The 49,515-nt window shown below is 62.6% G+C and carries 46 protein-coding genes, 1 tRNA gene and 1 pseudogene; 21 read left to right on the forward strand and 27 right to left on the reverse strand.

The window, feature by feature from the left end; all coding sequences use genetic code 11:
• Positions 1–122: 122 nt before the first annotated feature.
• The 4 genes from AC0L3D_RS26125 to AC0L3D_RS26140 form a co-directional block, all read right to left on the reverse strand.
• Positions 123–1,145 (reverse strand): zinc-dependent alcohol dehydrogenase family protein, encoded by a 1,023-nt coding sequence (locus AC0L3D_RS26125; protein ID WP_473646268.1) that lies wholly within the window; start codon positions 1,143–1,145, stop codon positions 123–125.
• Positions 1,146–1,164: 19 nt separating this feature from the next.
• Positions 1,165–2,937: a TRAP transporter large permease gene (locus AC0L3D_RS26130; RefSeq protein WP_473646270.1), complete on the reverse strand. Its 1,773-nt coding sequence runs from the start codon at positions 2,935–2,937 to the stop codon at positions 1,165–1,167.
• The gene (locus AC0L3D_RS26135; protein ID WP_473646271.1) at positions 2,934–3,518 is read right to left on the reverse strand and encodes a TRAP transporter small permease subunit; all 585 of its coding nucleotides are present in this window, start codon (positions 3,516–3,518) and stop codon (positions 2,934–2,936) included. The genes AC0L3D_RS26130 and AC0L3D_RS26135 overlap by 4 nt, the downstream gene beginning before the upstream one ends.
• A 273-nt stretch (positions 3,519–3,791) precedes the next feature.
• Positions 3,792–4,697 carry a branched-chain amino acid ABC transporter permease gene (locus AC0L3D_RS26140; RefSeq protein ID WP_473646273.1) on the reverse strand — a complete coding sequence of 302 codons (906 nt, stop codon included), beginning with the start codon at positions 4,695–4,697 and terminating at the stop codon, positions 3,792–3,794.
• Positions 4,698–4,797: 100 nt separating this feature from the next.
• On the opposite strand from AC0L3D_RS26140, the gene AC0L3D_RS26145 reads away from it, so the two are divergent.
• The 10 genes from AC0L3D_RS26145 (at position 4,798) to AC0L3D_RS26190 (ending at position 16,875) form a co-directional block, all read left to right on the forward strand.
• Positions 4,798–5,406, forward strand: a complete 609-nt coding sequence (locus tag AC0L3D_RS26145) for a CGNR zinc finger domain-containing protein (protein ID WP_473646275.1) — start codon at positions 4,798–4,800, stop codon at positions 5,404–5,406.
• On the forward strand, positions 5,399–5,938 hold the full coding sequence (locus AC0L3D_RS26150; protein ID WP_473646276.1) for a hypothetical protein: 540 nt from the start codon (positions 5,399–5,401) through the stop codon (positions 5,936–5,938). Before AC0L3D_RS26145 ends, AC0L3D_RS26150 begins: the two co-directional genes overlap by 8 nt.
• A gap of 220 nt (positions 5,939–6,158) precedes the next feature.
• The gene (locus tag AC0L3D_RS26155) at positions 6,159–9,638 is read left to right on the forward strand and encodes an indolepyruvate ferredoxin oxidoreductase family protein (RefSeq protein ID WP_473646277.1); all 3,480 of its coding nucleotides are present in this window, start codon (positions 6,159–6,161) and stop codon (positions 9,636–9,638) included.
• 112 nt (positions 9,639–9,750) lie between these two features.
• A complete protein-coding gene (locus tag AC0L3D_RS26160; protein ID WP_473646279.1) occupies positions 9,751–12,060 on the forward strand; it encodes a putative bifunctional diguanylate cyclase/phosphodiesterase in 2,310 nt (769 codons plus the stop codon).
• Between the two features lie 154 nt (positions 12,061–12,214).
• Positions 12,215–12,985, forward strand: coding sequence for an N-acyl amino acid synthase FeeM domain-containing protein (locus AC0L3D_RS26165; RefSeq protein WP_236473769.1), 771 nt, complete (start codon positions 12,215–12,217; stop codon positions 12,983–12,985).
• Positions 12,986–13,113: 128 nt separating this feature from the next.
• Positions 13,114–13,263, forward strand: coding sequence for a DUF3096 domain-containing protein (locus AC0L3D_RS26170; protein ID WP_023796799.1), 150 nt, complete (start codon positions 13,114–13,116; stop codon positions 13,261–13,263).
• Between the two features lie 200 nt (positions 13,264–13,463).
• Entirely contained in the window at positions 13,464–13,688 is a 225-nt protein-coding gene (locus tag AC0L3D_RS26175; RefSeq protein WP_023796798.1) for an aa3-type cytochrome c oxidase subunit IV, read from the forward strand.
• Positions 13,689–13,774: 86 nt separating this feature from the next.
• Positions 13,775–15,046, forward strand: a complete 1,272-nt coding sequence (locus tag AC0L3D_RS26180; protein WP_287363622.1) for a Re/Si-specific NAD(P)(+) transhydrogenase subunit alpha — start codon at positions 13,775–13,777, stop codon at positions 15,044–15,046.
• On the forward strand, positions 15,046–15,471 hold the full coding sequence (locus AC0L3D_RS26185; protein ID WP_029347614.1) for an NAD(P) transhydrogenase subunit alpha part 2: 426 nt from the start codon (positions 15,046–15,048) through the stop codon (positions 15,469–15,471). The genes AC0L3D_RS26180 and AC0L3D_RS26185 overlap by 1 nt, the downstream gene beginning before the upstream one ends.
• A 6-nt stretch (positions 15,472–15,477) precedes the next feature.
• Entirely contained in the window at positions 15,478–16,875 is a 1,398-nt protein-coding gene (locus tag AC0L3D_RS26190; RefSeq protein WP_473646280.1) for an NAD(P)(+) transhydrogenase (Re/Si-specific) subunit beta, read from the forward strand.
• A 46-nt stretch (positions 16,876–16,921) separates the two neighbouring features.
• Here the strand turns inward: AC0L3D_RS26190 and AC0L3D_RS26195 are convergent, their stop codons facing one another.
• Positions 16,922–17,341: a DUF1284 domain-containing protein gene (locus AC0L3D_RS26195; RefSeq protein ID WP_473626989.1), complete on the reverse strand. Its 420-nt coding sequence runs from the start codon at positions 17,339–17,341 to the stop codon at positions 16,922–16,924.
• The gene (locus tag AC0L3D_RS26200; RefSeq protein ID WP_473626990.1) at positions 17,338–17,916 is read right to left on the reverse strand and encodes a biotin transporter BioY; all 579 of its coding nucleotides are present in this window, start codon (positions 17,914–17,916) and stop codon (positions 17,338–17,340) included. Before AC0L3D_RS26200 ends, AC0L3D_RS26195 begins: the two co-directional genes overlap by 4 nt.
• A gap of 347 nt (positions 17,917–18,263) precedes the next feature.
• On the opposite strand from AC0L3D_RS26200, the gene AC0L3D_RS26205 reads away from it, so the two are divergent.
• The 3 genes from AC0L3D_RS26205 (at position 18,264) to AC0L3D_RS26215 (ending at position 21,814) form a co-directional block, all read left to right on the forward strand.
• Entirely contained in the window at positions 18,264–19,763 is a 1,500-nt protein-coding gene (locus AC0L3D_RS26205; protein ID WP_473646282.1) for a hypothetical protein, read from the forward strand.
• Positions 19,764–19,956: 193 nt separating this feature from the next.
• Complete coding sequence (locus tag AC0L3D_RS26210; RefSeq protein WP_473626992.1) at positions 19,957–21,612, forward strand: DUF4166 domain-containing protein; 1,656 nt, start codon at positions 19,957–19,959, stop codon at positions 21,610–21,612.
• 73 nt (positions 21,613–21,685) lie between these two features.
• Positions 21,686–21,814 (forward strand): hypothetical protein, encoded by a 129-nt coding sequence (locus AC0L3D_RS26215; protein WP_287176306.1) that lies wholly within the window; start codon positions 21,686–21,688, stop codon positions 21,812–21,814.
• A gap of 110 nt (positions 21,815–21,924) precedes the next feature.
• Here the strand turns inward: AC0L3D_RS26215 and AC0L3D_RS26220 are convergent, their stop codons facing one another.
• Both AC0L3D_RS26220 and gyrB read right to left on the reverse strand, forming a co-directional pair.
• A complete protein-coding gene (locus tag AC0L3D_RS26220) occupies positions 21,925–22,842 on the reverse strand; it encodes a hypothetical protein (RefSeq protein WP_473646283.1) in 918 nt (305 codons plus the stop codon).
• A gap of 245 nt (positions 22,843–23,087) precedes the next feature.
• On the reverse strand, positions 23,088–25,559 hold the full coding sequence (gene gyrB, locus AC0L3D_RS26225; RefSeq protein ID WP_473626993.1) for a DNA topoisomerase (ATP-hydrolyzing) subunit B: 2,472 nt from the start codon (positions 25,557–25,559) through the stop codon (positions 23,088–23,090).
• A 312-nt stretch (positions 25,560–25,871) separates the two neighbouring features.
• Here gyrB and AC0L3D_RS26230 point away from each other — a divergent pair, with 312 nt between their 5' ends.
• Positions 25,872–27,275, forward strand: coding sequence for a cytochrome P450 (locus AC0L3D_RS26230; RefSeq protein WP_473626995.1), 1,404 nt, complete (start codon positions 25,872–25,874; stop codon positions 27,273–27,275).
• A gap of 110 nt (positions 27,276–27,385) precedes the next feature.
• Here the strand turns inward: AC0L3D_RS26230 and AC0L3D_RS26235 are convergent, their stop codons facing one another.
• The 7 genes from AC0L3D_RS26235 to AC0L3D_RS26265 all read right to left on the reverse strand — a co-directional run bounded on the left by AC0L3D_RS26235 (position 27,386) and on the right by AC0L3D_RS26265 (position 33,604).
• On the reverse strand, positions 27,386–28,360 hold the full coding sequence (locus AC0L3D_RS26235) for a complex I NDUFA9 subunit family protein (RefSeq protein WP_473626996.1): 975 nt from the start codon (positions 28,358–28,360) through the stop codon (positions 27,386–27,388).
• Between the two features lie 117 nt (positions 28,361–28,477).
• Entirely contained in the window at positions 28,478–28,930 is a 453-nt protein-coding gene (locus AC0L3D_RS26240; RefSeq protein WP_473626998.1) for a DoxX family protein, read from the reverse strand.
• 232 nt (positions 28,931–29,162) lie between these two features.
• Positions 29,163–30,164, reverse strand: a complete 1,002-nt coding sequence (locus AC0L3D_RS26245; RefSeq protein WP_473626999.1) for an Ldh family oxidoreductase — start codon at positions 30,162–30,164, stop codon at positions 29,163–29,165.
• A gap of 92 nt (positions 30,165–30,256) precedes the next feature.
• A complete protein-coding gene (locus AC0L3D_RS26250) occupies positions 30,257–31,066 on the reverse strand; it encodes an ABC transporter permease (protein ID WP_023796783.1) in 810 nt (269 codons plus the stop codon).
• Positions 31,066–31,788 (reverse strand): ABC transporter permease, encoded by a 723-nt coding sequence (locus tag AC0L3D_RS26255; RefSeq protein ID WP_473521361.1) that lies wholly within the window; start codon positions 31,786–31,788, stop codon positions 31,066–31,068. Before AC0L3D_RS26255 ends, AC0L3D_RS26250 begins: the two co-directional genes overlap by 1 nt.
• A 159-nt stretch (positions 31,789–31,947) precedes the next feature.
• The gene (locus AC0L3D_RS26260) at positions 31,948–32,742 is read right to left on the reverse strand and encodes a transporter substrate-binding domain-containing protein (protein WP_128168366.1); all 795 of its coding nucleotides are present in this window, start codon (positions 32,740–32,742) and stop codon (positions 31,948–31,950) included.
• Positions 32,743–32,791: 49 nt separating this feature from the next.
• Positions 32,792–33,604 (reverse strand): ABC transporter ATP-binding protein, encoded by an 813-nt coding sequence (locus AC0L3D_RS26265; RefSeq protein ID WP_036261459.1) that lies wholly within the window; start codon positions 33,602–33,604, stop codon positions 32,792–32,794.
• 218 nt (positions 33,605–33,822) lie between these two features.
• On the opposite strand from AC0L3D_RS26265, the gene AC0L3D_RS26270 reads away from it, so the two are divergent.
• From AC0L3D_RS26270 to AC0L3D_RS26280, 3 genes are all read left to right on the forward strand, one after another.
• Positions 33,823–34,671, forward strand: coding sequence for a dimethylarginine dimethylaminohydrolase family protein (locus AC0L3D_RS26270; protein WP_287344938.1), 849 nt, complete (start codon positions 33,823–33,825; stop codon positions 34,669–34,671).
• Positions 34,668–36,248 (forward strand): 5-guanidino-2-oxopentanoate decarboxylase, encoded by a 1,581-nt coding sequence (locus AC0L3D_RS26275; RefSeq protein WP_473627002.1) that lies wholly within the window; start codon positions 34,668–34,670, stop codon positions 36,246–36,248. Before AC0L3D_RS26270 ends, AC0L3D_RS26275 begins: the two co-directional genes overlap by 4 nt.
• A gap of 163 nt (positions 36,249–36,411) precedes the next feature.
• On the forward strand, positions 36,412–37,119 hold the full coding sequence (locus AC0L3D_RS26280) for an SDR family NAD(P)-dependent oxidoreductase (protein ID WP_473627003.1): 708 nt from the start codon (positions 36,412–36,414) through the stop codon (positions 37,117–37,119).
• A gap of 169 nt (positions 37,120–37,288) precedes the next feature.
• Here AC0L3D_RS26280 and rpsA read toward each other — a convergent pair whose 3' ends face one another.
• The 4 genes from rpsA to aroA form a co-directional block, all read right to left on the reverse strand.
• A complete protein-coding gene (gene rpsA / locus AC0L3D_RS26285) occupies positions 37,289–38,986 on the reverse strand; it encodes a 30S ribosomal protein S1 (protein ID WP_027151507.1) in 1,698 nt (565 codons plus the stop codon).
• Positions 38,987–39,190: 204 nt separating this feature from the next.
• Complete coding sequence (gene cmk, locus AC0L3D_RS26290) at positions 39,191–39,856, reverse strand: (d)CMP kinase (RefSeq protein ID WP_473627005.1); 666 nt, start codon at positions 39,854–39,856, stop codon at positions 39,191–39,193.
• Positions 39,857–39,916: 60 nt separating this feature from the next.
• Positions 39,917–40,276, reverse strand: coding sequence for a hypothetical protein (locus tag AC0L3D_RS26295; RefSeq protein ID WP_473507784.1), 360 nt, complete (start codon positions 40,274–40,276; stop codon positions 39,917–39,919).
• Positions 40,277–40,285: 9 nt separating this feature from the next.
• On the reverse strand, positions 40,286–41,644 hold the full coding sequence (gene aroA / locus AC0L3D_RS26300) for a 3-phosphoshikimate 1-carboxyvinyltransferase (RefSeq protein ID WP_473627007.1): 1,359 nt from the start codon (positions 41,642–41,644) through the stop codon (positions 40,286–40,288).
• Between the two features lie 196 nt (positions 41,645–41,840).
• Between aroA and AC0L3D_RS26305 the strand changes: the two genes are divergently transcribed.
• The 3 genes from AC0L3D_RS26305 to AC0L3D_RS26315 all read left to right on the forward strand — a co-directional run bounded on the left by AC0L3D_RS26305 (position 41,841) and on the right by AC0L3D_RS26315 (position 43,210).
• Positions 41,841–42,227 (forward strand): TIGR02300 family protein, encoded by a 387-nt coding sequence (locus AC0L3D_RS26305; RefSeq protein ID WP_023796772.1) that lies wholly within the window; start codon positions 41,841–41,843, stop codon positions 42,225–42,227.
• Between the two features lie 170 nt (positions 42,228–42,397).
• A tRNA-Ala gene (locus AC0L3D_RS26310) sits at positions 42,398–42,473 on the forward strand.
• Positions 42,474–43,120: 647 nt separating this feature from the next.
• Positions 43,121–43,210 (forward strand): excalibur calcium-binding domain-containing protein, encoded by a 90-nt coding sequence (locus AC0L3D_RS26315; RefSeq protein ID WP_128181921.1) that lies wholly within the window; start codon positions 43,121–43,123, stop codon positions 43,208–43,210.
• Between the two features lie 145 nt (positions 43,211–43,355).
• On the opposite strand, the gene AC0L3D_RS26320 is transcribed toward AC0L3D_RS26315, so the two are convergent.
• From AC0L3D_RS26320 to AC0L3D_RS26335, 4 genes are all read right to left on the reverse strand, one after another.
• Complete coding sequence (locus tag AC0L3D_RS26320) at positions 43,356–43,718, reverse strand: Crp/Fnr family transcriptional regulator (RefSeq protein WP_473627009.1); 363 nt, start codon at positions 43,716–43,718, stop codon at positions 43,356–43,358.
• Between the two features lie 781 nt (positions 43,719–44,499).
• Positions 44,500–44,880, reverse strand: coding sequence for an ion channel (locus tag AC0L3D_RS26325; protein WP_473627010.1), 381 nt, complete (start codon positions 44,878–44,880; stop codon positions 44,500–44,502).
• 93 nt (positions 44,881–44,973) lie between these two features.
• Positions 44,974–45,171: a hypothetical protein gene (locus AC0L3D_RS26330; RefSeq protein ID WP_139172573.1), complete on the reverse strand. Its 198-nt coding sequence runs from the start codon at positions 45,169–45,171 to the stop codon at positions 44,974–44,976.
• 429 nt (positions 45,172–45,600) lie between these two features.
• A complete protein-coding gene (locus tag AC0L3D_RS26335; protein WP_473627012.1) occupies positions 45,601–46,044 on the reverse strand; it encodes a hypothetical protein in 444 nt (147 codons plus the stop codon).
• A gap of 147 nt (positions 46,045–46,191) precedes the next feature.
• On the opposite strand from AC0L3D_RS26335, the gene AC0L3D_RS26340 reads away from it, so the two are divergent.
• Positions 46,192–46,524 (forward strand): hypothetical protein, encoded by a 333-nt coding sequence (locus AC0L3D_RS26340; RefSeq protein ID WP_473531428.1) that lies wholly within the window; start codon positions 46,192–46,194, stop codon positions 46,522–46,524.
• A gap of 149 nt (positions 46,525–46,673) precedes the next feature.
• Here AC0L3D_RS26340 and AC0L3D_RS26345 read toward each other — a convergent pair whose 3' ends face one another.
• The 4 genes and pseudogenes from AC0L3D_RS26345 to AC0L3D_RS26360 form a co-directional block, all read right to left on the reverse strand.
• Entirely contained in the window at positions 46,674–46,925 is a 252-nt protein-coding gene (locus AC0L3D_RS26345; protein WP_473646285.1) for a hypothetical protein, read from the reverse strand.
• A 158-nt stretch (positions 46,926–47,083) separates the two neighbouring features.
• Complete coding sequence (locus AC0L3D_RS26350) at positions 47,084–47,377, reverse strand: hypothetical protein (RefSeq protein ID WP_091591761.1); 294 nt, start codon at positions 47,375–47,377, stop codon at positions 47,084–47,086.
• A gap of 741 nt (positions 47,378–48,118) precedes the next feature.
• On the reverse strand, positions 48,119–48,457 hold the full coding sequence (locus tag AC0L3D_RS26355; protein ID WP_473627013.1) for an ATP-dependent DNA ligase: 339 nt from the start codon (positions 48,455–48,457) through the stop codon (positions 48,119–48,121).
• Positions 48,458–48,500: 43 nt separating this feature from the next.
• Positions 48,501–48,677: pseudogene (locus tag AC0L3D_RS26360) on the reverse strand (ATP-dependent DNA ligase); the annotation flags it as partial.
• Between the last annotated feature and the right edge of the window lie 838 nt (positions 48,678–49,515).

Genomic DNA, 49,515 nt, shown 5'->3' on the forward strand with positions numbered 1-49,515 from the left:
CGTCCCACTAAAAAAACACCCCCCTTTTGTCGGCCCCCCCCCCCCCCCCCCACCCCCCCCCACTCGTGTCCGCCCCCGGGGGGGCGGGGGCGGGCGGCCCCCGAAGCGCTTCTATTTGCTGATCAGCGCGGCACCACCAGCACCTTGACCTCGCCTGGCGCAGGCGGATTGGCGATCACCGCAGCCGCCTCCTCAAGCGTCACCTGCCGGGAGATGAGCTTGTCGATCTCGATCGCACCCGAGGCGATGAGATCGGCAGCCCGGCGATGCGTAAACGGATTGAGGAAAGAGCCTAATACCCTCAATTCCCGGAACAACAGGTCGAAAGGTTCGAATTCGGCCTTCATGCCTTGAGGCATCACGCCAACAACGACAACCGTGCCACCGGCCCTGGCGAGCCGTATCGATTGCTCGACCGTCTCGCTTACGCCGGCACATTCGAACACCACATCGACGCCGCCCGGCATGAGGCCCGACGGACCGACGACCGTGTCGATGATATCGCAAGCGATTGGATCGACCGTTGCCGTCGCGCCCAATTCTTTGGCAAGGGCACGCCGCGAGGCCTGACGCGTCGACAGGATGATTGTCGTCGCGCCGGCAAGCCTCGCCAGTTGCACGGTGAGCAGGCCGATCACGCCGCCGCCCAGCACGGCGACCGAGGAGCCGGGTCTGACCTGCGCCAGGTCCACGCCATGCAGGCAGCAGCCAAGCGGCTCGCAGAACGCGCCATGCGTCGGCCTCAGGTCGTTCGGGAGGAGGAAGGCCTGCTTGTGAGGCAGCACGACATATTCGGCGAAGCCGCCATCGCGGCGGATGCCGATGGCAACCAGATTATGACAGAGATTGATGCGACCGGCGTGGCAGTGCGGACAGCGCCCGCAGGCGATGTTGGGGTCGCCGGTGACGCGATCGCCGACCGAAAAGCCGGACACGGCGGTTCCAATCGCCTCGACGATCCCGGAGAATTCATGTCCGAGCGTCACCGGCGGCGCACAGGGAAATTCGCCATGGAAAAGATGCCGGTCAGTGCCGCAGACGCCGCATGCCTCGATCCGCACCAGGAGATCGTCCGACCCGGCTACGGGCTTGTCGACTTCCCAAAGGGCGATGCTGCCGACGCCCTCCAGCCGCATCGCTTTCATGTCTGTAGAGCCTCCGGCGTCAATTGAAACTCGGTGGTTGCGACAGATCGGGCGCTGGCGCTGTCGGCTTGGCAGCCGGCGTTTCACCGAAATTCGGCGGCTGCGACAGATCCGGTGCAGGCGCAGTCGGCGCCGTGCCGCCATCCGCAGGCGGAACGCCGAGCGGCGACAGGCTCGGCGTTTCCGGCACCTGGTAGTCGATCGTGCCCGGGTCCGCTGCCGTGCCCTTGTAGTGCATCACCATTTGCGGGAAGGCGATGGTCAAGCCGATCATGATCACCTGGATGCAAACGAAGGGCACCGCCCCCCAATAGATCTGGCCGGTGGTTACCGGCGCGATCTTTTTGCCGGTGAGGCGATCGAGATAGGGCACCCGGGCGGCGACCGAACGCAGGTAGAACAGCGCGAAGCCGAATGGCGGGTGCATGAAGCTGGTCTGCATGTTGACGCCGAGCAGCACGCCGAACCAGATCAGGTCGATACCGAGCTTGTCGGCGGCCGGCGCCAAGAGCGGCACGATGATGAAGGCGAGCTCGAAGAAATCGAGGAAGAAGGCGAGCAGGAAGACGAGGATGTTGACGCCGATCAGGAAGCCGATCTCGCCGCCCGGCAGCGATGTCAGGAGGTGTTCGACCCAGATATGGCCGTTGACGCCGTAGAAAGTGAGCGAGAACACGCGCGCGCCGATCAGGATGAACAGCACGAAGGAGGATAGCCGCGTCGTCGACGCCAGCGCCTGCTTGATCACGTCCAGCGACAGCCGCCCCTTCATCGCCGCCATGATCAACGCGCCGACAGCGCCCATGGCGCCGCCTTCGGTCGGCGTGGCGATGCCGAGGAAGATGGTGCCCAACACCAGGAAGATGAGCGCCAGTGGCGGGATCAGCACGATGATCACCTGCTGCGCCAGCCGCGACATCATGTTGATCTTCAGGCGCTGGTCGGCGATTGCCACGACATAGATGAGGATCACGCCGATGGTGGCGCCGAGGATGTCGGCGTTTTGGCCCTGCGAGGGCGCCAGATAGCGATAGGCCGCGTAGGAAACCACGACTGCCGCCAGCACCGCGACCAGCAGCGACAGGACACCGTGGCCGAGGGTGCGGGCCTCCAGCGGCAGGGCCGGCATCGAGTTCGGCCGAATGATCGACATGATCACGATATACGTCGTGTAAAGGCCGGTCAGAACCATCCCCGGGATCAGCGCACCCGCATACATGTCGCCGACCGAGCGACCGAGTTGGTCGGCCAGAACAATCAGCACCAGCGAGGGCGGAATGATCTGGGCGAGCGTGCCCGACGCGGCAATGACGCCGGACGCCACTCGGCGGTCATAGCCGTAGCGCAGCATGATCGGCAGCGAGATCAGGCCCATGGCGATGACGGAGGCAGCCACCACGCCCGTGGTTGCGGCAAGCAGCGCGCCGACGAAGATCACGGCATAGGCGAGGCCACCGCGGATCGGTCCGAACAATTGGCCGATCGTGTCGAGAAGGTCCTCGGCCATGCCCGATCGTTCGAGCACGATGCCCATGAAAGTGAAGAACGGGATGGCCAGCAGCGTGTCGTTCGACATTACCCGGCTGCCGTAGAAATTATCCGGCAGCGCGTGCAGCAGCGGCCAGGCGAGATTGATCGATCCGCCCGAATAGGGTGACAGCACAACACCGATGAAGAAGAACAGCAGGCCGTTGGCGGCGAGTGAGAATGCGACCGGGTAGCCGATCAGCAGGAAGATGACCAGCGAGGCGAACATGATCGGCGCCATGTTCTGGGCGATGAACTCGATCACGAGCGCACCTCTTCGGCGAGCGCCTTCGCTTCGAGCTCGGCCTGTTCATGCACCGATATGAACGGTGTGGGATCGTCCATGTCGCCGCGCATGATGGCGATCTTCTTGATGATCTCCGAGATGCCCTGCAGCGCGAGCAGGAAAAAGCCGGCCAGCAGAATCGCCTTCGCCGGCCAGATGATCAGCCCGCCGGAATTATTCGACATTTCGCCGCTGTGAAACGACAGTGACACATAGGGGACGAAATAGATCACCATCAGCGTCACGAACGGCATCAGGAAGAAGAGATGGCCGAAAAGGTCGATCCAGTGCTGCACGCGGCGCGAGAACATGCCGTAGACGATGTCAATGCGGATATGGTCGTTCTGCTTGAGTGTGTAGGCAGCGGCCAGCATGAAGGCGGCGCCGAACAAATACCACTGCAATTCCAGCCACGCGTTCGACGACATGTCGAACGTCTTTCGGATGACTGCATTGGCGGCACTGACCAGGATTGCCAGCAGGATCAGCCACGACACCCATTTGCCGATGAACTCGTTCACACGGTCAATCGTTCTGGATAGAGTGAGAAGCCTTGCCATACATTCCTCCCTTACGCTTCGGCCCGAAAATCGGTGTCGATTTTCGGAAAGCACGATGCGTGACTCAAAGTATTAGCGACGCGCCGATTCCCGCTTGTTTTCCGCCGCTTTGATGTGGCCCAACGGTATGCCGTGCGTGGACCGGCGGGTCAACACAGGGCAGACCGAGTAAAACAATCTTGTGGCATGGGGAAGGGGCGAAACAGCCGCGGGAGGGATCATGCGCAAAAATCAAAGTGGCGTCTGCGGCCAGCGCTACCCAGGTTGGCGCAGTCAGACGATCTTGCTTTGGTCTCGCCCGGCGCCGACCAGCACCAGCATGGCGACGAGGAACAGATACATCCAGGCGTCGCGCCACTCGACCGGGAAGTAGCCGGCCCACAGCGATTCGGCCATGCCGAAAGCGGCAGCGCCAAGTGCTGCCCGCAACGGCGAGAGATAGCCGCCCACCGCCGTCACGAACAGGATTTTCAGCCCGTAGACCAGGCCGGAGCCGAAGCTGATGTTGCCATAGTAGAGGCCGGCGAGGACACCGGCCAGCGCCGCGCAAAGGCCGCCGGCGAGCACCGCGTGCCGAAACACCGCGCGCACGTCGACGCCGCACATGGCGGCGGCTTTGGGGTCGTCGGACACGGCGCGCCAGCGCCGGCCGAAACTCGAGCGGGCGAACGCCCAGGAGGCGAGCACAATGGTTGCCACGACGATCCCGCAGTCGAGCAATTGGATAAGCGTCAGGGTGGCATTGAAGTTGGCCCCGTTCGCAAAAATGATAGGCTGGGCCAGCATTGGCGGCAGCCACAGATCATGCGTGTCAGCGGCGATGCGGCTTGCCTCCGACAGCAGCAGCAATATGCCCAGCGTCGTCACCACGATTGCATTGGGCGTGCGGTCGGCCAGCGGCTCGAAGATGCTGCGCGACAGGACATGGCTGATCAGCCCCGCATACAGGAACGCCGCGACAATACCGAGCGCGACGGCCGCGAACAGGGTCAGCCACAGGGCCCGATAGCCGAAGGCCGCGGTGAGGATCATCGTCTGTCCGCAAAAGGCGAACAGCGCCCCATAGGCGAGGTTCGTCCGGTGCAGGATGCCGTTGGTCAGCACATAGCCGAAGGCGAGCAGGGCATAGAGCGCGCCGGAATGCAGCCCGTTCAGCACCTGCTGGAACAAATAGAGCATGCCAATGTCCTTGGATCGCGGAGAACCGCGTCCGTGCGGAGCAGATTTGCATCGGTAATCTAACTTGTCAAATGCGGCTTATCGGTTAAAAATGGCGCCCATGACGGTTTCCTGGACCCCGCACCGCTTCACCGGCGGCCTTCTTGCGCTCGACACGGCGAACACCGTCGTGCTGCGCGGCGATCCCCGGAAAACCTTCGACCGGTTCAAAGATCCGGCGGAGATCGCCCGTTTCGCCGACACGGCAAGCGTCTTTCGCGCCGCCGAGCTTGGCGGCAGGCGGCTCGAAGCGCCGTTCCCGGACAAGATCGCGCCGGTCGTGCTGGCGATCCGCGAGACGACCGACCGGCTGTTTCGTCGTGCGGTGTCGAAGGGCGCGGTCACCACAGGCGATCTGCCTGGCTTCCTGAAGGCCTGCGCCGACGGTCTCGCGGACGGCCGCACCGAGATCGGTGCGCCGGGACGGCCGTTCGGCGAGCCGGCGACGCCCATCGCCTTCGAGGCGGCACTGGCGGTTTCCGCACTGTCGCTGCTGCAGGCTGACACCGTCGCAAGGCTGAGGATCTGCCCCAATTGCAGCTGGTTGTTTCTCGACCGAAGCCGCAATTCCAGCCGTCGTTGGTGCGACATGGCGGTGTGCGGCAACCGCCAGAAGGCAAGTCGCCACTATCGCCGCCGAACGGCAGCCGAAGGGACCGCCAATGTCTAGGAAAATCTTGCGCCTGATCGTTGTCGGCGCCATGCTCGTGGCCGCGGCAACGCTCGGCGCCTGCCGCGATACCGGCAAGGACGGCGAAGGCAGATTGTTCGAGATTTCCGGCAGGCTGGTCGTCTTCAATTATCGCCTCGCAAGGGCAACCTTTGTCGTCACGCTGAAACCGCTGCAGCCGATGGGAGAAGGACAGGTGGCGGTCGCCAGCTTCCAGAATCCAGCAGGCGGTGAGCCGCTGATCGTCGAACAGAAAGTCTGGCCGAAGCTCGGCAAGGTGTCGCTGGAGAGCCCGGCGCTTTCCTGCATCGTCAAGAACAAGCCCTATGCGATTTCGATCAGCATCAAGGATGCCAACGGTGCAATCCTCCAGAAGATCGACACCACGCTGATGTCGACGCAGGACCAATCGGTCCTGCCCGACCGGCCGCTGGTCATCGATCAGCTCTATACGCCCAATCCGGAGCTTGCCGGCCATCCGGACGGCAAGCTGCCGGGCGCGCCCAAGCCCGACTGTTCGAAGGCCGGCTGACGCGACATCGCCGGTATCGGTCGCGGCCGGAATATTCTTGGCGCTGACGGGCCAATTGGTGCACGTTTCTTACAGAATCGGGTGTGGACCGGATCGTTTGTTGCGCCTCGCCTGGCATCTTCGATTTTGTTTGACCTGCCCGGCAAGGGGAGAAACACTGCAGCCTCCAACTCCGACGTTGGCTGCGCTCGAACTGCGGCCTCCGCAGAGGAAATGCCTGATGACGCTGCATGATGTCGCGCTCGACGACAAGTTCGACCTGCGAAAGGAGCGCATCTTCCTTTCCGGCGCGCAGGCGGTCATCCGCATGCTTTTGATGCAGCGCGAGCGCGACCGCCAGGCTGGCCTGAACACCGCTGGCTTCGTCTCCGGCTATCGCGGCTCGCCGCTCGGCGGCCTCGACATGCAGCTTTGGAAGGCCAGGAAGCAGCTCGCCCAGTCGGACATCGTCTTCCAGCCCGGCCTCAACGAGGAACTCGCGGCCACCGCCTGCTGGGGATCGCAGCAGGCCGAATTGCTGGGCGATGGCACGCATGACGGCGTCTTTTCGGTCTGGTACGGCAAGGGACCGGGCGTCGACCGCTCCGGCGACGTCTTCCGCCATGCCAATCTCGCCGGCTCGTCAAGACATGGCGGCGTGCTCGCCCTGATGGGCGACGACCACATGGCCGAATCCTCGACCAACGCGCACGCGACCGAGTTCCTGTTTGTCGACACCATGGTGCCGATCCTCAATCCGGCCGGGGTCCAGGAGATCATCGACTATGGGCTCTATGGCATTGCCATGTCGCGCTTCGCCGGCACCTGGGCGGCGATCAAATGCGTCAAGGACAACATCGAATCGACGGCTTCGGTCGAGGCCGCGCTCGAACGGCTTGATATCGTCGTCCCGGACTTCGAGATGCCGCCCGGCGGCCTCAACATCCGCAACGAGATCGATATGCTCGGCCAGGAGGAGCGACTGCATGAATACAAACGCGCCGCCGCTTCGGCCTTTATCCACGCCAACGGGCTGAATCGGATCGTCTATTCCGGCGGCAGTGGCCCGAAGCTTGGCATCATCACCGTCGGCAAGAGCTATCTTGACGTTCGCCAGGCGCTGGAAGACATCGGCATCGACGAAGCCGCCGCCAACCGCATCGGCATCAGGCTGTTCAAGGTTGGCTGCCCGTGGCCGCTCGACCTGCAGCACATCACCGACTTCGCTCGCGGCCTCGACACCATCGTCGTCGTCGAGGAGAAACGCTCGCTGATCGAGGTGCAACTGCGCGAGAACCTTTACGGCACTGCCATGCAGCCGATCATCGTCGGCAAGAAGGACGAGCGCGGCGACGGGCTGTTCCCGGCCAAGGGCGCGCTCGATCCCAACGACATCGCCATCGCGCTCGGCGATAGAATCTTGCGGACGATCGGTCCGTCGGACGAGATCGCCGCGCGGGTGGCGAAACTTCGCCAGTTCCAGGCGATGCTCGCCGAGACAACAGACATTGCCTCGCGCACGCCCTTCTTCTGCTCCGGCTGTCCGCACAATTCCTCGACCAAGGTGCCCGACGGCTCGCTCGCAGCCGCTGGCATCGGCTGCCATTTCATGGCGCTGTGGATGGATCGCAACACCGTAGGTTTCACCGCCATGGGCGGTGAGGGCGCGCAATGGGTCGGCCAGGCGCCGTTCTCGAAGCGCGACCACATCTTCCAGAATCTCGGCGACGGCACCTACAACCACTCCGGCGCGCTGGCGATCCGCTTCGCGCTGTCGACCGACGCCAACATCACCTACAAGATCCTCTACAACGACGCCGTCGCCATGACCGGCGGCCAGCCGCACGAGGGCGGCCTGACCGTGGACATGATTGCCAGGCAGGTGCGGGCCGAGGGCGTCGGGCGGATCGCCATCGTCACCGACGAGCCGGCCAAATATACCGGCAAGGTCGAATTCCCCGCCGGCGCCACCATCCATCACCGCGACGACCTCGACCTCGTGCAGCGCGAATTGCGCGCGGTCAGAGGCACATCCGTGCTGATCTACGACCAGACCTGCGCCGCCGAAAAGCGCCGCCGCCGCAAGCGCGGCACCTTCCCCGATCCCGACAAGCGCGTCTTCATCAACGAACTGGTCTGCGAAGGCTGCGGCGATTGTGGGGTGCAGTCGAATTGTGTGTCGATCCAGCCGGTCGAGACCGAATTCGGCCGCAAGCGCAAGATCGATCAGTCGAGCTGCAACAAGGATTTCTCCTGCATCAACGGCTTCTGTCCGTCCTTCGTCACCGTGCATGGCGCCAAGATCAGGAAGGCCGAGGGTATGGCCGGCACCACCGATCCGCTCGACGGCGTTCCCGCGCCCGCGGAATTCCCGCTCGGTGACCAAGGCTGGGCGGCGATCATCGACGGCGTCGGCGGCAGCGGCGTTGTCACCATCGGCGCGGTGCTTGGCATGGCGGCTCATCTCGAAGACAAAGGCTGCGGCATGATCGACATGGCCGGCCTTGCCCAGAAGGGCGGCTCGGTGTTCACCCACGTCCGCATCGCGCGCAGCCCGGGCGATATCCATGCCATCCGCGTTTCGGCCGGCAAGGCAGACCTTGTGCTTGGCTGCGACCTCGTCGTGTCGGGCGCCCAAAAGGTGCTCGCCGCGGTGCGCGAAGGCCACACGATCTTCCTCGCCAACACCGCGGAGATCATGCCCGGCGAGTTTACCCGGTCGGCCGATTTCTCGCTGCCGGTTGAGCGGCTGAAAAAGGCGATCCGCACTGCCGCCGGCGACGACAAGGCGCATTTTTTCGATGCCACCCGCACCGCCACCGCGCTGTTCGGCAGCTCGCTCGGCGCCAACATGTTCATGCTCGGCTTCGCCTTTCAGCATGGCGGCTTGCCGCTGTCTGCCGAGGCAGTCGAAAAGGCGATCGAGCTCAACGGCCAGTCGGTGGCGATGAACGTCTCAGCCTTCCGCTGGGGCCGCCGCGCCTCCCACCAGCCGGATTTCGTGCGTGCCCTCGTCGTCCAGCCGGGCACGGCTGCACAGAACACCGCTGTCGCCGAAACGCTCGATGACGTCATCGCCCGCCGCGTCGCCTTCCTCACCGCCTATCAGAACGCCGCTTATGGCAAGCGCTATGCCGACAGAGTGGCTACGCTGCGCAAGGCCGAAGCCAGCGTGGCGCCCGGTTCGACTGATGTGACCGAAGCCGCCGCGAGGAACCTGTTCAAGCTGATGGCGATCAAGGACGAATACGAGGTGGCAAGGCTCTACACCGATGGCTCCTTTGCCGCTGAACTGGGCAAGCAGTTCCAGAGCTACGACAAACTCGAATTCCATCTCGCGCCGCCGATCATGGCCAGGCGCGGCAAGGACGGCAAGCCGAGGAAGTCGAGCTTCGGTCCCTGGATGATGAAGGGGTTCCGCCTGCTGGCAGCGATGAAAGGCTTGCGCGGCACGGTCTTTGATGTGTTCGGCTACAGCTCCGAAAGGCGTATGGAACGGCAGCTTCTTGCGCAGTACGAGGCCGACCTGGAGCTTGTCGCCGGCGCGCTGGCGCCAGGCAAGGTCGAGGCCGCGGCAGCGCTTGCCTCGGTGCCGGCGCTCATTCGCGGCTATGGTCACGTCAGGCGGGCCAGCGCCGAAAAGGCCGCCGGCGAGCGCCTGAGGCTGCTCGATCGCCTAGCGAAGACAGCGGCTCGGCCGGAACTCCAGGCCGCCGAGTGAATGCCTTATCTGAAGAAGCTCAACAGGCTTGACGCAGGCCCCGAGATGGCCCCTCTAAACCTTTCTTAATGCGGTTGTGACATGACTGCGGTTCGCGCGACACCGCAAGGTCATGAACATAGATCGACCCGACGACATATCCGAGGACGTATACGTTGGATTCGTTCGCTCGCTGTTTCGCGACGCGGGCATCTTGCTCGTTGGCGCCTTCACGCAAGGCGCTATGGCCCTGCTCGTGTATTGGAAAACGTCTGCGGCAATCTATCTCGCTCTCGCCATCCTGATGGTTGCCGCTAGCATCGGCCGTTATCTTGCGATCCGGAGGGTCAGTCCCGACACGATCGTCACCTACGAATCCGCGCTTGCCTGGGAACGCTACTACATTGTTGCCGGGACGATTCATGGGTCCGCGGTCGGACTTTTCGCGTTCGTATGCCTCTACGTGGTTCCGGACCTGTTTGGCGAGATTGCAGCGGTGTCGCTGGTGTTGGCAAGCACCATCACCATCGCCGGCCGCAATTTCGGCTCCCGAAAGATGGTCGCCATCCTGTCCGTGTCCGTGGTCGCGCCGATTGCGGTCGGCCTGATGCTGAAGGGCGACGTGTACAATGTCATTTTGGGCCTCTTCGTCATCCCCTTCATGTTCACCATCAACAAGATGGCGCATCTTGTGCGAAAGGTGCTATTTACAGCAATCAGCGAAGAGAAGAAGGCGAACCGCCTCGCCCAGCGCTTCAATCGGGCGCTGAACACCATGTCGCACGGGCTTGTCATGCTCGGCCCTGATGGCCGGGTGGTGGTGGCCAATGCCGAAGCCGCGCATCTGATGTCGCTCAAGTCGCCGGACGCGCTGCTCGGGCGATCGATCCACGGCCTGCTGATGCGCGGCGTTGCCGGCGGCATGCTGGCGCCGAAGGACTGCCGCTACATCGAGGCCCAGCTCACGCGCGCCCTGCACGAGGGCCGCGACCGCAAGGTTCTCGTCTCGCTCGCGAATGGGCAGCACTATGAGTTCTCGGCGCGTGAGGGCAGCCAGCAACTGGGCGTCATCACATTCGAGGATGTGACGGCCCGCGTCGAGGCAGAAAGCAAGATCCGCTTCATGGCGCGCTACGACAGCCTCACCGGCCTGCCCAACCGCGCCTATTTCCAGGAGTTGATCGGAGAGGCGATGGCATCCGGCGATCTCGAGCGTCTCTGCGGGCTCGCCGTGCTCGACCTCGACGACTTCAAGAACGTCAACGACACGCTTGGCCACCCGGTCGGCGACGGATTGATCTACGCCGTCGCGGAGCGGCTGGCAGCCATCGCCGGACCAGGCGTCACCGTCAGCCGTTTCGGCGGCGACGAGTTCATGATCTTTTTCGATCGCGTTGAGGATGAGAGCCACCTGACCAGCCAAATCGACGGGATTTTCGATGAACTGCAGGGCGAGGTCGACGTCGCCGGCCATGGGCTGCGCATCCAGGCCAGCGGTGGCGCGGTGCTTTCGCGGGTCAGGGACACCGATGTCGACGCCATGATCGTCAAGGCGGATCTCGCGCTCTACAAGGCCAAGGAACTCGGCAAGAACACTTGGCGGTTGTTCCAGGCCTCGATGGATGCCGCATTTCGCGATCGTCAGTTGATGAAGGCGGATCTGCGCACCGCAGTGGAAAGCAAGGCGCTGCGGGTGGTCTATCAGCCGATCGTCGCGATGAGCACGATGCGGATCGCCAGTTGCGAGGCGCTGTGTCGTTGGGATCACCCCGATCTCGGACCGATCTCGCCCAGCATCTTCATTCCGCTGGCCGAAGAAATGGGCATCATTTCCGAGATCAGCACATTTGTCCTGCAGGCGGCATGTGCCGAATGCGTCAAATGGCCCGACCCGATCAGCGTCTCGGTCAACCTTTCGGCCAAGGATTTCCGCAGCAGTGGCATCGTCCAGAAAGTCCGTGATGCGCTCGCCAACTCCGGCCTCGCCGCTGGCCGCTTGGAAATCGAGGTCACCGAGACCGCGCTTCTCGACGACAAATCGCTGACGCGTCAGTATATCGAGGAGTTGAAACGGCTTGGCGTGCGCATTGCGCTAGACGACTTCGGTACGGGCTATTCGAGCTTGAGCTATCTCCACAAGCTGCCGCTCGACAAGGTCAAGATTGACCGCTCGTTCCTGATGGACGTCACCCACAACCCGAGTTCGCTCGCGCTGTTGAAGGGCGTGGTCGAACTCATCAGAGTTCTCGGTCTCAACGTGACTATCGAGGGCGTTGAGACATACGAGCAGCTCAACATTCTGACGCATTCTATCAAACCGGATATGGTCCAGGGCTTTTTGTTTGGTTCAGCGCTGACAGCGTCCGGCATCGGAACGATGGCTACCACGGTCTGGCCATTCGCCATCGATAAAAAGCCGGCGGGCAAACGTGCGCTTAGCTGATTTCCGCGCTTCATTTTCGACCAACTTGACCAGACGTGCCGCGGCGGCAAGTTAAGGTTAATATTAGGTAAACGACTTCGATTGGATTTCCATCTTTTATGCCACGACCGCACACGATAGGTTTTCAGGGAAGATGGCAGAAGGGAATTGTATTGTGGCGGTATCCGATGGGGTTGTTCATGTGGATGACCGACCGACCGACCTCAGCGGGATGTCTTCCTTCTCGCGCAATGTTTCGACCCTTCTTGAGCGCGTGGAATACAGGCGCTGCGAAAGCGGTGAAGACATGGAGGCGATTTACCGGCTTCGCTACAAGGCTTACCGGCTGAACGGCTTTCTGCCTGAATCCAGCGACCAGATGATGATGGATGTGCTCGACGACACGCCGAACTGTTATCGCTTTGGTGTCTTCGTCGACAATTCCCTCGTGTGTACGCTCCGTCTTCATCATCTGACACCGAGCGAACCTTACGCGCCCGCAATGACCAGATTTGGCGATCTGCTTCATCCGCGGCTGCTTCGCGGCGAATCCTTCGTCAATCCGACGCTCTTGGCAGCCGACCCGGACTTCATATCGATGCATCGTGCCCTGCCTTACGTTACGTTGCGGCTAGCACTAATTGCCAGCGTCCACTTCCAGGTGACGGCCTGTCTCGGCGTGATCCGCAAGGAACACACGGCTTTCTACCAGCGGACTTTCGGTGCCGTGCAAGTGGGGCAACCGAGAGACTATCCTCCATTCACCGTTCCCGTGGTGCTCTATGACGCGAACTACGAGATCAATTTGGAGCGGGTACTCCAGCGTTTCCCATTCTTTCGGTCGACGCCGATGGAGCAGCGCATGCTGTTTGAGACACCCAGTGCCGGTGAACTCGCGCCGCTGACCATTCTGCCGACCGCCAAATACTACCGCGAAGCCGCCTGACAATTGGCAAATTGGGAGCGCGGCTGGAGCTTTCAGGCCGCTTCGGCGTTCTGGGAGGCGCGCCGGTGGTGCGCGGACGATGTCAATCTGCATCGCTTCGGCGGAAATTCTACCGAAAGGAACCCGACATGACCATTCCCACGCTCGCGCTCACTCCGTTGATCTCGCTGATTGCCGGCGTGCTGATCCTGGTGATGCCGCGACTCCTCAACTACATCGTCGCGCTCTACCTGATCGTCGTCGGCCTGCTTGGGCTGTTTCCGCAACTCGCCGGCTGAAAATGTCGGCAGGCGCGGCGCGTTAGCTGGAAAGCAAGCGCGAGGGCGGCAGCCGCGAGCGCCTCCGAAACGACATCCTGCATCTGGCGGCTCCAATTTTCTTTTGAGGCTGTTGTCTCCAGCGATGCGGCAATAGCGCCATTGCCCTCGGCCTGGCTTTTCGCTATGTGCCTGAAAGATGTCTTCGAAGGGGTATTCCTATGGCTGATCACTCGCCGACCGGTCCTGTCGAACTAGGCGCGAAGATGGACTATGCCGAGCACGACCGCACCTATGCCGGCTTTATCATGCTCGCCAAATACGGGTCGCTGTTTTGCGCCGCCGTGCTTCTGGCAATGGCTTTCGGCTTCTTTGCGGGCGGCTTCTTCTCGGGCTTTGTCCTGTTCGTTCTGATCCTCGCCGTCGGCGCTTTCATTCTCCGGTAAATTCTTCAAAACCCCCTTGCCCGCGACATCGCCGGAAGTTCGGTCGGCGTCCTGCGCAGACAGGTTCCAGCCGAAAGGATCATGCGGTGGGACAGACGGTTTTCATCCCTCGTGAGCTCGATGCGAACGAGCCGCGCGTTGCTGCCTCGCCCGACACGGTGAAGCGGCTGGCGGGGCTGGGGTTTGACGTAATCGTCGAAAGCGGCGCCGGCACGGCATCGCGCATTCCCGACGAGGAGTTCGCCAAGGCCGGCGCTGCGATCGGTAAGGCCGGCGATGTCGCCAAGGCCGATGTGGTGCTGAAGGTGCGCCGGCCTGATGAGGCGGAGCTGAAGGCCTATCGCCCGGGCAGTGCCGTCATCGCCATCATCGATCCCTATGGCAACGATGCTGCCGTCGATGCTCTGGCAAGGGCCGGCGTCACCGCCTTCTCGATGGAGTTCATGCCGCGCATCACGCGCGCCCAATCGATGGATGTCCTGTCCAGCCAGGCCAACCTCGCCGGCTATCAGGCGGTGATCGACGCGGCTGCCGAATATGACCGGGCGCTGCCGATGATGATGACGGCGGCGGGCACGGTGCCGGCGGCGAAAGCTTTCGTCATGGGCGTCGGCGTCGCCGGCCTGCAGGCGATCGCTACTGCGCGTCGTCTCGGTGCCGTGGTCACCGCCACCGACGTGCGTCCCGCCGCCAAGGAACAGGTCGCCTCGCTGGGGGCAAAGTTCCTGGCGGTCGAGGATGAGGAGTTCAAGGCGGCCGAGACGGCTGGCGGCTACGCCAAGGAAATGTCCAGGGAATACCAGGCCAAGCAGGCCGCGCTGACTGCCGAGCACATCGCCAAGCAAGACATCGTCATCACCACGGCGCTGATCCCGGGCCGTCCGGCGCCGAAGCTGGTTTCGGCCGCGATGGTCGCCTCGATGAAGCCGGGCTCGGTGATCGTCGACCTGGCGGTCGAGCGCGGCGGCAATGTCGAGGGCGCCGTGCCCGGGCAGGTGGTGACCACGGCCAACGGCGTGAAAATCGTCGGCCATCTCAATGTGCCGGGCCGCGTCGCTGCCTCCGCCTCGCTGCTCTATGCCAGGAACCTGTTTGCGTTCCTCGAGACGCTGGTCGACAAGACCACCAAGACGCTTGCCATCAACCGCGACGACGAATTGGCCAAGGCGACGATGCTGACCGATGGCGGCCAGGTCGTGCATCCGGCCTTCGCCGGCAAGCCGGCGGTGATGATCGCCTCGGCCGAGCCTGCGAAGCCCGCCGCTGCAAAAAATCCAGCCCTGCCAAAGAAAGCTGCCGCATCCAGGAAAGCTGCCGCACCCAAATCGCCCGCTAATAAGTCGAAAGGGATCGCGTGATGGACCAGACCTTGCAGAAAGCCCTCGACCAGCTCGACCAGGCTACCGCCGCCGTCCGGCTCGCTGTGCAGGATCTGGCCACAGCTCCAGGCGGCACCGATGCGGCGGGCGACGCCGCGCACGCGCTGTCCGGCGGGGCGATCGATCCGTTCGTCTTCCGCTTCGCCATTTTCGTGCTGGCGATCTTTGTCGGCTATTACGTCGTCTGGTCGGTCACGCCGGCGCTGCACACGCCGCTGATGGCCGTCACCAACGCCATTTCCTCGGTCATCGTCGTCGGCGCGCTGCTTGCCGTCGGCATCTCGGCGTCCGGCATCGCCACCGGCTTCGGTTTCGTTGCGCTGATGCTGGTCTCGGTCAATATCTTCGGCGGCTTTCTCGTCACCCAGCGCATGCTGGCGATGTACAAGAAGAAGGACAAGTAGAGCGCCATGAACGCCAACTTCGCCTCCTTCCTCTATCTGGTCTCCGGCATCCTGTTCATCCTGGCATTGCGCGGCCTGTCGCACCCGACCACCAGCCGCCAGGGCAACATGTACGGCATGATCGGCATGGGCATCGCCATTGCCACCACGCTGGCGCTGGCGACCCCTTCGGCGGGAGGCTTCGGCCTCATCGTGCTCGGTCTTTTGATCGGCGGCTCGGTCGGCGCGGTCACCGCACGGCGCATCGCCATGACCTCGATGCCGCAGCTGGTCGCCGCCTTCCATTCGCTGGTTGGCCTTGCCGCCGTCATGGTGGCGGCTGCCGCCGTCTATGCGCCGGAAAGTTTTGACATCGGCACGGTCGCCGACATCCACGCCCAGGCGCTGATCGAGATGAGCCTCGGCGTCGCCATCGGCGCCATCACCTTCACCGGCTCGGTCATCGCCTTCCTCAAGCTCGACGGCCGCATGTCGGGCAAGCCGATCATGATCGGCGGCCGCCATTTCATCAACGCCGCCCTCGGCATCGGGCTGGTCGTGCTGATCGTGCTGCTGGTCACCACCGAGTCCAAGCTGGTGTTCTGGCTGATCGTGGCGGCATCGCTTGTCCTTGGCGTCCTGCTCATCATCCCGATCGGCGGCGCCGACATGCCGGTGGTAGTCTCGATGCTGAATTCCTATTCAGGCTGGGCGGCTGCGGCACTCGGCTTCACGCTCGGCAATCTGGCGCTGATCATCACCGGCGCGCTGGTCGGCTCGTCCGGCGCGATCCTGTCCTACATCATGTGCAAGGGCATGAACCGGTCGTTCATCTCGGTCATCCTCGGCGGCTTCGGCGGCGAGACGTCCGCCACTGCCGACGACGGCATCGAGCGCACGGTCAAGCAGGGTTCGGCCGATGATGCCGCCTATCTGATGATGAACGCGCAGAAGGTCGTCATCGTGCCTGGTTACGGCATGGCGGTCGCCCAAGCGCAGCACGCGCTGCGCGAGATGGCCGACAAGCTCAAGGCCAATGGCGTCGACGTGAAATACGCCATTCATCCGGTCGCCGGCCGCATGCCCGGCCACATGAACGTGCTTCTGGCCGAAGCCAACGTGCCTTACGACGAAGTGTTCGAGCTCGAGGACATCAACTCCGAATTCGCGCAGGCCGACGTCGCCTATGTCATCGGCGCCAACGACGTCACCAACCCGTCCGCCCGCGACGACAAATCGTCGCCGATCTACGGCATGCCGATCCTCGATGTCGACAAGGCTCGCACCTGTCTGTTCGTCAAGCGCTCGCTCGGCTCCGGCTATGCCGGCATTGACAACACGCTGTTCTACAAGGACGGCACCATGATGCTGCTCGGCGACGCCAAGAAGATGACCGAAGAGATCGTCAAGGCCATGGATCACTGATCCGGGTTGGCGACCCCGACAATCGTCCCACTGCGAACGTTGCCTTTCACCGGAGTGCCACCGTTCCATAGTCTGAAGCGGCGATTGAACTGCAAAGGTCAAACCACTCGCACCCGCCGCAAGCACCCCGGGTGCGGCCCGAAGAGAACGCATCGCGCATACTTCGCAGAAGCGAGGGATGGAGCTGAAGTTCCATGTCCTCGGCAATCGAGTACCCCAGAAGCGTACCAACACTGGCCGCCGCCTGACGGTCGCGCTCCGTCACGCTGTCGCGAAGGCAGTGCGGCTCCGCCTCACCGAGCAGGGGCGCGCAAATATCGTCAGGCCCGGAGACGATCAGGATGTGTTCGCCTGCGGAGAGCCGAGCCGCGATCGCGTCGAAATTGGCGACGAACGCAGCGCTGTAACCCTTGCCTGCGTAAGTCAGCAGGCAATGGAGATGGTGCGGCCGCAGCCGGACGGTCATTTTTGCGCGCGGGTCATGAGCTTGAGCGTCACCGCGGCCAATGCCGACTTGAGCGCCCCGCCGATCAGGAACGGCGCGACGCCGTGGACAATTGCCTGTTCGATGCCAATGGCGACGGAAAGCCATGCCGCGCCCAGCACGAGGCAAAGCGCGTTGCCCAGGAGCATGGAGACGAACGCCAGCCATGGGCGGTTGCCGTTCCAGCCGCGCTCCGCCAGCCATCCCGTGAGCGCGCCGACCACGGGGAAGGCGAAGAGGTATCCGGCGGTCGGGCCGACAAAGTAATGCGCACCGGCAGCGCCGCCAGATAGAACCGGCAACCCGATCGCGCCTTCGACCAACCATGCAACGATCGTGGCCGCGCCGAGTCTCCAGCCGTAGACCGCACCGATCAGGGTGACCGCAAAGGTCTGCATGGTCACGGGCACCGGAACCATAGGCACTTCGATGTAAGACGCCAGCGCCAGAAATACGGTTCCCAGGACGACCGCCCCGATCTGCCAGGACAGCGACCAGTCGCGGATGCGCGGCGCGCTTGAAGCCGCGTGGCTGGCTGCGGTGGGGTTATGAGGCATATGTGTTCTCTTTCGTACTGGCTGTGAAGCAGGCGCTATGCCTGACTTGCGGGATTGAACGACGTGCTGCCCGGGAGGACGGAGTAGCGGATCAGGCGGCTGTCGGCAACGGCGGCTTGCCGATGCTTCATGGCGGCGCGACAAACGGCGCCGGAAGTCACAGTCCTAAGTTTCGCGACAAAATCGCCAGCGTTGAACTCTTCAACAAATTTCTGTCGCAAAACCCTCCGCAAAAGTCGGCGATTTGCGACAGATATCTGCGACGCTTTTTGCACTTGCTTCGGATTCAGCACTACGATGGGCAAGTTCTGTTCCGATGGACGGATTTGTCACCAACGGAGGCACCGGTGTCTGGCCCCCAGCCTGTCGCTTCGCCGACCAAGTCCGGCTCGCCCGCGAAGGCCAACTTGCCGGCCCCCGGAAAGGCGCCGCGCAAGCTCAGCCAGGCCGTGGTCATCGTGCATGGCATGGGCGAACAGCGACCGATGGGCACGCTGAGGGAATTTGTTCAGGCTGTTTGGAGTCATGACCCCGCCCGCGCGCCGTTTTATGCCCAAGTCGCCGATCCGGGCGGTCCCGCCGGCTCGAAGATCAACCGGAGCTGGATCACGCCTGACAGCCGGACGAACTCGCACGAACTTCGCCGGATCACCACCCCTTATGATGTCGATGGCCGCCGCACTGATTTCTACGAGCTTTACTGGGCCGACATCACGCAAGGCACGACGCGGGGCCGGCTTGCCGCCTGGGTGACGAATCTGCTCTGGCGCAAGCCCGCCGAGATTCCGCGCGACGCCCGCGGGCTCTACGTCGTTACGCTTCTGGCCGTCATAACAGTCTTGGGCGCGGCGTTCGTGCTCGCGACGTCGGCCTTGCAAGGGCATATTTCCTGGACCACGGGCATGCTCGTCACGGTCCTGGCCTCGTTCGTCGTCTGGTCGGTGGACCGGTTCGGTCTTCCTTATTTCGGTGATGTGGCCGCCTATGTGCGGGCTGAAGCGGCAACGGTCGAGAAGCGCGCGCTTGTCCGCGACCGTGGCCTGACGCTGTTGAGGCGCCTCATGACGGACGATGGCTACGACCGGATCGTGCTGGTCTCGCACAGCCTGGGATCGATCATCGCCTATGATCTGCTGCAGATATTGTGGGCCGATTTCAGGCCACGAAAGCTGGAAGCCGCCCGCGACAAGGCGAGACTGAAAGCGATCCGCGCCGTCGACAAGGCTACGCTCAAGTCAGATGGTTCTGCGTGGCCAGACAAATTGGATGATTTTTCCGGATTCCGGCGCGCCCAATGGGAGCTCTACCGCCACCTCCGCGCCGGCGACGCCGATCATCCATTGCCTTGGAAGATCAGCGATTTCGTCACGCTCGGCAGTCCGCTGACCCACAGCGAATTTCTGGTGACCTACAATCTCGCCGAATTCAGGCGCGGCATCGCTGAGCGGCTGTTCTCGGCATGTCCGCCGATCGCCGAGACGGCGGCCGGTGGAACCGTCCTCTATCAGGAAGGGCGCAGCCGTTCTGGCAAGCCGCAGCGGGCGGTGCATCACGGTGCGGTGTTTGCCGCGACGCGCTGGACCAATATCTTCGACAGGGGCAATGGCTGGCTGACCGGCGACCCGATCTCAGGATCGATGGCGGATAATTTCGGCCCCGGCGTGGAGAACATTCAGGTCGAACTGCGCAGTTCGCTTGGCCGCATCTTCACCCACAGGCTCTACTGGTCGCTGGAGGCGACCGGCGTCGAGGTCGCGGCAGCCGCCGGCACCCCGCCGCGCTCGCATATCGGCGTGCTGCGTGACGCCGTCGATCTCGGCCGAAAACTGGAACGACCCGAAGCATAAAGCGGATTGGCGCGCCGGAGCATGCCAATACCCCAAATATCCGGTGCGCAGTCTCACAAAAAACCGAAAGAGTTCTCAATAACCTCGATAAGTTGGTGCGATCAATGTCAAGCGGCTTTCGAAAATTGCCCTACCGCAAACCGAAAATTGCGACGGTTCTGTCGCTGAAAAGCGGAAACGTTTGAAAGCACGCATGAGAATCCTGATCCTGGGCGGATACGGCGTTTTCGGCGGGCGCCTGGCGGAGCTTCTATCCGACATAGCGGAGATTGAACTCATCATCTGCGGCCGCGACTTCTCTCGCGCCGAGGCGTTCTGCGCGCGCTACAGAGGGCAGGCCCGGGTTCGGCCGCTTGCGCTTGATCGCGCAGAAATTGTGGCCGGCCTGCGCGCGCAACGGCCCAATCTCGTCGTCGACGCCTCCGGGCCGTTCCAAGATTATGGAACCAATCGCTATCGTGTGATTTCGGCCTGCATCGACGCTGGCATCGACTATCTCGACTTTGCCGACGCCGCCGACTTTGTGTTCGGCGTGCCTCAGTTCGACGCGCAAGCAAAGGACGCACGCATATTCATTCTATCGGGCATCAGCAGCTTTCCTGTGCTGACCGCCGCCGTCCTGCGCGAGATGGCGAAGACGATGGACATCGTCTCTGTGAAAGGCGGCATCGCCCCTTCGCCCTATGCCGGAATCGGCCTCAACGTCATGCGTGCGGTGGTGGGCTATGCCGGCGCCCCGGTGAAGCTGCGACGACATGGGGTGCAATCGCATGGCATCGCTCTGGCTGAAAGCATGCGCTTCACCATCGCGGTGCCGGGCCGGCTGCCGCTCCGGAACATCCGTTTCTCGCTGGTGGACGTGCCGGACTTGCAGGTCATCCCGCCCGAGCATCCCTCAATGACCGATATCTGGATGGGAGCCGGGCCAGTCCCGGAAATCTTGCACCGGACACTCAACCTCCTGGCGAAGGCGCGCGCGAGGCTCAGGCTCTCGTCGCTGGAACCTTTCTCGCGTCTCTTCTACGCGGTGCTCAACCGAATGCGTTTTGGCGAGCATCGCGGCGGTATGTTCGTCAGCGCGTACGGCACCACGGATGGGCAGGACGCCGAACGGAGCTGGCATCTTTTGGCCGAAGGGGATGACGGGCCATACATTCCATCGATGGCCATCGAAGCGATCATCCGCAAATTGCTGACGGGCATTCGTCCGGAGGCCGGAGCACGGTCCGGGGTCCGCGCCCTTGAGCTTGCCGACTATGAGGCGCTGTTCCAAAGCCGGAAGATATTCACCGGGTTTCGGGGACACGAGATCGTTGCGCCCCTGTACTGCGGGATTCTCGGATCCGCTTTCTCCTCACTTGCTCCGCGACTTCAGGATCTGCATGGCAGCACCGCCACCCGCCAATGGACGGGCTTCGCCGAGGTACGACGCGGTCGCCGCCCGGCGGCCGCGTTCGTGGCGGCGCTTGTCGGCTTCCCGAAAGCTGCGCCACGGGTGCCGGTCACGGTGACCTTTTCGCCCGAGAACCGCTCTGAACACTGGATCCGTAATTTCGACGGCAAGTGGTTTTCTTCGATTCAGTCGGCCGGCACTGGGAGGGACCAGCATCTTCTGGTGGAACGGTTTGGGATCGCGTCCTTCGCGTTGGCTCTGGTGGTGGACGGCGATCGTCTGACCCTGGTTCCGAGACGATGGTCGCTGCTGGGTATTCCAATGCCCGGCTTCCTCCTTCCCAAAGGCTCGAGCTTCGAAACGGAACGGGACGGGCAATTCTGCTTTGATGTGGAAATTTCGATGCCGTTGATCGGCCTGATCGTGGCGTATCGGGGGACGCTCAGCCCAACCTGAATAGGTTGAGCCAAAGACAGGTAACGGTAACGGTGTGCCACCCGCACCTGGGCAAAAAAATCCTGGATTCGGTGTGGAGGACCAGCAGCCTGCCGCCGGCACCCCGCCGCGCTCGCATATCGACGTGCTGCGTGACGCCGTCGATCTCGGCCGCAAACTGGAGCCAAGCCAGCCGGCACCGACGACTTCTGCCGGAAGATAGGGCACGCTCGTTTGTGCGAATTCAGCGCGCAGTTCATGGCGATGACGTCGTCAAAACAACCGGTCGATGCCGGGGAAAGTCTCGGCGTCGATAGAACCCTCAAGCACCGATCAACGGTCGGTCAGGAAGACCGCCTCCTCGTCGTCGCGCTGCCTGCTCCCAAGTGCTGCCGCGGCGCTTGCGATGAAAGCGCCGACGACCAGGGACAGAGCGCCAAGCAGCGCGAAGGTGGCACCGGCTTTCCTGGCGGTATCGGCAGCCTGCTGGCCTTGGACCTTCGCCTCTTCGACCCTGGCAAGCACGGCATCGACACGGGCCCTGGCATCGGGTTCCGACAGCCCGGTGCGGGCGGCTACCAACTGCGACAGATAGGTCTTGTCGTCGGCTGACACTTCCCCTGCTGCTGCGCTCGCGATCAAAATGCGCGAGGCCTGCGCCGTCGCCGCCGCATCGCTCTCCGGGTTGGCGGCAGCAAGCCTGGCCGCATCGGCCGGGCGGAACAACGCATCGACGAAGTACGACGTTGCGTTGTCGGTCGCGGCGCCTCCGGCGTTTGCGGTAGCACCTGCCGAAGCGCCCATTGCCGCGCCCGACGCGACTGTCGAAGCGGCGTGGACGCCGGTTCCGACAGCTGCGGAAAGCGCCGAGCCGAGCACACCGGCGACAAGCAACGTTGCAAGCGCCCAGGCGAGGAAGCCGTGTGCGGTATCGCGGAAAAAGACCTCATCGGTGTGGACGCCGACCCATTTGGTGCGTAGGCGCCCGGCAAGATAACCGCCTACGGCCGACGACAGCCACTGCACGATGATCAGCCACGCAGCCGTGGAGGCCGCGAAAGTTGTGACTGAGGTGCTCAAGCCGGACCACGGCGAAACCATCGTCAGCCCGAGCCCGGAGCCGAGCAGCATCAGGATCAATGTTAGCGTCGAGGCAGCAAAGGCGCCGGCCACGATTGGCCCCCAGCTGACAGCGGTAGAAGAGGATTCCGTCGGTGCGGAAACGTCGACAGCCGTTAGGGTTGACTGCATGTCAGCCCCCTAACGTGCGAAAAGCATGATGAGAATAATGATCGGAATCGGGACTCCGAGAAGCCAGAGCAAAATGCCACGTCCCATGAGTGCCTCCTGCGGCGATTGTGATCGATTACAATGCCTTGGATGCTCTTCCGTTCCGACCGGCCCTCATGATCCTTTGTTGCGACGCAGCAGGGATCGTTGGTGGGCCTGGGCCTACCAATACCTTAAGTGTCCGAAGCTGAGCAGCTGCTTGGGCTTTAAATATCCAGGTTGGCGACCGATAGCGCGTTTTCCTGGATGAACTCGCGCCTGGGCTCGACTTCGTCGCCCATCAGCCGCGAGAACAGACTGTCCGCATCGGTGGCGTCATTGACCTTGACTTGTAAAAGCGAGCGCACATTCGGGTCGAGCGTGGTCTCCCAGAGCTGCTCGGCGTTCATTTCGCCGAGGCCCTTGTAGCGCTGCATGGTCAGGCCCTTGCGGCCGGTGGCAAACACGGCATTGAGCAGCGCCAGCGGTCCCGAGATGGTTTCGGACACATCCTTGCGGCGCAGCACCGGCGGCTCGCCATAGACTTCTGCGAGGCGCGGCGCATAGCGGTCGAGTTGGCGGGCGTCGGCCGAATTGATCAGCGCCAGATCGAGATGCGCGAACTCCTTGACGCTGCGCACAGTGCGCTCGAACACATAGCCGCCGACCCCTTCGTTTGAGGTCGACATGCGGCCGGTCCAGCCGCGTTCGGTGTCCTCGGCGATGATGTCGAGGCGCCGGGCGACACGCTCGGCCATAGCGTTGGCCCGGCCGAGATCGACGAAGACGTCCGGACTGAGCGCGCCGGCGATCGCCGCCTGCTCAACCACGCCTCTGTTATAGCGGGTGTGCAGCCCGTTGATGAGCTGGCGCACCGCCAGCGCATCGTCGATGGCGCTGCGCAGGTCCTGCCCGGCCCGCACCTCGCCGGTGCTGAGCGCAAGCGACGCCTCTTCCAGCCCTGAGCCGATCAGGAATTCCTCGAAGGCGCTTTCGTCCTTGATGTATTGCGAGCTCTTGCCGCGCGTCACTTTGTAGAGCGGCGGCTGGGCGATGTAGAGATGCCCGCGCTCGATCAGCTCCGGCATCTGCCGGAAGAAGAAGGTCAGCAGCAAGGTGCGGATGTGGGCGCCGTCGACGTCGGCGTCGGTCATCAGGATGATCTTGTGGTAGCGCAATTTGTCTGCGTTGAACTCGTCCTTGCCGATCGAGGTGCCGAGCGCGGTGATCAGCGTGCCGATCATGTCTGAGCCGAGCATACGGTCGAACCGGGCCCGCTCGACGTTGAGGATCTTGCCGCGCAGCGGAAGAATGGCCTGGTTCTGGCGCGAACGGCCGCCCTTGGCCGAGCCGCCGGCACTGTCGCCCTCGACGATGAAGATTTCGGACTTCGCCGGGTCGCGTTCCTGGCAGTCGGCCAGCTTGCCGGGCAGCGAAGTGACGCCGAGCGAGCTCTTGCGGGTGATGTCGCGCGCCTTGCGCGCGGCTTCGCGCGCCGCTGCCGCCTGGATGACCTTCTCGATGACCACCTTGCCCTCGGTCGGGTGCTCTTCGAGCCAGGTGCCGAGCGCCTCGTTGACGAGCCCTTCCACCACCGGACGGACTTCGGATGAGACCAGCTTGTCCTTGGTCTGCGAAGAGAATTTCGGGTCGGGAACCTTGACCGACAGCACGGCCGTCAGTCCTTCGCGGCAATCGTCGCCGATCAGCGCCACCTTCTCCTTTTTGGTGAGGCCCGTGGATTCGCCATAGCCGGTAATCTGGCGCGTCAGCGCGCCGCGGAAACCGGCAAGATGCGTTCCGCCGTCGCGCTGCGGAATGTTGTTGGTGAAGGCCAGCACGTTCTCGTGGTAGCTGTCGTTCCACCACATGGCGACTTCGACGGTGATACCGTCGCGCTCGGCCTTGATAGCAATCGGCTTGTCGATCAGCGGCTTCTTGACGCGGTCGAGATATCTGACGAACTCCTCGAGCCCGCCATCATAATGCAGCTCATGGCGCACGACGTCGGCATGGCGGGCATCGGTCAAAATGATGCGCACGCCGGAATTCAGGAAGGCGAGTTCGCGCAGCCGGTGCTCCAGCGTGCCGAAGTCGAACTCGACCATGGTGAAAGTCTCGGTCGACGGAAAGAAGGTGATCTCGCTGCCGCTGCGCCCCTCATAGGTGCCGGCAACCTTGCGCTGCTCATAGCTGCCGGTGACCCTCAGCGGTCCGTCGGCATTGCCATGCGAGAAGCTCATCTCGTAGATCTGGCCGTTGCGGCGGATTTTCAGCTTCAGCCAGGCCGACAGCGCGTTGACGACGGAGACGCCGACGCCGTGGAGGCCACCAGACACCTTGTAGGAGTTCTGGTCGAACTTGCCGCCGGCATGCAGCTGCGTCATGATCACTTCGGCCGCCGAAATACCTTCGCCGGTGTGGATATCGGTCGGAATGCCGCGGCCATTGTCGATGACCGTCACCGAACCGTCGGGATTGAGCGTCACCGTGACGAGGTCGGCATGGCCGGCCAGCGCCTCATCGATAGCGTTGTCGACGACCTCATAGACCATGTGATGCAGGCCCGAGCCGTCGTCGGTATCGCCGATATACATGCCGGGCCGCTTGCGGACGGCGTCCAAGCCCTTCAAAACCTTGATGGAATCGGCGCCGTACTCGGCCTCAGCGCCGTTGGCGTTGTCGATCTGATCGCTCATGAAAACCTGTCTGATTGATGCCGCACATCCAGCGCAAAAAATCGGCTCCGAATCGCGCGTCCTTGATGGTCCAGATATAGGTGCAAAAGGCGGTTTTTCCAAGGTTTGCAAGCATTTCCGAATGGAAGAAGAGCACGCCTGGCGGGCCACGGCATCGGACCCAAAAGTGGAACCGGTTTTGGGAACAGAGCGGCCGCACAAAAGCGGGCGACCTGTTCCGACGCTCAGGCACTTTCTAATGCCCCGTTACAGCCGGCGACATGGACGCTTGCCCTGCAAGCCACTACATTGAGGTCACCAGCGGAGCACGCCATGGACAGTCAGCCCGCCCCCTTTGTCCCGCCGGCGCCGAAGCCGCGCACGTCGCCCCCTTCGACGCTGGAGATGATCCGCATCGTCTATCGCAATCCGCTCGAACTGTGGGGCGAGCCGACCTACAACCAGCCTTGGATTTCGGTGACCGGCATCGGCGGGCCGCTGGTCATCGCCAACGATCCCGGCCTCATTCGCCACGTGCTGGTCGACAATGCCAAAAACTACAAGATGGCGACGGTTCGCCAGATGATCCTGCGGCCGATCCTGCGCGACGGCCTGCTGACCGCCGAGGGTGAGGTCTGGCGGCGTTCACGCAAGGCGATGGCGCCGGTGTTCACGCCGCGCCACATCTTCGGTTTTGCCGAGCCGATGCTGAGGCGTACGCGGGAGTTCGTCACCCGCTACGAGGGCGGCGGCACGTCGGACATCGCCCACGACATGACGCTGCTTACCTTTGACATCCTGGCCGAGACGCTGTTTTCCGGTGAGATATCGGGTGAGCCGGGCAGCTTCGCCAAGGAGATCGACCGGCTGTTCGAAACCATGGGCCGCGTCGATCCGCTCGACCTGTTGCGGGCGCCAGACTGGCTGCCGCGCCTGACCCGCATCCGCGGCCGCAAAACCATGGCCTACTTCCGCAAGATCGTCACCGACACCGTCAAGATGCGCGAAGAGCGGGTCAAGCACGATCCGGACAAGGTGCCGCAGGATTTCCTCACGCTTTTGCTCAAGGCGGAGGGACCGGACGGGCTGACGCGCGCCGAGGTCGAGGACAACATCATCACCTTCATCGGCGCCGGTCACGAGACCACGGCGCGTGCGCTCGGCTGGACGCTCTATTGCCTGGCCGAAGCGCCTTGGGAGCGCGAAAAGGTCGAGCGCGAGATCGACGCCGTGCTGGCGCGCGAGCCCGACCCGACAAAGTGGCTCGACGCCATGCCGTTCACCCGCGCCGCCTTCGACGAGGCGCTCAGGCTCTATCCGCCGGCGCCGTCGATCAACCGCGAGCCGATCGAGCCCGAAACCTGGAACGGCCTCTACATACCGAGGCGTGCCGCGGTGCTGGTCATGCCCTGGGTCGTCCACCGCCATCGCAAGTTGTGGGACAGGCCCGACGCCTTCATGCCCGAACGTTTCCATCCGGGAAATCGCGAGAAGATCGACCGTTTTCAGTATTTGCCGTTCGGCGCCGGTCCTCGCGTCTGCATCGGCGCCAGCTTTGCCATGCAGGAGGCGATCATCGCTCTGGCGATCATGCTGTCGCGCTTCCGCTTCGATACCACCGCCGAGACCAAACCCTGGCCGGTGCAGAAACTGACGACGCAACCACAGGGCGGCTTGCCGATGCAGGTCACGCGGCGCTTTAATGCATGTCGCGCAAAAGCATGCCCTCGGGCCTGACCCGAGGGTGTGCAGCGGTTTTGCGATAACGACATGCATGAGACAACAACCTAAAGCGCGTCGCATGAGGCCGGTCAAACGCGACGCGCTTTAGCGAGCCGCCTGATTGGCTATTCCGCCGTCTTGCGCTGGAACTGGCCGGCGGGCCGGTAGCGCCAGAGATAGCTCGGCAGGATGCTGCCGATCGACTGTGGCTGGATATCGAGACCGGCGAGCGTCCGGTTTTCCCTGATGGCCGCTTCCGAGACGATGTTGTCCCCGCGCAACTGCAGGACCTGATCCTTGGTCAGCAGCGGATTGGGCAAAAGCCCAAGGATCGATGCCTGCATGTTCGCCACCCACCACGGCACCGACACCAGGAGCCGCTTGCGGTCGATCATGGCGAGCATTTCCTGCATGCATTGCTTGAAGGTGAGCACCTGAGGTCCGCCAAGCTCGTAGATCCGGCCACCCTGGACTTTGCCGTCGACCGAGCGCGCCACCGCTTCGGCGACATCGCCGACATAGACCGGCTGGAATTTGGTCCGCCCGCCGCCGATCAGTGGCAGGACCGGCGAATAGCGCGCCATGCTGGCGAAGCGGTTGAAGAAGCTGTCCTCGGGGCCGAAATTGATCGAGGGCCGCAAGATGACCGCATCCTCGATCGTCTCCAGGACCGCTTTTTCACCGAGCGCCTTGGTGCGCGCATACTCGGATTGCGCGTTCAGATCGATGCCCAGCGCCGAGATATGGGTGAGCCCGGCGCCGACGGCGTGCGCCGCTTCGGCGACCGCGCGTGCGCCGAACTCGTGGACGGGCGTGAACTTCTGCCGGCCGCTCTCATGCAGGATGGCTACCAAATTGACGACATGGTCGGCGCCCTGCACGGCGCGGTCGACCGACCAGCGCACGCGAATATTGGCCTGCACCGGCTGGATCTGGCCGACATTGCCGAGCGGCTGCAGATGGCCGGCGAGATCGGGCCGGCGGCAGGCGACCCTGATGCGATAGCCACGCCGGGCCAGCGCCCGCACCACATGGCGGCCGACAAAGCCGGAGCCGCCGAACACGACGACGAGCTTTGGGGTCTGCAGGATTTCGGTCATGGCTGGCTCCGGCGCGCTTTCCAGATCTACTGGGCTTGGCTGAAGCCGTTCATAATCCGTTTCGCGCCGAAGGCAAAGGGCGATCCTTTGTCGCCGTTTGCCGCGGTGTCGGTTGGTTCAGAACGCCCTGCCGATGCGCGCGTCGACCGATTGGCGGTTGCCGCCGCGGATGACGAAGAAGAACAGTATCGCCGCCCACAGCAGCGATTTTTCGGCACCCGAAAAGCCCTCTCCCAGGGTGACCCAGTGGAACCAGACGGTGACCAAAAGCACGAACATTCCGGCGACGGCGGCCGGGCGGGTCAAGAAACCGATGGCGATGAAAATGCCGCCGAAGAACTCGGTGCAGGCCAGCAGCACCGACCAGAACGCGCCAGGATAGAAGCCGAGGCCTTCGACCATCTCAGCGGCGCCGAGCGGGTCGGTGATCTTGCCAGAGCCATGGATGGTGAGGAAGATGCCGGCCACGGCGCGCAGCATGGTTTCAGAGGTGGTGTTCAGCGCCGCATAGAGGCTGCCAAGGGCCGGAACGAAAAGATTGGTGCTGGGATTGTCGGTGCTTACGGCCATTGGGGTCCCTCTTTTGATGCTCCTCGCAAACAGCCGCCACCCCAGTCAAAGTCAAATGAACAAAAGTTGACCGGGAAATGCATGTTACTGGTCAGATGCGGAGAGCCCGGAAAAACCCAGCCGACGCGAGGGTTTCCGGCTGTTTCCGAAACGTGGTTCGACGAGGCAGCCTGGGCGTAACGGCAAGTACGCCCGCTGTCGCGCGATCAACTATCCGAAGGTGTGGACGTCTTCAGGAAGAATACCGGGCGGCGAATTCGGAGATGCGCTGCACCACGGCTTTCGGAGCCGTTATGCCCCGTGCCGCTGCCTTCTCCGCCGCTTCGGCCCGGGCACGGCCGGGGACATGCACGCCGTAGCGGCGGCGCAACCGGTCGAGTTGATCTTTCATGCGCTTCTCGAAATTTGGATCGAGCAGCTTGGGCTCGACGGCCAGCACGAAGAGGCCGGTTCCGGGACTGTCCGGTCCGTCGGTGAACCACGGCGCATCGAGCGACCAGTTGGCGCCCGACAGGCCCGCCGCCAGCACTTCGACCATCAGCGCGATGTTGGCGCCACGCTGGCCGCCGAATGCAAGCATCGCGCCTTTCATGGCGGCGGCGGGATCGGTGGTCGGGTTGCCGCTCGCGTCCAGTGCCCAGCCTTCTGGAATTTTCTTGCCGTCCTCGGCTGCCTTGCGGATGTTGACGAAGGCGGTGGCGCTCGATGACTGGTCGATCACCAGCGGCGCTCCGTCGGCGGCGGGCGCGGCGAAGGACATCGGGTTGGTGCAATAGACCGGCTTGACCGAGCCGGAGCCGGCAAGCACGGCCGGTCCATTGGTCGCGGCGAAGGACACCAGTCCCTGCGCGGCCAGCCGCCCGGTGAAATAGCCGAGCGCGCCGCATGTATAGGCGTTCTTCTGCGAAAAGATGGCTACGCCGAACAGGCGCGCCGCCTTGGCGAGATCGTCGATGGTGCGGTCGAAGCCGGTATGCGCCAGACCGCCGCGCGCGTCGGAGAGATAGATCGCCAAAGCCGGCCTGGTGATGACCGGCTCGGCCTTGCCATCGATGCGGCCGGCCTCCAGCGCTTCGAGATAGTCGATGAAATGCGACAGTCCGACCGTCGACAGACCTTCTGCCTCGGCCGCCACCACGGAGGCTGCAAGCGACTGCGCCGCTTCCTCATTGGCGCCGGCGCCGAGCGCCGCCATCCGGCACAGCCCTGTCGCCTGGTCGAGACTGAGTTGCATCTTTAGCTGCCCTGAAGCTCTAGCGAGTAGCGAATAGGGAGTAGAGGAAATCAGCGAACTATTCGCTATTCGCTACTCCTATTCGCTTCTCACTAACCAATTTTGTTCGGGATCCGCGCCTCGATCTTGCCGAGGGCGAAGACCAGGATGCCGGTGATCGCCATATAGATCAACGCCAGGAGCAGCAAGGGTTCATAGGTGAGGAAAGTGCTCTGCCGCACCTTTGACGAGACGGCGAATATGTCGATCACGCTGATTGTCGCCACCAGCGGCGTCGATTTCAGTTGCAGCACGGTTTCGCCGGTCAGCGTCGGCAGCGCCCGGTAGAAGGCTTGTGGCAGCCAGATCCGCCGCAGGATCTTCCAGCGGCTCATGCCGAAGGCGCGCGCCGCTTCCAACTGTCCTTTCGGCACGCCGGCGAAGGCACCCCGCATGACTTCCCCCTCGTAACCGGCGAAGGACAAGGTCAGCGCCAGGACGCCATAGGGCCATGCTTGCCTGAGATACGGCCACATCCAGGACTCGCGTACCCATGGGTACTGTGGAAACAGCGAGCCGAGCCCATAGTAGAGCAGCCAGAGCTGCAGCAGCAGGGGCGTTCCCCTGATGACGGTGCAGAAGGCCTTTGCAGGCGCCGCGAGCCAGAACGGGCCGGCAGCCTGCGCCAATCCGAGCGGCACGGCGAGCAGGAAGCCCAGTGTGCAGGTGACGGCGAGAATCCAGAGCGTGCGCCAGAGGCCGACAAGCGCCATTTCGTAATATTGCGGCAGCCAGTCCCAGCGCATGAAAAAAGCGGCCGCGAAAACCAGCGCCAGTCCAGTCACAATCAGCACGATGCGGTGCGGCTGCAACCACAGCGACGCGCGGGCGGCTACGTTGACGATGGTCGTTTCGACAGCCATCAACGCGCCTCCTTGAGCGAGGGCATGCCGCGCCGAGCCCAGACCTCGATGCGGCCGATGATCAGATTGGAGACCAGCGTCAACAGAAGATAGATCACGCCCGCGGCGAGGAAGAAGGTAAGATAGGCTTTGGTTACGCCCGCCGCTTGCCGCGTCGCCAATGTCAGTTCGAAGAAGCCGACGACCGCCAGCAGGGCGGTGTCCTTGGTGGCGATCAGCCAGAGATTGGCAAGGCCCGGTATGGCGAAAGGCAGCATCGCCGGCAGCGTGATGCGTCGCAGCAGCAGGCCGGGAGACATGCCATAGGCGCGCGCGGCTTCGATCTGTCCCTGCGGGATGGCAAGGATCGCGCCGCGCATCACCTCTGTCGAATAAGCGCCCTGGACGAAGCCGAGCACGGCAATGCCGGCCACCAGCCCGCTGATATCGATGCGCTGATATCCCATTGCCGTCAGCAACTGGTTGATCAAATCGGTGCCGGCATAATAGAGCAGCAGGATCAGCACTAGCTCCGGCACGGCGCGGACGATCGTCGTATAGACTGCCAGCAGATCGCGCACCACAGGCCCGCCATAGAGCTTGCCATACGCACCGCAAATGCCGATGACGAGGCCGAGACCGAACGCACCGGCAGCGATCTCGACCGAGTGGAGCAGTCCGACCAGAAGCGTTGCGCCCCAACCGGGTGGCGTCGGCGAAAGCAGTTCGATGATGCGGGCCACAGAGGCCGGAAGAAATGCGTCGATCAGCGTCGCCCCCGAATTGCTGGCGCCAAAACCACCGGCGATGCCGTCAGCGGAAAGCTTGCGTAGGTAGAGTTCGACGAAGCCACACGGCGCGCTGTCTGCGCCGCGTGGTTGTTCGCTCGGGGATGCACGCCGTCAATTCGACTGTGGGTCGGCGCCATAGATGTCGAAATCGAAGTATTTCTTCGAAATCTCGTCATATTTGCCGTTGGCGCGGATCGCCTTGATGCCGGCGTTGATCTTCTCCTTCAACTCCGTGTCCTCCTTGCGGACACCGGCGCCGACGCCGGGCCCGAGGATCGCCAGATCCGGCGCGACCGTGCCCTTCAGATCGCAGCATTGCTTGCCCTGATCCGATTTCAGGAAGGCATCGAGCGCGATGGAATCGGCCTGCACGGCATCGACACGGCCGGCGGCAAGATCCTGATTGGCTTCGTCCTGGGTCTGATATTCCTTGATTTCCGCGGCTTCGGTGAAGTGCTTCTTGACGTAGTCGGCATGCACGGTCGAAACTTGCACGCCGATGATCTTGCCCTTGAGATCTTCCGGGGTAGCGCCGAACTTCTGGTCCTTCGGTCCGATGATAGCTGTCGGGGTGTTGTAATATTTGTCGGAGAAGTCGATCGTCTTCTTGCGCTCGTCGGTGATCGACATGGAACTGGCGATGACGTCGATCTTCTTGGTCGTCAGCGCCGGGATGATTCCGTCCCAGGCGACGGGGGTGATGACGCAATCGAGTTTCTGCTCGGCGCAGACCGCGTCGATGAATTCGATCTCCCAGCCAACCCATTTGCCGGAAGCATCCGGCGAGGTGAACGGCGGATAGGGTTCGGCAGCGACGCCGATCTTGACCGGCTCGGCCTTTGCCATGCTCATCGCGGCGACACCGAGCAGAAGTGCTGCGGCAAATGTTTTCAGAACGGTCTTCATGCCAAAAACTCCCAGTTTGTTGTTGTTCCCGTTGTTCGTCCGCCTCGGCTTAACCGATGTTGCGGATGAATTGCTTCAGCCTTTCGGATTTCGGTGCGCCGAAGATCTGCTCCGGCGGCCCTTCTTCCTCGACCAGTCCGTTGTAGAGGTAGACGACATGCGTCGCGACCTCGCGGGCGAACTTCATCTCATGGGTGACCAGCACCATGGTGCGGCCTTCGCGTGCCAGGTCGCCGATCACCTTCAGCACCTCGCCGATCAGTTCCGGGTCGAGCGCCGAGGTCGGCTCGTCGAACAGCATGACGCGCGGATTGATGGCCAGCGCCCGGGCGATGGCCGCACGCTGCTGCTGGCCGCCTGACAGATAGGCCGGATAGACATCGCGCTTTTCGGCCAGGCCGACGCGGGCAAGCAGCTTTTCCGCCTCGGCGATGGCCACATCGCGCTTGACGCCCAGAACATGCACCGGAACCTCGATGACGTTCTCGATCAGCGTCATGTGGCTCCACAGATTGAAATTCTGGAAAACCATGCCGAGCTTGGAGCGGATGCGCTCGATCTGCTTGCGGTCGGCGGGAACGGTGTGGCCGTGACTGTCGGCCTTCATCCGGATCTCCTCGCCATTGACGCGAACGATCCCGCTGGTCGGGTTCTCCAAGCAATTGATGCAGCGCAGCAGGGTCGATTTTCCCGAGCCGCTGCCGCCAATGATAGCGATGACCTCGCCGTCGCGCGCCGACAGCGAAACGCCTTTCAGCACATGCAGTTCGCCGAATCGTTTATGCAGGTTCTCGACATGGATGGCTTCGGCGGCGTCGTTCTGCGCCGTGTACTTCAGGGCGGGGGCGGTGCCTTGCGCTATCACCTTTGCGGTGCCTCACGAAATGGCCAGACCCGTCGCTGCTGGAATTTTTTACCCATTACCATCACTGGACAGACTTCTCATTCTCAAGATGTACCGTTCCGCTTGCCTCCGTCAACCATGCTTTTTGGACCATTGATCACTGCTCGCTGAGTGGCTATTGGCTGGATGGGATGGTTCAGGAGCACTTGGTGGGTAAAGCATACGGGTCGCAGTCCATGGCCGGGCCCCTGCAGCGCGTGCTGATGCGGTCCGCCGCAAGCGCCATGGCCCGCGCCAAAACATCGGAATGGCACTATGGTGCGGGCTTCGATCCTCAAAAGGCCGCCGCCCAGCATGAGGCGCTGACGACGCTGGTTCTTGCGTCCGGCGCCGCGATCGAATGGCTGACCGACGCCGATGACGGGCTTGCCGATTCGGTCTTCACGCATGATCCATCGTTGATGACCGACCACGGCGCCATCATCCTCGCCATGGGCAAGGCGCTGCGCCGTGCCGAGCCCGGCCTGCACGAGGCGGCCTACAAGCGCATGGGCGTACCAATCCTCGGCCGCATCGAGCCTCCCGGACAGGTCGAGGGCGGTGATTGCGTCTGGGTGGATTCAGGGACCCTGGCCGTCGGCCGCGGTGTGCGCACCAACCAGGACGGCATCCAGCAACTCGCCAACCTGCTCACCCCCAAGGGTATCCAGGTCTATGGCTACGACCTGCCGCTCTGGCATGGCGAGGACGCCTGCCTGCATCTGATGTCGGTGATCAGTCCGCTCGCCGACGATCTGGCGCTGGTCTATGCACCGCTTTTGCCGGCTGCCTTCTACCAGATGCTGCGGGCGCGAGGCATTCGCCTGGTCGAAGGCGACGCCGGGGAATTCTTCGCCTCCAACGGCCTCAGCCTGAATGTGCTGCCGACCGCGCCGCGCGAGGTGATCGCCGTTGCCGGCTTCCCGAAGACGGCGGCGGCCATGGCGGCCGCCGGCTGCAGGGTTTCAACCTTCGAGGCGGACGCGCTGTGCATCGCCTGCGAGGGCGGACCGACCTGCCTCACACGTCCGGTGCTCAGGCAATGACGACAGTCGGCGAAGCGCTCATCACTTTGCTCGAAGCCCATGATGTCGACACGGTTTTCGGCATTCCGGGTGTGCATACGGTCGAACTCTATCGCGGCTTGGCGCGCTCGAAGATTCGCCACGTCACGCCGCGTCATGAACAGGGCGCCGGCTTCATGGCCGACGGCTATGCGCGCGCCGGCGGCAAGCCCGGCATCGCCCTCGTCATCACCGGACCGGGGCTGACCAACACCATCACCGCCATGGGCCAGGCCCGTGCCGATTCGGTTCCGATGCTGGTGATCTCGGGCGTCAACGCCACGCCGACACTGGGCAAGGGCCTTGGCCATCTGCACGAACTGCCCGACCAGCGCGGCATGATGGAAAAGGTCGCGCTGTTTTCGCACCGTGTCACCGACGCCGACGAACTGCCGGGCGTTCTTGCCCGCGCCTTCGCCCTGTTTTCGTCGTCGCGTCCGGGCCCGGTGCACATCGAGATCCCGACCGATATCATGGTCAAGCCGGCCGGCGGCATCGCCGCTTTGCTGACGAATGTCGCGCCGCCCGAGCCGAATCCGGCTGATATAGCAGAGGCGGCAAAACTTTGCGCGGCTGCCCGCCGCCCGCTGGTCCTTGCCGGCGGCGGCGCCAAGAGAGCCGAAGCGCCGTTACAGCGCCTTGCCGAAAGGCTGGGAGCGCCGGTTGTCCAGACGGCCAATGCCCGCGGCCTGCTGCACCGCCATCCGCTCGGCGTGCCGGCCAGCCCCAGTCTGAAGGCGGTGCGTGCATTGATGGCCGAGGCCGATCTGGTCATTGCCGCCGGCACCGAATTCGGCCCGACCGACTACGACGGATATAGCGACGGTGGCTTTGTCCTGCCGTCCAATCTGATCCGCATCGACATCGGCGCCGACCAGCTTGCCCGCCGGCCCGCCCGGATTTCGATCCATGCCGATTGCGGCGCAGCACTCGAGGCGCTGCTTGTCGAGATTGGTACGGACCAGCCGCCATCGGGCGACGGCCAGTCTCGCGCCGCTGCGACAAGGCAAGCAGCCTTTGCCGAAATGGCTCCGGCCCTCCAGGCGCAAACCCGCGCCGTCGAGATGATCCGCGATGCATTGCCGGGCTCGATCATCGTCGGCGATTCGACCCAGCCGGTCTATGCCGCCAACCTCTATTACGATCACGACCGTCCAGGCGGCTGGTTCAACGCCGCCACCGGCTTCGGCGCGCTGGGCTATGGTCCGCCGGCGGCGATCGGCGCAGCCCTTGCCGTGCCTGATGCGCCGGTCGTCTGTCTCACCGGCGACGGTGGTTTCCAGTTCACGCTGCCCGAGCTTGGCGCCGCACTCGACGCTGCGGCTCCGGTGATCTTCGTCGTCTGGAACAATCTCGGCTATCGCGAAATCGAAACCTCGATGCTCGATGTCGGCGTCGAGCCGGTCGGCGTCTCGCCGGCGCCGCCTGATTTCTGCAAGCTGGCCGAAGCTTACGGCATTGCCGCCGAGCGGCTCGCCAGCATCGGTCACCTGGCAGACGCACTCAAGCGCGCGCGTGCGACCGGACTGCCTTATGTCATCGAGATCACTGTCGATTGAGTGCTGTGGCAGCGTCTTGGGGATGCGATCCTCGACTGATGGCCGCCGGCTTGAAGCGCGCAAACGACGCCCCGTCATCGAGATTTCGGTTGAGTGATCGCGCGAAAGGCGCGACCTTCGGCTGCGGCGGGCAGCGGCATATGAGTGACTGGAGCGGTCGAAGATGACGGATAAATTGGACGGCAGGCATGTTGTGGTGACCGGCGGCACCGGGGCGCTCGGTGGCGCGGTTGTCGGCAAACTGCTGGAGCAGGGCGCGGTCTGCCATGTGCCCAATGCCCATGCCGCCGCGCCCGCGCATTTTCCCTTCCCGGCACATGAGCGCGTCAGGCTGGCGCACAATGTCGATCTCGCCGACCCCGCCAAGGTCGATGCGTTCTACGCCAGTGTTACCGACTTGTGGGCCTCCATCCACCTGGCCGGCGGCTTCACCGCCGCGCCGGTCGAGAAGATCGAGCCCGCGTCCTTTGCCGAAATGATGGACACCAACGCCCGCACCACCTTCCTGTGCTGCCGCGCGGCGATCCGCTCGATGCTGGAATCTTCCGTATCGGGCCGCATCGTCAATGTCACGGCCCGCGCCGGGCTCGACCTGCGGCGCGGTTCCGGCATGGTCGCCTATGCCGCCAGCAAGGCGGCCGTTGCGGCAATGACGGTGGCGATGGCGGAAGAACTCAAGGGCAAGGGCATCCTGGTCAACGCGGTCGCGCCCTCGACCCTCGACACGCCGGCCACCCGGGCTGACATGCCGGCCGCCGATTTCGGCAAATGGGTCAGCCTCGAAGCGGCGGCGGAGGCCATCACCTATCTCGCTTCGCCGGCCAATCTGGCGATGAGCGGCACACTGGTGCCGCTTTACGGCAGGGCCTGATCCCTCTTTCTGCTTGAGCGCGGATTTTGCGCAAAATCGCGTCCATCCCCGGCAGGTCCGAGGGGCAGGCTTTTGGGTCCGATGCTTGACCATGGTCAAACAAAAACCCCGCCGGATCGCTCCGGCGGGGTTTGTTTGCTGGCCGCGCGAGAGGCGCGGCGTTGTAGAGTTAGCTGCCCTGCTTCTTCAGCGCGGCACCCAGGATGTCGCCCAGCGAAGCGCCGGAGTCGGTCGAGCCGTACTGGGCAACCGCTTCCTTCTCTTCGGCGATTTCCAGCGCCTTGATCGAGACCTGCAGCTTGCGGGTCTTCTTGTCGAAGGCGATGACGCGGGCATCAACTTTCTGGCCGACCGTGAAGCGCTCGGGGCGCTGCTCGTCGCGGTCACGGCTGAGGTCGGAGCGCTTGATGAAGGTCTCGATGCCGCTGTCGACCAGCCGCACTTCCAGGCCGCCATCCTTGACGCCGGTAACCTCGCAGGTGACGACCGCGTTCTTGCGCAGTTCGCCCGAAGTCGCCGCCTCGCCGGCCGTATCCTTGGCCAGCTGCTTGATGCCGAGCGAGATGCGCTCCTTGTCGATGTCGACGTCGAGCACCTGCGCCTTGACGATGTCGCCGCGATTGTACTCCTCGATCACCTGCTCGCCCGGACGGGTCCAGTCGAGGTCGGAAAGATGGACCATGCCGTCGACATCGCCTTCGAGGCCGATGAACAGGCCGAACTCGGTCTTGTTCTTGACCTCGCCCTCGACCTGGCTGCCGACCGGATGGCTGCTGGCGAAAGCCTGCCACGGGTTCTCGAGCGTCTGCTTGAGGCCGAGCGAGATGCGGCGCTTGGCCGGATCGACCTCGAGCACCACCACGTCGACTTCCTGCGTCGTCGACAGGATCTTGCCAGGATGTACATTCTTCTTCGTCCACGACATTTCCGAAACGTGGATGAGACCCTCGATGCCCGGCTCCAGCTCGACGAACGCGCCGTAGTCGGTGATGTTGGTGACGGTGCCCTTGATCTTCTTGCCGATCGGGAATTTCGTTCCGATCTCGGACCACGGATCGCTCTCGAGCTGCTTCATGCCGAGCGAGATGCGGTGGGTTTCCTGGTTGATGCGGATGATCTGCACCTTGACCGTCTGGCCGATGTTGAGGATTTCGGTCGGATGGTTGACGCGGCGCCATGCCATATCGGTGACATGCAACAGGCCGTCGATGCCGCCGAGGTCGACGAACGCACCATAGTCGGTGATGTTCTTGACGACGCCTTCGACCACCTGGCCCTCTTCGAGGTTCTGCACGATTTCCGAACGCTGTTCGGCGCGGCTCTCCTCGAGCACGGTGCGGCGCGACACCACGATGTTGCCGCGGCGGCGATCCATCTTGAGGATCTCGAAAGGCTGCGGATTGTGCATCAGCGGCGAGACGTCGCGGATCGGACGGATGTCGACCTGGCTGCGCGGCAGGAAGGCCACGGCGCCGTCGAGATCGACGGTGAAGCCGCCCTTGACCTGGTTGAAGATGACGCCTTCGACGCGCTCGCCCTTGGTGAACTTCTCTTCGAGGCGGACCCAGCTCTCTTCGCGGCGGGCCTTCTCACGCGAAAGCATCGCTTCGCCAAGCGCGTTCTCGATGCGCTCGACATAGACCTCGACTGTGTCGCCGACCTTAAGCGTCGAATCCTTGCCCTTGACGCCGAATTCCTTCAGCGGCACGCGACCTTCGACCTTGAGGCCGACGTCGATGATTGCCATGTCCTTTTCGATCGCAGTGATCGTGCCCTTGACGACTTGGCCTTCGCCGGAATGGCCGGCGGAAAAAGATTCTTCGAGCAGGCTCGCGAAATCATCGCGAGTGGGATTTGCAACTGACATAGTTTCTCCTGGAATGCCCCGCATCTCAAGCGGGGCGGGCGCCGTGGGTTAGCGTTGCGTTGGCCTGCCGGCGTTCCGGGCCTCAAAAAAGCCCTTGGCCGCCTAAGCGGCAATTCCGGCGCATGAAGAATGCTGGCAGGCTGGTTCGTGCCCGATATGGGTATCTTTTCGCCGCCGGCAATCGGCAACAGCAGGAAACCCGGCTCAGGCTTTGTTTCTCTTGGCCAGAACGTCGTCGATGATCGCCTTGGCCGCCAGGAACGCGGCTTCTATAGCCATTTCCGACGTGTCGAGCAAGTGCGCGTCGGCGGCCGGCTTCAGCGGCGAGTCGGCGCGACCCATGTCGCGCTCGTCGCGGCGCAGGATATCGGCGAGGATATCGTCGAAATCGGCGGTGCCGCCGATGCTCTCGATCTCGGCCAGCCTGCGTTGTGCCCGCACCTCGGCGCTCGCCGTCACATAGAGTTTTATGTCGGCGTCGGGACAGACCACGGTGCCGATGTCGCGGCCGTCGAGCACGGCGCCCGGCGGCGCCTTGGCGAATTCGCGCTGCTTTTCGACCAGTATGCGCCGCACCGAAGGGATGACAGCCACTTTCGAAGCCGCTTCGCCGACCGCATGCGCCGTCAGCACCGACCGGTCGAGCTTGGCCAGGTCGACCTGCCGGGCAGCGGTCTCGGCGGCCGAGACATTGTCGAGCGGCAGGCCGAGCCGAAGCAGCGCATGCGCCATTGCGCGATAGGTGAGGCCGGTGTCGAGCAGGTTCAGCCGGTAATGGTCGGCCAGTCGGCGGGCAAGGGTGCCTTTGCCCGCGCCTGCTGGGCCGTCGATGGCGATGGTGAAGCCAGCTTTATCAGTGATTGAGCTCATACGTGCCGCTTCAAACGGAGGAAGGTCGTTAAATCAAGAACCAATCATACGGGTTCAACGTCAAAGTCCGGAAGACCGCCGTCCGGTCCAATATCCGGCCAAGAATCCAACGGGAATTCCTATCAGAAGCGGTACGGAAATGGGAAACGTGGCGATCGCGACGAATGTGATCCCGGCAGCCAGCTTAAAAACGAAGTTCGAAACATATGGCATGAGAGCGCCGCTAACGTCTGGAAAAAAATGCGCCGTTGTCGCCAGCAAGATGAAGAGGACGATCCAAAACGGGAAAAAAAGAAACCCGATCAGGCTAATCGCACCTGGCTTCCTGTCGGAATATCCCAGATCGAAACCTGACTGCGCCGCCACGCGCCCGACCAATGCCGTCAAAACCAAACCGCCGACGAGCAACGTCCAAAACATTCGCAGACCTTAGCTGATCTCCGCCCCCAGGCCCTTCATAAGCCCCATGAACTCCGGAAAGCTGGTCGCGATCATCGCCTGGTCGTCGATGGTGACAGGCTTTTTCGTTGCCAGTCCCATGACGAGAAAGCTCATGGCAATGCGGTGGTCGAGATGGGTCTGGACGATGGTGCTCTTTCCGTTCGGATGTTGGCCAAGCCCCTTGCCGCCGGGTTTTCCACGCACCGCCAGTGTGGCTTCGCCCTCGGTACAGTCGACACCATTGAGCTTCAGCCCTTCGGCGACCGCCGACAGCCGGTCCGATTCCTTCACCCGCAGCTCTTCCAGTCCCTGCATCAGCGTCTCGCCCTCGGCAAAGCTCGCCGCGACAGCAAGCACCGGATACTCATCGATCATCGTCGGCGCCCGTTCGGGCGGCACGGTGACGCCCTTCAGCTCGGAGTAGCGCACCCGCAGATCGGCGACATCCTCGCCGCCTTCATTGCGCGGCTCGAGAACGTCGATCCGGGCGCCCATTTCCTGTAGCGTCAACAAAAGACCGGTGCGGGTCGGGTTCATCAGCACGTTTTCGATTGTAATGTCCGAGCCCGGCACGATCAGCGCCGCCACCAGCGGGAATCCGGCCGATGACGGGTCGCCCGGCACAGCGATTGTCTGGCCGGTGAGCTTGCCCTGGCCCTCGATGAAGATGTGGCGCACGCCGCGCTCGTCGGTCTCGACCGACAGATTGGCGCCGAATCCCTGCAGCATCTTTTCGGTGTGGTCGCGCGTCATCACCGGCTCGATGACGGTGGTGATGCCGGGCGTGTTCAGCCCGGCGAGCAGCACCGCCGACTTCACCTGGGCCGAGGCCATCGGCACGCGGTAGGTGATCGGCGCGGCGTGTTTGGGGCCGCGCAGCGTGATCGGCATGCGGTCGCCGGGCGTCGCCTTCAGCACCTGCACGCCCATCTGGCGCAGCGGCTCGAGCACGCGGCCCATCGGCCGGCCGGACAGCGAGGCGTCGCCGATGAAGGTCGTCTCCATGTCGTAGGTCCCGACCAGGCCCATGGTGAGGCGCGAGCCGGTGCCGGCGTTGCCGAAATCGAGCGGGCCTTCCGGCTGCAGCAGCGCGCCGTTGCCGGTGCCGTGGATCACCCATTCAGCGCCGCGCTTCTCTATATGCGCGCCCATTGCCTTCATCGCGGCGCCCGTGCGCATCACGTCCTCGCCTTCCAGCAGGCCGGTGATGCGGGTTTCGCCGGAGGCGAGGCCGCCGAACATGAACGAGCGGTGCGAGATCGACTTGTCGCCGGGCACCCGTGCTGTGCCTGAAAGCGCTGGCGATTTGCGGGCGGTGGCCGGTTTCGGGGCGGCAGTATGCGACATGGGTTTTCCTTGGGTGAAAAACGCCGGTGGCTGGCCTTTTTCTTCTGGTTTGCGCGGTCTCGTATCACGGCGGGCGGAATTGGTCATCCCCTTGCGAGAGGTCGCTCAACGCGGGGATTTGTGACGCTGGCTTTAGGCTTTGACAGCGCCGTAAACTGTGGTTATGGGGACCAAACTTTCATCGACGAGGCTTGCTGTGGCAAAACCCGAACTTGGCACCAAACGCATCGACCCCGAGACGGGTCAAAAATTCTACGATCTGAACAAGGATCCGATCGTCTCGCCCTATACCGGCAAGAACTATCCCCGCTCTTATTTCGAGGAAGGCAAGATTGCCGCCCTTGAGGAGGAAGAGGAAGTTGCCGAGAAGGAAGTCGACGCCGAGGAGGAAGAGGGCGTCGAGGTCGTCTCGCTCGAAGAGGCGGACGAGGATACGAAGCCCGACGATCTTCCCGATCTCGGCGATGACGAGGACGATGTGGACCTCGGCGACGACGACGATACCTTCCTCGCCGACGAAGAGGAAGAGGACGACGATGTCGCCGACATGATCGGCGTCGGCGATGACGACGACGAAGTCTGATCCGGCCTCTCACACAGCGCCCGCCGACTTTCGCGGGTTCTTGATAAAAAGCGGCTCTTAAAGGCTTGATATTGACGGAAGGCGGGGTTAGAAGCCGCCTGCACTAACGGCGCGGTCTCAACCCGCGCCGGATCTCTTCGCCGGCAACGGCGCCGGTTGACTGCCGGAGTGGGGCCATAGCTCAGTTGGGAGAGCGCTTGAATGGCATTCAAGAGGTCGTCGGTTCGATTCCGATTGGCTCCACCAAAATTTCTATAATGATTTCAGTTGATTAGCATTCTCCCCCTCGGGGGCCTGTTGCCCTGAAATGGTTCGGGGCACCGCCGGGGCACCCCGAGGCGTTTTTTGGGGGTCGCAAAATTTGCCTAGTCTCCGTTTTCCGCCAGATTTGCCGAAAGGCGAGGGGATGGGAAATGTTCGGACTTTTTAGCGCGGGCCTAGGTCCCTCGAAGTTAGATTGGCTTGAGGCACGATACGCTTGCATGTTCCGTATGCCGACGAGCGCAGGCCGTTGTGTCGCCGTAGCGTCAACCGGCTGAAGCCCGGCGGTGCTTCCTCAGCCGAGTGATTGCCGACCTGTCGACCGTAATCACGCCGCCGCAGTCAATCCGCACGGTGAGTTTGTCTGCTCCGCGATCGATGCGGGTGACGTCCCCAACAAGAACTACTCGGTCGCCGGCCCGGGCTTTGGGTGGCGGCTCTAGCGTGTAAGGATGGTCATAGGATGGAATGCTCACTCTGGCTCGGCCGCTAGGGAGAATGGTGATGACGGTACCTGCTAGCGCAACCTCATCGCCGACCTCAAATTCGCCAGGCATGTTAAGGTGCAGCATGGTCTTCCTCCCGATGCTTTCCTATTTGATGCTTTGCTAAATTAATGCCCGGCCACCGCGTTGGTTGCGTGCAATCCGCTTCGTACGGTTCCGCACATTTCCAAGCTGGATCGCGATGGCGACGGGACCCCGTGCGAAACGCTGTGTTAGCGGAGCCAGCAACCAGCGGGTCTTCCGATCAAACTTCGCGGAATAATGATGGACCTGAGACGCCGGCAAGAGTCGGACAGCGAGCCCCCTGGCCGACCAGACGTTGCGGGGCCGGCTCGCGTCCGCCGGTCTTCTGTCCAGCAATCTACTCACCATCTATTTTAGACACCCCTGAGAGCTTCCATGAGGCGGTGCAGACGACGCTGGCCAGCTTCGACATTCGGGGCGAGGCAAAGTCTGGCCGACTGCTCGAATGAAATTCAGGCTGCGGCGTGCACTCCCCGAAAATGTCACCCGGTTCGACATCGCGATACGCTATCTCCCTGCCGTCCGCTGAAACCAGTGTCACGCGAGCCCGTCCTTCCAGCAGGAAGTAGACTTCGCGACCAGTGTCGCCGTGGGAAATGATCAGCTCGTTGTGTCGATCGCTGCGCTCGTGCCACCGTTTGGTCAGCGCGGCGAGGTCGGCATCGCAAAGTCTTGAGATGAAGGCCGGAGAGCCTGTCACAACAGCCTCTTGTTCAATCAGGTGTACTTCATCTTACTCCCTATCCAAGGAAATTTGATGGCCGCAGGCCCCGCTTTCCGGAAAGCAAAACTGGGAGCGGATTTTTCCAATGTTTTCCCCGGTGTGGGAATTCCCACAGCCGAGCCTGGTTCGACTGTCATATCCTTGTTGCAACATCGAGGTCTGCGAAGAAGCCATAAGGTGTCTCGCGATGGGTCAATAAGTCTGGCACGGCAGTTGCATAGTCAGGTATGGGGGAATGGGGCGGAGGCCCGTCGCTTCGCAAATGTAGCGGCGGGTCTTCTGCATAGAGGTCGCGTCCCAGTCTACGCGCTGCCGTCCGTCTCGCTTTCCTCGTCTATCGCCCGGACCGGCAGTAAGCAGCTGTAGGTATCGGCGAAGTCGAGGTCGAGGAAGACATAGGGGAGTGTCTACGAAGTGGTCCTCGATGCGCTGCGGCCAAGCGACCTATTAACCGGAAACCTGTTAACTAAATTGGCCTAAGCCATTGTCCTCTATAGGGGCTTTTGAACTAACTTCCCCTCGCGAGCATGCGCGTCCGGTCCCGAAATTACCCTCCCCAATAGGGGATAATGGCCGCGATTACCACGCTATAGCAACGGGCCGTTCTGATAGCGGTGCAGTGGCGAAATTTTGAATAAGCCCCTATGGGGAACATTCAGGCAAACAGTTACAAGCTCCTTGGCGCCCGAACGAAAAGCCCGCCGCACCTTTCGGCGCGAACAGCTATGACGAAGGAACACGACCTCTGAAACGCGCATCAGTCTTGCTCCCGCTTCCACAGATCCGAAGTCGATGCGTATGCGAACGATGCTGACCAAGCGATCAGGACGAGTCCGTTGAGACCCTCCAAGGCAGCAACGATTCGCATCGGCCCAGTGGCATAGACTTCGCCAAAGCCGATCGTCGTGTAGCAGGTAACCGAGAAACAGAAGAAATCCGCTGCGCTTCCGGAAAACAAGCCTGCGAGACCTCCAAGGTCTGGATGGTGGTGCATCCAGGCGTAGGCGAGCGCGAAAAGACAGATCCCCACCACGTGAGCAATGATTGCTGCGACGACCAAGAGCAGCAGATCAACCCGCATCGGAAGTGAAAAACGACGCCTCATCGTTCCGGCGATATTTAGCACTTCATAGTGCATCAGAACCGTTACCAGTGCGAAGACCTACAGATATGGCGAACGCGATGAGCAATTGCGGTACCTTCAAGTAGGACTCAGATCCTCAACCGCTTATCACCGCGCGAGCGGTTCGAACAGCGTCGACCTGACGCGACGCGATGCGATGCCGAACACGCGAATGGTGAGGACGAACGCGAGCACCCGGTGGTGCCATCTCCCCGGGTCCTTGGCAAAATCGTCGGAACCGAACCGCTCCCAATGGCTTTCGTAATCAGGGGCGGCGTCAAAGAGGAGACTGTTATGGATCGGCAAGAAAATAGCGTTTTGGAGGCGGGCTGGCTTTTGGCGGTCCCGCTTTCTATCGGATTTGCCGTTTTGATTGCAGGCTTAGTGCTGGGCTAGTGTGCTATGGGAACCGGAACTCGATCACTCGCCCCTCGGCCTTCCATGATTGCCGGGCGTCAACGGAACCAAAGTCGCGCAATAGCTGAGGGACAGGAGCAAGGCGGACGCCACCGTCGCGCTTTTCGCCAGCCGGCCGCTCGGGCTTCTGCCTCGCTGCAAAACCAGCGCTCCCCCTTGCCGGTCGAGGTTACGGTTCGGTCATGACGGGCGAGGGAGAAATGCGCCGCTAGGTGTCAATCCTAATCGGAGGTTCACGCAAAGAAAAACCCGCCACCGTGAGGCAGCGGGCTATGACAGTTTTTGCCCGGTTCAGTGATGGTCGCTCCCCCACGCTTTCTACGAGGTCGCTTCGTGATCGGATGCGCTGCAAGAAACGTCCGCCGCAATGAGCTTGGCGACTTCGTCCTCGCCGATCGGCAGATATCGGTCCCTTGCGGCTTCTCGCTTCCATTGGACGGCCATTAGATCGGGCGCTGGAACTCGGATTTGATCGGCCACAGCCTGCCGGCTCCTGTCGACGCTGATCATCCGTTTGTCAGAATAGGCGCTAGATTTGTCCTCGTCCTCCAGGACGTACATCGCGTGAATGCTTTTCTCTTGCCAGTAAGCCGTTTTCGCTCTTGCCAGGCTGGTGACAGCATCGGCCTTGCGCCAAGGAAGTCGGCGCGCCTGACGCATGAGCTGATTGTGGTGCGTGTCGATGAGGACGGCATCGGGCAGCGGATCAAGGCACTGCCGCACGAATGCAGCCAGCGCCTTTGTCTTGACGCCGGCGCTCATGCTGATGCGTCCCCTCCGGAAGCCAGCTGGAAAACCGACGCCGCCAGCTGCGCTGCCCAAAGTTCGGCTTCGAAGGGATATTTGCGCGCCGCGCCGGCCCTTGCGGGGCCGAAGCTTTTGAAGTTCAGTGCATGCGCAGGGGGCAGCATGCGCAAATACCATATTTTCGCGGCGGCAGGGGCCGCGACCATCCTTTTAAGCGGCTGCTCCGGTTCGGGCCTAGGTATGCCTGGCTCACCTGCTTGGTTTGCCACCACACCGCAGGCGGAACAGGCAACCTATTTCCGCAACCGATGCGTTTCCTACGGCTTCGAGCCAGGGACCCCGGCCATGGCCCAATGCATCCAAAACGAGTCCATTTCGTCTCGCGGCAGGGCATCTGCCAGGGCGAATGCGGCATTTGCCAACATGCAAAACAGTCAGCCGAAAACGACGACTTGCAACCGCTTCGGCAACACCGTGAACTGCACGACGTTTTGAGTCGACACCGAGAGGCGGAATGAGCGCCCGCCTCTCTCATTGCGAACGCTCGACGGCGAATGTTTGCGCGTCATCACCCTCCGGCCTAGAGAATGGTGGCGGCGCCGGCGTGAGGCTGAGGATTGACGCGCCGCCGTGCCCCCGCCCGATCAGGACGCTTCCTGCACTTCCTCGACTTGTGGCGTCACGGGTGCAGGATTAATGACGTAGGTGTTCGAGGTCAGGTCGCTTGTAGATCGGATGATGATACCGTCGTCTCTTAATCGGGCAAACGTTCCCCTTGCGATACGCATGGGCTTGCCTTTGGCATCTGCGGCGGTGACTTTGTTCGACCAGGGAACGTGAGTGATGGTGTCAACGCGCTTGAGAAAGCGCTTTTCCTTCTCAGTCAACTCGATCACGCCGTTCCTCCATATCATCGCAGCGTTTGGCTGGCCGGTAACGCCGATGATGCGACTCCGTTCCCAGACAGGCGCATGGTTGCTGCCTATGTCGAGAAAACCTTGAGGCTAAGGGCTACCTGCCGAAAGGCGCAGCAGAATAGCTATGCTCGTCACCGTCAGCCGGGAGGAGTGTAGAGCGGCTCTCTGCATCGATGAACCAGGCACTGGCCATCGAGCGTCGGCACAAACCCTACCGCTGGGATTTCCGACCAGTCGCACGCATTGCTGTACCGGCGGACGTAGAGGGCATAGGTGTTCGGGCCGGTGGTCAGCACCGCCGAGCCATGGCTCTGGATTAGCGCCTGCGTCTGTTGGCAGGTCATGGCGCGGGTGTCCGGCCTGGCCTGGGCGAGGGTTGTGAAGGCAAGCGTGACCGCTGCCGAGGTCAACGCAATCCGGCGAATGGACATGACGAGACTCCCATGATGAGCCATTTGGTTGACAAACTCGCATGTCGCAGGGCAGCTGTGCAATGGCGGCCTTACCCTCCCGCACCGCGCTCAACATTGCCTGGGGCGGCCATGACGGCTACTGTGTCGCCAGAACCGGGTTCATCCGGGGAATGTCGGTCTCCATAAGTTTCTGAACGGGCCTCGCTTTCGGTCGGCGGCCAGGCACCAGCATGACATCCGTGCTAAGTGCACCCAATTCGGAGGGAAAGATGCGACTATTTTTGGTGTTGATTTTGATGGCGCTGAGCGGCTGCGTATCCAATGTTTCCCCGGATAGTGATGGTATACCACGCCGCGCGTCCTTTGCTGGAAACCATTAGTCCGCTTAATTTGGCTGATTGCCAACGCCTATTTTGCCGGTGCCTCAGCACTTGACGAGGAAAGCGAGACAAGCGGCAGCGCATAGAACGCGGAAAGCTAGCTTTCATCCCAGAAGTCCTGAAGCGAAGCGTGGCGAAGGTCGTCCTCGCCCCTGAGGTGCTTCACGCGGGCTTTGATGCCCGGCTTGACCCACTGCGTTGCCGGTCGCTTTGGCATGTCCTTGGGCGGTGACCCGGCATGCTCCTGGACCCTTTTCCAAAGTCGTTCCCGCATCTCGCGATTGACGCTCACGAACGCGCTGCCGACATATTTGCGGTGGCTGGGTCAGCCATCAGAGCAAACGCGGGCTTGCCCCTCTCGCGTTCGACGCCGAGTAGTTCAAACTCGCTTTCTGTGAAGGATTTTGTCTTCAGCCAATTGGTGGTCGGGCCGCTGCGATATTTGCTGTCCCGACGCTTCGATACCATCCCTTCCAGGCCAGCCGCGTCGATCAAGATGATAGATCGCATTAGCCTCGCCCGGCATGGTCTCACTGAACTGGATGCGGCTGTCAGACCCTATGAGGCCGGCTAGGATTTCCCGCCGATCCTCAAGTACCATGTCGCGCAGATCGTGGCCGTTGAGATGCAGGAGATCGAACGCAACGAAATAGAGGTCGTGCTGGCGTCTGGTGATGGCCTTGCGCAGCGCGGCAAAGTCCGACAGGCCCAGCCTCATTCAAGACGACGACTTCGCCGTCGATGATGGCATTCTCGACGTCCAGCGTTCGCGCCGCCGCAGCTAGATCGCGGTACTTCGATGTCCAGTCTAGGCCGCGGCGGGTGAAGATCCGCACACCGCCGGCGTCGATGATGATTTGGGAGCGGTAGCCGTCGAATTTGGCTTCATGCATCCAGTCGTCGCCTTGGGGCGGCTTGGCGACCAAGGTAGGCATCATCGGAGGAATGAACTCTAGCCGGCCAGCACCGGCAGTCACTCGTTTACGCACAGGTTCGAGTGTAGGCTCATCCGATTTGATGGCTAGGGGAACGGACCATGACCATTTTACTAAATTAGCAACGATGCATGAAGCGGCATACAATTTCGCCCAAGCCGGCGACCGCCCCCCGACCTGCCAGCCGGCCAGGCCCGGCGGCCGTTGCGCCCCCAAGTAGGGCTGCCGGGCTGCCCCATCAAACGCACTGTAGCGACCAACGTGAGACGAGATAGAACAAATAACGCAAATGGAAACCTAACCAGGGAGCGCAGCAACCCCTCCTCCTTGGCAGCGGCTTCTAAGGCCTTCCTTACGTCGTCGGGTGTGCCCTCGCCTCCAAGGCAGGCCATGCAGGCTTCTTGGGTCCTCGCTTGGCCCACTTCATAAGTTCCGTGGCGGCACCCTCGACGTTGTTGCAGCCATAGGTGAGTCCAGGTCGGTCTGTCTCGATGTTGACCGGAGGGTGAAACCAATGGAGAGCTATGAGGGTAATTTAGGGATGCTCATGTGTTTGGTAGAGGCGAGGGCCTAGGCACGGATGCTTGGGAGAGAGGGCCACGCGCTTGGCGACGTAGCGAACGATACGGCGGGCCTGAGAGGCGGCTGGAGCATGCGACGAGGGCGATGCGGAAGGCGCTGGCATAGGCGCTGAAGATGGCGCTCTGGGTCGGCTCGACCTTCGGGGTTCCGTGACGGTAAATGAGCAGCGGGGACCGGGTGGGTATAGCGCGGCGATCTGGGAGAGACCTGCGCGACAATCTGGATGAGACTCTCAGAGCGCGGTCATGGGCAAATTATC

This window comes from Mesorhizobium sp. WSM4837 (assembly GCF_055811435.1).

Bases quoted from the DNA above. Each gene is read 5' to 3' on its own strand.
- AC0L3D_RS26125 (WP_473646268.1), bottom strand. From the start codon at position 1,145: ATGAAAGCGATGCGGCTGGAGGGCGTCGGCAGCATCGCCCTTTGGGAA.
- AC0L3D_RS26135 (WP_473646271.1), bottom strand. From the start codon at position 3,518: ATGGCAAGGCTTCTCACTCTATCCAGAACGATTGACCGTGTGAACGAG.
- AC0L3D_RS26140 (WP_473646273.1), bottom strand. From the start codon at position 4,697: ATGCTCTATTTGTTCCAGCAGGTGCTGAACGGGCTGCATTCCGGCGCG.
- AC0L3D_RS26145 (WP_473646275.1), top strand. From the start codon at position 4,798: ATGACGGTTTCCTGGACCCCGCACCGCTTCACCGGCGGCCTTCTTGCG.
- AC0L3D_RS26150 (WP_473646276.1), top strand. From the start codon at position 5,399: ATGTCTAGGAAAATCTTGCGCCTGATCGTTGTCGGCGCCATGCTCGTG.
- AC0L3D_RS26155 (WP_473646277.1), top strand. From the start codon at position 6,159: ATGACGCTGCATGATGTCGCGCTCGACGACAAGTTCGACCTGCGAAAG.
- AC0L3D_RS26160 (WP_473646279.1), top strand. From the start codon at position 9,751: ATGAACATAGATCGACCCGACGACATATCCGAGGACGTATACGTTGGA.
- AC0L3D_RS26170 (WP_023796799.1), top strand. From the start codon at position 13,114: ATGACCATTCCCACGCTCGCGCTCACTCCGTTGATCTCGCTGATTGCC.
- AC0L3D_RS26175 (WP_023796798.1), top strand. From the start codon at position 13,464: ATGGCTGATCACTCGCCGACCGGTCCTGTCGAACTAGGCGCGAAGATG.
- AC0L3D_RS26185 (WP_029347614.1), top strand. From the start codon at position 15,046: ATGGACCAGACCTTGCAGAAAGCCCTCGACCAGCTCGACCAGGCTACC.
- AC0L3D_RS26190 (WP_473646280.1), top strand. From the start codon at position 15,478: ATGAACGCCAACTTCGCCTCCTTCCTCTATCTGGTCTCCGGCATCCTG.
- AC0L3D_RS26195 (WP_473626989.1), bottom strand. From the start codon at position 17,341: ATGACCGTCCGGCTGCGGCCGCACCATCTCCATTGCCTGCTGACTTAC.
- AC0L3D_RS26200 (WP_473626990.1), bottom strand. From the start codon at position 17,916: ATGCCTCATAACCCCACCGCAGCCAGCCACGCGGCTTCAAGCGCGCCG.
- AC0L3D_RS26210 (WP_473626992.1), top strand. From the start codon at position 19,957: ATGAGAATCCTGATCCTGGGCGGATACGGCGTTTTCGGCGGGCGCCTG.
- AC0L3D_RS26220 (WP_473646283.1), bottom strand. From the start codon at position 22,842: ATGCAGTCAACCCTAACGGCTGTCGACGTTTCCGCACCGACGGAATCC.
- gyrB (WP_473626993.1), bottom strand. From the start codon at position 25,559: ATGAGCGATCAGATCGACAACGCCAACGGCGCTGAGGCCGAGTACGGC.
- AC0L3D_RS26230 (WP_473626995.1), top strand. From the start codon at position 25,872: ATGGACAGTCAGCCCGCCCCCTTTGTCCCGCCGGCGCCGAAGCCGCGC.
- AC0L3D_RS26235 (WP_473626996.1), bottom strand. From the start codon at position 28,360: ATGACCGAAATCCTGCAGACCCCAAAGCTCGTCGTCGTGTTCGGCGGC.
- AC0L3D_RS26240 (WP_473626998.1), bottom strand. From the start codon at position 28,930: ATGGCCGTAAGCACCGACAATCCCAGCACCAATCTTTTCGTTCCGGCC.
- AC0L3D_RS26245 (WP_473626999.1), bottom strand. From the start codon at position 30,164: ATGCAACTCAGTCTCGACCAGGCGACAGGGCTGTGCCGGATGGCGGCG.
- AC0L3D_RS26250 (WP_023796783.1), bottom strand. From the start codon at position 31,066: ATGGCTGTCGAAACGACCATCGTCAACGTAGCCGCCCGCGCGTCGCTG.
- AC0L3D_RS26260 (WP_128168366.1), bottom strand. From the start codon at position 32,742: ATGAAGACCGTTCTGAAAACATTTGCCGCAGCACTTCTGCTCGGTGTC.
- AC0L3D_RS26270 (WP_287344938.1), top strand. From the start codon at position 33,823: ATGGCCGGGCCCCTGCAGCGCGTGCTGATGCGGTCCGCCGCAAGCGCC.
- AC0L3D_RS26275 (WP_473627002.1), top strand. From the start codon at position 34,668: ATGACGACAGTCGGCGAAGCGCTCATCACTTTGCTCGAAGCCCATGAT.
- AC0L3D_RS26280 (WP_473627003.1), top strand. From the start codon at position 36,412: ATGACGGATAAATTGGACGGCAGGCATGTTGTGGTGACCGGCGGCACC.
- rpsA (WP_027151507.1), bottom strand. From the start codon at position 38,986: ATGTCAGTTGCAAATCCCACTCGCGATGATTTCGCGAGCCTGCTCGAA.
- cmk (WP_473627005.1), bottom strand. From the start codon at position 39,856: ATGAGCTCAATCACTGATAAAGCTGGCTTCACCATCGCCATCGACGGC.
- AC0L3D_RS26295 (WP_473507784.1), bottom strand. From the start codon at position 40,276: ATGTTTTGGACGTTGCTCGTCGGCGGTTTGGTTTTGACGGCATTGGTC.
- aroA (WP_473627007.1), bottom strand. From the start codon at position 41,644: ATGTCGCATACTGCCGCCCCGAAACCGGCCACCGCCCGCAAATCGCCA.
- AC0L3D_RS26325 (WP_473627010.1), bottom strand. From the start codon at position 44,880: ATGCACTATGAAGTGCTAAATATCGCCGGAACGATGAGGCGTCGTTTT.
- AC0L3D_RS26335 (WP_473627012.1), bottom strand. From the start codon at position 46,044: ATGAGCGCCGGCGTCAAGACAAAGGCGCTGGCTGCATTCGTGCGGCAG.
- AC0L3D_RS26340 (WP_473531428.1), top strand. From the start codon at position 46,192: ATGCGCAAATACCATATTTTCGCGGCGGCAGGGGCCGCGACCATCCTT.
- AC0L3D_RS26350 (WP_091591761.1), bottom strand. From the start codon at position 47,377: ATGTCCATTCGCCGGATTGCGTTGACCTCGGCAGCGGTCACGCTTGCC.
- AC0L3D_RS26355 (WP_473627013.1), bottom strand. From the start codon at position 48,457: ATGAGGCTGGGCCTGTCGGACTTTGCCGCGCTGCGCAAGGCCATCACC.